This is a genomic window from Streptomyces sp. NPDC050703, from assembly GCF_040654435.1.
GTDB lineage: Bacteria > Actinomycetota > Actinomycetes > Streptomycetales > Streptomycetaceae > Streptomyces.
Window position 1 is genome coordinate 1 of the sequence record NZ_JBFAHX010000011.1, and the last position, 57671, is coordinate 57671.

General features: G+C 72.8%; 48 protein-coding genes, 1 tRNA gene and 1 pseudogene (1 of these 50 running past the window's edge). 31 read left to right on the top strand and 19 right to left on the bottom strand.

Features of this window, described 5'->3' with window-relative positions; all coding sequences use genetic code 11:
• Nucleotides 1-96 precede the first annotated feature (96 nt).
• Together AB0I16_RS13055 and AB0I16_RS13060 are read right to left on the bottom strand one after the other, a co-directional pair.
• A complete protein-coding gene (locus tag AB0I16_RS13055) occupies nt 97-714 on the bottom strand; it encodes a VTT domain-containing protein (RefSeq protein ID WP_363249417.1) in 618 nt (205 codons plus the stop codon).
• Nucleotides 711-1487 (bottom strand): MBL fold metallo-hydrolase, encoded by a 777-nt coding sequence (locus AB0I16_RS13060; RefSeq protein ID WP_363249418.1) that lies wholly within the window; start codon nt 1485-1487, stop codon nt 711-713. Before AB0I16_RS13060 ends, AB0I16_RS13055 begins: the two co-directional genes overlap by 4 nt.
• 82 nt (nt 1488-1569) lie before the next feature.
• Between AB0I16_RS13060 and AB0I16_RS13065 the strand changes: the two genes are divergently transcribed.
• From AB0I16_RS13065 to dnaK, 5 genes are all read left to right on the top strand, one after another.
• The gene (locus AB0I16_RS13065) at nt 1570-1998 is read left to right on the top strand and encodes a hypothetical protein (RefSeq protein ID WP_363249419.1); all 429 of its coding nucleotides are present in this window, start codon (nt 1570-1572) and stop codon (nt 1996-1998) included.
• Nucleotides 1999-2076: 78 nt separating this feature from the next.
• Nucleotides 2077-4239: a phage holin family protein gene (locus AB0I16_RS13070; RefSeq protein ID WP_363249420.1), complete on the top strand. Its 2163-nt coding sequence runs from the start codon at nt 2077-2079 to the stop codon at nt 4237-4239.
• A gap of 83 nt (nt 4240-4322) precedes the next feature.
• A complete protein-coding gene (locus tag AB0I16_RS13075; protein WP_363249421.1) occupies nt 4323-5720 on the top strand; it encodes an amino acid permease in 1398 nt (465 codons plus the stop codon).
• A gap of 141 nt (nt 5721-5861) precedes the next feature.
• Nucleotides 5862-6287, top strand: coding sequence for an OsmC family protein (locus AB0I16_RS13080; protein WP_363249422.1), 426 nt, complete (start codon nt 5862-5864; stop codon nt 6285-6287).
• Between the two features lie 200 nt (nt 6288-6487).
• Nucleotides 6488-8389, top strand: a complete 1902-nt coding sequence (gene dnaK / locus AB0I16_RS13085; protein ID WP_363249423.1) for a molecular chaperone DnaK — start codon at nt 6488-6490, stop codon at nt 8387-8389.
• On the opposite strand, the gene narI is transcribed toward dnaK, so the two are convergent.
• The 4 genes from narI to AB0I16_RS13105 are packed head-to-tail and all read right to left on the bottom strand — an operon-like array spanning nt 8386 to nt 15023.
• Complete coding sequence (gene narI, locus AB0I16_RS13090; RefSeq protein WP_363249424.1) at nt 8386-9108, bottom strand: respiratory nitrate reductase subunit gamma; 723 nt, start codon at nt 9106-9108, stop codon at nt 8386-8388. The genes dnaK and narI overlap by 4 nt on opposite strands.
• Nucleotides 9108-9683 carry a nitrate reductase molybdenum cofactor assembly chaperone gene (gene narJ, locus AB0I16_RS13095; RefSeq protein WP_363249425.1) on the bottom strand — a complete coding sequence of 192 codons (576 nt, stop codon included), beginning with the start codon at nt 9681-9683 and terminating at the stop codon, nt 9108-9110. The genes narI and narJ overlap by 1 nt, the downstream gene beginning before the upstream one ends.
• Entirely contained in the window at nt 9680-11338 is a 1659-nt protein-coding gene (narH, locus tag AB0I16_RS13100) for a nitrate reductase subunit beta (protein ID WP_363249426.1), read from the bottom strand. Before narH ends, narJ begins: the two co-directional genes overlap by 4 nt.
• Nucleotide 11339: 1 nt before the next feature.
• Nucleotides 11340-15023: a nitrate reductase subunit alpha gene (locus AB0I16_RS13105; RefSeq protein WP_363249427.1), complete on the bottom strand. Its 3684-nt coding sequence runs from the start codon at nt 15021-15023 to the stop codon at nt 11340-11342.
• Between the two features lie 255 nt (nt 15024-15278).
• On the opposite strand from AB0I16_RS13105, the gene AB0I16_RS13110 reads away from it, so the two are divergent.
• Nucleotides 15279-15710, top strand: coding sequence for a hypothetical protein (locus AB0I16_RS13110; protein WP_363249428.1), 432 nt, complete (start codon nt 15279-15281; stop codon nt 15708-15710).
• Nucleotides 15711-15782: 72 nt separating this feature from the next.
• Here AB0I16_RS13110 and AB0I16_RS13115 read toward each other — a convergent pair whose 3' ends face one another.
• Nucleotides 15783-16637 carry a helix-turn-helix transcriptional regulator gene (locus AB0I16_RS13115; RefSeq protein WP_363249429.1) on the bottom strand — a complete coding sequence of 285 codons (855 nt, stop codon included), beginning with the start codon at nt 16635-16637 and terminating at the stop codon, nt 15783-15785.
• 100 nt (nt 16638-16737) lie between these two features.
• On the opposite strand from AB0I16_RS13115, the gene AB0I16_RS13120 reads away from it, so the two are divergent.
• The 4 genes from AB0I16_RS13120 (at nt 16738) to AB0I16_RS13135 (ending at nt 19366) form a co-directional block, all read left to right on the top strand.
• Entirely contained in the window at nt 16738-17043 is a 306-nt protein-coding gene (locus tag AB0I16_RS13120) for a 4a-hydroxytetrahydrobiopterin dehydratase (protein WP_363249430.1), read from the top strand.
• Between the two features lie 9 nt (nt 17044-17052).
• Nucleotides 17053-17802 (top strand): class I SAM-dependent methyltransferase, encoded by a 750-nt coding sequence (locus tag AB0I16_RS13125; RefSeq protein WP_363249431.1) that lies wholly within the window; start codon nt 17053-17055, stop codon nt 17800-17802.
• Nucleotides 17803-17916: 114 nt separating this feature from the next.
• On the top strand, nt 17917-18864 hold the full coding sequence (locus AB0I16_RS13130) for a class I SAM-dependent methyltransferase (RefSeq protein ID WP_363249432.1): 948 nt from the start codon (nt 17917-17919) through the stop codon (nt 18862-18864).
• Nucleotides 18865-18967: 103 nt separating this feature from the next.
• Complete coding sequence (locus tag AB0I16_RS13135) at nt 18968-19366, top strand: CU044_2847 family protein (RefSeq protein ID WP_363249433.1); 399 nt, start codon at nt 18968-18970, stop codon at nt 19364-19366.
• A 43-nt stretch (nt 19367-19409) separates the two neighbouring features.
• Here the strand turns inward: AB0I16_RS13135 and AB0I16_RS13140 are convergent, their stop codons facing one another.
• Entirely contained in the window at nt 19410-20282 is an 873-nt protein-coding gene (locus tag AB0I16_RS13140; protein ID WP_363249434.1) for an aldo/keto reductase, read from the bottom strand.
• A gap of 129 nt (nt 20283-20411) precedes the next feature.
• On the opposite strand from AB0I16_RS13140, the gene AB0I16_RS13145 reads away from it, so the two are divergent.
• Nucleotides 20412-21065: a maleylpyruvate isomerase N-terminal domain-containing protein gene (locus tag AB0I16_RS13145; RefSeq protein ID WP_363249435.1), complete on the top strand. Its 654-nt coding sequence runs from the start codon at nt 20412-20414 to the stop codon at nt 21063-21065.
• Nucleotides 21066-21137: 72 nt separating this feature from the next.
• Here AB0I16_RS13145 and AB0I16_RS13150 read toward each other — a convergent pair whose 3' ends face one another.
• Both AB0I16_RS13150 and AB0I16_RS13155 read right to left on the bottom strand, forming a co-directional pair.
• Entirely contained in the window at nt 21138-22937 is a 1800-nt protein-coding gene (locus tag AB0I16_RS13150) for an AMP-binding protein (RefSeq protein WP_363249437.1), read from the bottom strand.
• Between the two features lie 314 nt (nt 22938-23251).
• Nucleotides 23252-24121 carry a LysR substrate-binding domain-containing protein gene (locus AB0I16_RS13155; RefSeq protein WP_363249439.1) on the bottom strand — a complete coding sequence of 290 codons (870 nt, stop codon included), beginning with the start codon at nt 24119-24121 and terminating at the stop codon, nt 23252-23254.
• A gap of 129 nt (nt 24122-24250) precedes the next feature.
• On the opposite strand from AB0I16_RS13155, the gene AB0I16_RS13160 reads away from it, so the two are divergent.
• On the top strand, nt 24251-25300 hold the full coding sequence (locus tag AB0I16_RS13160) for a bile acid:sodium symporter family protein (RefSeq protein WP_363249440.1): 1050 nt from the start codon (nt 24251-24253) through the stop codon (nt 25298-25300).
• On the opposite strand, the gene AB0I16_RS13165 is transcribed toward AB0I16_RS13160, so the two are convergent.
• From AB0I16_RS13165 to fdhD, 3 genes are all read right to left on the bottom strand, one after another.
• Nucleotides 25236-26489 (bottom strand): DUF4185 domain-containing protein, encoded by a 1254-nt coding sequence (locus tag AB0I16_RS13165; RefSeq protein WP_363249441.1) that lies wholly within the window; start codon nt 26487-26489, stop codon nt 25236-25238. The two genes, AB0I16_RS13160 and AB0I16_RS13165, sit on opposite strands and share 65 nt — an antisense overlap.
• A 10-nt stretch (nt 26490-26499) precedes the next feature.
• A complete protein-coding gene (locus tag AB0I16_RS13170) occupies nt 26500-28395 on the bottom strand; it encodes an exo-alpha-sialidase (protein WP_363249443.1) in 1896 nt (631 codons plus the stop codon).
• Nucleotides 28396-28710: 315 nt separating this feature from the next.
• On the bottom strand, nt 28711-29559 hold the full coding sequence (gene fdhD, locus AB0I16_RS13175; protein WP_363249444.1) for a formate dehydrogenase accessory sulfurtransferase FdhD: 849 nt from the start codon (nt 29557-29559) through the stop codon (nt 28711-28713).
• 280 nt (nt 29560-29839) lie between these two features.
• Between fdhD and AB0I16_RS13180 the strand changes: the two genes are divergently transcribed.
• The gene (locus tag AB0I16_RS13180) at nt 29840-30787 is read left to right on the top strand and encodes a beta-ketoacyl-ACP synthase III (RefSeq protein ID WP_363249445.1); all 948 of its coding nucleotides are present in this window, start codon (nt 29840-29842) and stop codon (nt 30785-30787) included.
• A gap of 25 nt (nt 30788-30812) precedes the next feature.
• Here AB0I16_RS13180 and AB0I16_RS13185 read toward each other — a convergent pair whose 3' ends face one another.
• Nucleotides 30813-31238 (bottom strand): PaaI family thioesterase, encoded by a 426-nt coding sequence (locus AB0I16_RS13185; RefSeq protein WP_363249446.1) that lies wholly within the window; start codon nt 31236-31238, stop codon nt 30813-30815.
• A 108-nt stretch (nt 31239-31346) separates the two neighbouring features.
• On the opposite strand from AB0I16_RS13185, the gene AB0I16_RS13190 reads away from it, so the two are divergent.
• The 18 genes and pseudogenes from AB0I16_RS13190 to AB0I16_RS13275 all read left to right on the top strand — a co-directional run bounded on the left by AB0I16_RS13190 (nt 31347) and on the right by AB0I16_RS13275 (nt 52707).
• The gene (locus tag AB0I16_RS13190) at nt 31347-31943 is read left to right on the top strand and encodes a GNAT family N-acetyltransferase (RefSeq protein WP_363249447.1); all 597 of its coding nucleotides are present in this window, start codon (nt 31347-31349) and stop codon (nt 31941-31943) included.
• A gap of 209 nt (nt 31944-32152) precedes the next feature.
• Nucleotides 32153-33334, top strand: a complete 1182-nt coding sequence (locus tag AB0I16_RS13195) for an ROK family transcriptional regulator (RefSeq protein ID WP_363249448.1) — start codon at nt 32153-32155, stop codon at nt 33332-33334.
• Nucleotides 33335-33544: 210 nt separating this feature from the next.
• The gene (locus AB0I16_RS13200) at nt 33545-35062 is read left to right on the top strand and encodes a sugar ABC transporter ATP-binding protein (RefSeq protein WP_363249449.1); all 1518 of its coding nucleotides are present in this window, start codon (nt 33545-33547) and stop codon (nt 35060-35062) included.
• Entirely contained in the window at nt 35059-36078 is a 1020-nt protein-coding gene (locus tag AB0I16_RS13205) for an ABC transporter permease (RefSeq protein WP_363249450.1), read from the top strand. Before AB0I16_RS13200 ends, AB0I16_RS13205 begins: the two co-directional genes overlap by 4 nt.
• Nucleotides 36079-36094: 16 nt before the next feature.
• On the top strand, nt 36095-37135 hold the full coding sequence (locus AB0I16_RS13210) for a substrate-binding domain-containing protein (RefSeq protein ID WP_363249451.1): 1041 nt from the start codon (nt 36095-36097) through the stop codon (nt 37133-37135).
• Nucleotides 37136-37261: 126 nt separating this feature from the next.
• The gene (locus tag AB0I16_RS13215; protein ID WP_363249563.1) at nt 37262-38410 is read left to right on the top strand and encodes a Gfo/Idh/MocA family oxidoreductase; all 1149 of its coding nucleotides are present in this window, start codon (nt 37262-37264) and stop codon (nt 38408-38410) included.
• Nucleotides 38411-38473: 63 nt separating this feature from the next.
• Nucleotides 38474-39478 (top strand): sugar phosphate isomerase/epimerase family protein, encoded by a 1005-nt coding sequence (locus AB0I16_RS13220; RefSeq protein WP_363249452.1) that lies wholly within the window; start codon nt 38474-38476, stop codon nt 39476-39478.
• A 237-nt stretch (nt 39479-39715) separates the two neighbouring features.
• Nucleotides 39716-42202 (top strand): PQQ-dependent sugar dehydrogenase, encoded by a 2487-nt coding sequence (locus AB0I16_RS13225; protein ID WP_363249453.1) that lies wholly within the window; start codon nt 39716-39718, stop codon nt 42200-42202.
• Nucleotides 42203-42217: 15 nt separating this feature from the next.
• On the top strand, nt 42218-43612 hold the full coding sequence (locus tag AB0I16_RS13230; RefSeq protein ID WP_363249454.1) for a ThuA domain-containing protein: 1395 nt from the start codon (nt 42218-42220) through the stop codon (nt 43610-43612).
• Between the two features lie 104 nt (nt 43613-43716).
• Nucleotides 43717-45015 carry an inositol-3-phosphate synthase gene (locus AB0I16_RS13235; RefSeq protein ID WP_363249455.1) on the top strand — a complete coding sequence of 433 codons (1299 nt, stop codon included), beginning with the start codon at nt 43717-43719 and terminating at the stop codon, nt 45013-45015.
• Nucleotides 45012-45890, top strand: a complete 879-nt coding sequence (locus AB0I16_RS13240) for an SCO3242 family prenyltransferase (RefSeq protein ID WP_363249456.1) — start codon at nt 45012-45014, stop codon at nt 45888-45890. Before AB0I16_RS13235 ends, AB0I16_RS13240 begins: the two co-directional genes overlap by 4 nt.
• A 347-nt stretch (nt 45891-46237) precedes the next feature.
• Nucleotides 46238-47125, top strand: a pseudogene (locus AB0I16_RS13245) (sugar phosphate isomerase/epimerase family protein); the annotation flags it as partial.
• Nucleotides 47122-47805 (top strand): EboA domain-containing protein, encoded by a 684-nt coding sequence (locus tag AB0I16_RS13250; protein ID WP_363249457.1) that lies wholly within the window; start codon nt 47122-47124, stop codon nt 47803-47805. The pseudogene AB0I16_RS13245 and the gene AB0I16_RS13250, both read left to right, overlap by 4 nt.
• Before the next feature lie 8 nt (nt 47806-47813).
• Nucleotides 47814-48662, top strand: a complete 849-nt coding sequence (locus AB0I16_RS13255; protein WP_363249458.1) for a TatD family hydrolase — start codon at nt 47814-47816, stop codon at nt 48660-48662.
• Between the two features lie 3 nt (nt 48663-48665).
• On the top strand, nt 48666-49835 hold the full coding sequence (gene eboE / locus AB0I16_RS13260) for a metabolite traffic protein EboE (RefSeq protein WP_363249459.1): 1170 nt from the start codon (nt 48666-48668) through the stop codon (nt 49833-49835).
• Nucleotides 49832-51235, top strand: a complete 1404-nt coding sequence (locus AB0I16_RS13265) for a nucleotide pyrophosphatase/phosphodiesterase family protein (RefSeq protein WP_363249460.1) — start codon at nt 49832-49834, stop codon at nt 51233-51235. The genes eboE and AB0I16_RS13265 overlap by 4 nt, the downstream gene beginning before the upstream one ends.
• A gap of 154 nt (nt 51236-51389) precedes the next feature.
• Nucleotides 51390-52439, top strand: a complete 1050-nt coding sequence (locus AB0I16_RS13270) for a sugar phosphate isomerase/epimerase (protein ID WP_363249461.1) — start codon at nt 51390-51392, stop codon at nt 52437-52439.
• 180 nt (nt 52440-52619) lie between these two features.
• A tRNA-Leu gene (locus AB0I16_RS13275) sits at nt 52620-52707 on the top strand.
• Nucleotides 52708-52822: 115 nt separating this feature from the next.
• On the opposite strand, the gene AB0I16_RS13280 is transcribed toward AB0I16_RS13275, so the two are convergent.
• From AB0I16_RS13280 to AB0I16_RS13300, 5 genes are all read right to left on the bottom strand, one after another.
• On the bottom strand, nt 52823-53563 hold the full coding sequence (locus tag AB0I16_RS13280) for a class I SAM-dependent methyltransferase (RefSeq protein ID WP_363249462.1): 741 nt from the start codon (nt 53561-53563) through the stop codon (nt 52823-52825).
• A gap of 32 nt (nt 53564-53595) precedes the next feature.
• Nucleotides 53596-54360 carry a GntR family transcriptional regulator gene (locus tag AB0I16_RS13285; protein WP_363249463.1) on the bottom strand — a complete coding sequence of 255 codons (765 nt, stop codon included), beginning with the start codon at nt 54358-54360 and terminating at the stop codon, nt 53596-53598.
• Between the two features lie 132 nt (nt 54361-54492).
• Entirely contained in the window at nt 54493-55497 is a 1005-nt protein-coding gene (locus tag AB0I16_RS13290; RefSeq protein ID WP_363249464.1) for a proline racemase family protein, read from the bottom strand.
• Between the two features lie 46 nt (nt 55498-55543).
• The gene (locus AB0I16_RS13295) at nt 55544-56476 is read right to left on the bottom strand and encodes a dihydrodipicolinate synthase family protein (protein WP_363249465.1); all 933 of its coding nucleotides are present in this window, start codon (nt 56474-56476) and stop codon (nt 55544-55546) included.
• Nucleotides 56473-57671 carry the 3' portion of an NAD(P)/FAD-dependent oxidoreductase gene (locus AB0I16_RS13300; RefSeq protein WP_363249466.1) on the bottom strand. Its footprint extends 319 nt past the window's final position, so 1199 of the gene's 1518 nt are visible here — the last part of the coding sequence; the start codon falls outside the window, past its right edge; its stop codon occupies nt 56473-56475. The genes AB0I16_RS13295 and AB0I16_RS13300 overlap by 4 nt, the downstream gene beginning before the upstream one ends.

Consider the following 57671-nt stretch of genomic DNA (forward strand, 5'->3'; position numbering starts at 1 on the left):
CCGTGTGTGGTGTGGAGCCTAGACACCTCCACCACACCGGAGGTCTTCGCCATGATCAAGACCCAGCCCTGTTAACAACGCTCGTGATCAATACACCTAGGCGTGCGCCCGCCGGACCCTGCGCCAGGCCGCGGGCGCCAGGCCGAGCAGCAGGGTCAGGACGACCGCCACCACGACGCCCTCCCACGGCTCCTCGAAGAGCGAGCCGCCGAGGATGCCGATCACCTGGTACGTCGCCGCCCAGGCGAGGCAGGCGGGCAGGTTGCCGCGGGCGAACCGCCGCAGCGGCATCTTCGCCAGCAGGCAGGCCAGCATCACCGGGATGCGGCCCGCGGGCACGAGCCGGGAGAGCACCAGGACCAGCACGCCGTGGTCCTTCAGCTTCGCCTGCGCCTGCGCGAGCCGTTCCTCGGGCGCCCGGTCCCTGAGCGCCTCCAGCCAGCGCGAACCGTTCTTCGACCGCATGCCGCGCCGCCCGAGCCAGTACAGGCCGATGTCGCCGAGGAACGCCGCGAACGCCGCGACGGCGAAGACGACGAGCAGCGAGAACGGCGCCGTCTGGTGCAGGGCCACCACCGCCGCCGAGCTGACGAGCGCGCCCGTCGGCACCACCGGCACCAGCGCGCCGATCACCACGAGCAGGAAAAGCGAGGGGTAGCCGAGCGCCTGCTGCGTGCTCTCCGGCGGTATCTGGGCCACCGCCGCGAGCGTCACCTGGCCACCTCCGGCAGCACGCTCTCGCCGTGGGCCAGCCGGTGCACCGTCACCTTCGGGGCGAGGCGCCGCGCGTGGCGCACGAACTCCGCGCCCGGCGCGTGGAACTCGTGCGGGCGCACCGCGTCCATCCCGATCGGCCAGTACGTGCCGTAGTGCACGGGGACCGCGCTGCGCGGCGCGAGCCTGACGAGCGCCTCGGCGGCGCGGCCCGCGTCCAGGTGGCCGTGGCCGAGGTAGGGGCCCCAGCCGCCGACCGGGAGCAGCGCCACGTCGACGTCGCCGACCTCCTCGGCCATCGTCTCGAAGAGCCCGGTGTCCCCGGCGAAGTACGTGCGGGCCTCGCCGCTCACCACATAGCCGAGGGCGGGGGAGCGCTGCGGCCCCACGGGCAGCCTGCGCCCGTCGTGCCGCGCGGGCACCACGCGGACCACGAGGCCGCCCACCGGCACCTCGTCGCCCGGCACGACCTCGGTGAGCCGCAGGTGCGGCAGCCTGCGCGCCAGGCCGGGCACCGCGCGGGACGCGCCGCGCGGGACCAGCGCCAGGGTGCCGGGCGCGAGCCGGGCCAGCGAAGGAACGTGCAGGTGGTCGGCGTGCAGATGCGAAAGGAGCACCACGTCGGCGACGGCCGCCGCCGGGGGCGGCAGGGCGCCTCTGCGGCGCCGCAGATGCGCGAGGCGGCGGGCGAAGAGCGGATCGGTGAGGACGCGGACACCCGAGTCCTCGACCGTACAAGTGGCGTGGCCCCACCATGTGACCTCGACGGGCACCCGGTTCCTCCTTATGGCGACTGTCTCCGAGCCTACGGCCAGGAGTAGGGTCAGCGGCCACGCCGAGGGTGAGGGGTACGCCATGGAGGAGCACGGGGGCGCCTCCGCCGCCGTGGTGCGGGCGGCGGCGATCGCCAGCCTCGTGCCGCTCGCCGAGCTGGAGGCCGACCCCTTCCTGGTCGACTCGCGCAGCCAGCACGCCATGTGCGCCCGCTGGGCCGCCGCCCACGGGTACGTGATCACCCGCGAACTCGTCGTACGCGCGCTGCGCACCGACCACCGCATCCTCTGGGGCGACGTCGACGCGGGCCTGGTGGACCTCTTCGTCGTACCGAGCCGCAGGGTCCTCGACCAGGCACTGCGCTGCCCCGAGGAGTTCGCCGCGGAGTGCGCGCGGCGGGGCGTGCGGATCGAGACGGCGGGCCTCGCCGAGCCGGCGTACGACGCGCGGATGAAGGCGCGGGTGCACCGGCGGCTCTCCATGCCCACCGCGGGGTACGACGGCCGCTGAGCGAGGGGACCGCCGGTTCGGAGCGCTCTGCCCGGGTATGGCAGGGTGGTGCCCTGTTCGGGCAAGAGGAGTGGCCGCATGGGGCGATGGCGGAAGACCGGCAGCGCCGCGTGGCGCGTGGTCGCCGTATGGGCCGTCAGCACGCTGACGATGCTCGTGCTCGCCGGCATCCTGCCCGACTTCAGGCTGCAGGCCGACGGCGGCGACAGCGCCACCCGCATCGCGACCACCGCGGCCCTCGGCGCCGGCGCGTTCGGGCTGCTCTCCGCGCTCGTGTGGCCGCTGCTGGTGCGCGCCCTGCTGCTGGTGCCCGCCCTCGTGCTCGGCCTGCTCGCCTTCTTCCTCAACGGCTCGCTGCTCCTGCTCGCCCTGCGCCTCATCCCCGAGGGCCGCGGCGAGTCGGGCCCCGAGACCGCCGTGGTCGTCGCCGCGGTGATGTCCGCCGTCGCCTCCGCCACCGGCGGCGCCCTCGCCGTCCGCGACGACGACGCCTACCGCCGCCGCCTCTACCGCCTCGCCGACCGGCGCCGCCGCCGCGGCGGGCAGGACGGGACGGGCGCCACCCACCCCGGCACGGTCTTCATCCAGCTCGACGGGGTCGGGCACGACGTGCTGCTCGCCGCCGTCGTCAGGGGCCTGACGCCCACCCTCGGGCGGTGGCTCGGGGAGGGCGGCACCGAGGCCACCCACCGCCTCACCCCGTGGCGCACCGACTGGTCGAGCCAGACCGGGGCGAGCCAGCTCGGCATCCTGCACGGCTCCAACCACGACGTCCCCGCGTTCCGGTGGTACGAGAAGGACACCGGCGAGGTCATGGTCAGCAACCGGCCCTCCTCGGCCGTGGAGCTCCAGCGCCGCGCCGTCGAGCGCACCGGCGACGGCGGTCTCCTCACCGTCGACGGCGCGAGCCGCGGCAACCTCTTCAGCGGCGGTGCCGAACAGCTCGCCCTCGTCCTCTCCGTGGCCGCGCGGCGGGGCAGGGAGAACCGGTCGCGGGCCGGGTACTTCGCCTACTTCTCCGACCCCGCCAACGCCGTCCGCACCGCCCTGTCCTTCGTCGCCGAGGTCTTCCGTGAGATCGGCGAGTCCCTGCGGGCCCGCGCCGAGCGGCGCCGCCCGCGCGTCGGCAGGGGCGGCCTCTACCCGTTCATCCGCGCCTTCGCGACCGTCGTCGAGCGCGACGTGGTGGTCGCCGCCGTCATCGGGGACATGCTCGCCGGGCGCAGCGCGGTCTACGCCGACCTCGTCGCGTACGACGAGGTGGCGCACCACTCGGGGCCGTGCGGCAAGGACGCCGACAAGGTCCTGCGGCGCCTCGACCGCTCCCTCGCGCTGCTTGAGCAGGTGGCCGAGCACGCGCCCCGCGCCTACCGGATCGTGGTCCTCTCCGACCACGGGCAGAGCCCGGGCGAGACCTTCCGGGCCCGCTACGGCCTCACCCTCGGCGACCTCGTCAGGGCCGGCTGCGGCCTTCCCGTGCCGCGCAGGGCGCAGCGCACGCACAGCGGCGCCGAGGCCCGCGCGGCGGTGCGGGCGGCCCTGCGCAGGCCGGTCGAGGAGGGCGCCGACGAGCGGCGGCCCGCCCGCCGGGCGGAGCCGGTCGTGCTGGCCTCGGGCAACCTGGGGCTGGTCTCGTTCCCCGACGTCTCCCACCGCATGACCCGCCAGGAGATCGACCGCCGCCATCCGGCGCTGCTCCCCACTCTCGCCAACCACCCGGGGATCGGCTTCCTCCTCGTACGCGACGCGGAGCGCGGCGGGCTCGTGCTCGGGGCGCGCGGGGCCGAGGTGTACCTGGACGAGGACCCGGCGGACCTCGGGCCGCTCGCCGACTTCGGGCCCGGCGCCCTGGAGGCGGTCCGGCGCACCGACGGCTTCCCGCACACCGCCGACATCATGGTCAACTCCTGGTACGACCCGGACGAGGGCGAGGTCCTCGCCTTCGAGGAGCAGATCGGTTCGCACGGCGGGCTCGGCGGGGCGCAGTCCCACCCGTTCCTGCTGTCCCCGCTCACGCTGCCCGACCCGGTGGCCGACGGGCGGCGGCTGGTCGGCGCCGAGCAGATCCACCGCGTCCTGCGGGACTGGCTCGGCGAGGACGCGGGTCCCGAGATACCGGTGGCGGCCCGCGCGGCCCAGGCGGCGGAACCTTTCATTCCGGTGGATGAATCGCCGTCCGGAGCCACCGAGAGCACAGCTTTTGCGGCCGTCGACCATGCCCGGCAGGACAAAACGCGCTGATTTTGAGCGGCGTCCGCCGTGCCCGACCATGTCTTGCGCCCGGCGATCCCGGGCACCCGGCACGACGAGAGGCGCACCACCCCATGCACGACACCGGAACCCCACCGCGGCAGTCGGGTCCGGCAGGCGGAGAGCAGGACGCGGCGCGGAGCAAGCACGCCCGCCGCTTCGGGCTCCCCATCGCCACCTGCCTCGTGATGGGCAACATCATCGGTGGTGGCATCTTCCTGCTGCCCGCGTCCGTCGCCCCCTTCGGCACCATCAGCCTCGTCGCCTTCGCCGTGCTCACCGCCGGCGCCATCGCCCTCGCCCTCGTCTTCGGACGGCTCGCCGAGCGCGACCCGCGCACCGGCGGTCCCTACGTGTACGCGCGCGAGGCCTTCGGCGACTTCGCCGGGTTCCTCGCCGCGTGGTCGTACTGGATCACCACCTGGGTCTCCAACGCCGCCCTCGCCGTGGCCGCGGTCGGCTACCTCGACGTGCTCGTCCCGGTCGACGACCACAAGTGGTCCGCCTGCCTCGCCGCGCTGGTGCTGCAACTGCTCCCCGCCGCGGCCAACTTCGCCGGCACCCGGTACGTCGGCGCGGTCCAGCTCGTCGCCACCGTCCTGAAGTTCCTGCCGCTGCTCCTCGTCGCCGTCGGCGGGCTCTTCTTCTTCGACAGCGGCAACCTCGGCCCCTTCAGGGCGAGCGACGACAGCCCGGTCGGTGCGGTCTCGGCGGCCGCCGCGATCCTGCTCTTCTCCTACCTCGGCGTGGAGTCGGCCGCCGTCAGCGCCGGCGAGGTCCGCGACCCGCGGCGCAACGTCGGGCGCGCCACCATCCTCGGCACCGTCGGCGCCGCCCTCGTCTACCTCCTCGGCACCCTCGCCGTCTTCGGCACCGTCGCCCACGAGAAGCTGGTGGGCTCGACGGCGCCCTTCTCCGACGCGGTCGACGTCATGTTCGGCGGCTCCTGGGGCGGCACCGCCGTGGCCTGTGCCGCTCTGGTCTCCATGGTCGGCGCGCTCAACGGCTGGACACTGCTGAGCGCCCAGACGCCGTACGCGGCCGCCAGGGACGGGCTGTTCCCCGGAGCCTTCGGGAAGAAGAAGCGGGGCGTGCCGACCGTCGGCGTCCTCGTGACCGTCGTCCTCGCCTCACTGCTGACCGTCTACAACTACACGGCGGGCTCCGGCGGCGTCTTCGAGTCCCTCGTCCTGATCACCACGTTCACGGCGACCGTGCCCTACCTCCTGGCCACCGCCGCGCAGATCTACTTCCTCGTGTCCGGGCGGCGCGAGCGGGTCGACCGCGGGCGCCTCGTGCGGGACGGGGTCCTCGTCGGCGTCGCGTTCGCCTTCTCGATGTGGCTGGTGGGCGGCTCCGGGTACGCGGCCGTCTACCAGGGTGTGCTGTTCCTCTTCGTGGGCGTGCTCGTCTACGCGGTGATGGCGGCCCGCAGGCAGCGGGCCGCCACCGTCACCGCCCCGGAGGACTGACCCCCGACGGGCAGGAACGCTCGGCTCGCATCATCCCTGAGGCACCGCTCCGCCCCCGCGCGGCCCGTTTCCGCCCCGAGTGTGATCGGATGGTGGCCACGCACCTTCCGATCACGGAACCGCACCGAAGGGAACTGCATCGTGGCAACCACGCGCTCCGCGCACACGGTCTGGGAAGGCTCTCTCACGGAGGGCTCGGGCACCGTCACTTTCGACTCCTCCGGCATCGGGGAGCAGCCGGTGTCCTGGCCGTCGCGCGCCGAGCAGGCGAACGGCAGGACCAGCCCCGAGGAGCTCATCGCGGCCGCTCACTCCAGCTGCTTCTCCATGGCGCTCTCGCACGGCCTGACGGGCGCGGGCACCCCGCCCACCCGCCTGACGACGTCCGCCGACGTCACCTTCCAGCCGGGCACCGGCATCACTGGCATCCACCTCACCGTCGAGGGCGAGGTGCCGGGCCTCGACGAGCAGGCCTTCACCGCCGCCGCCGAGGACGCGAAGGCCAACTGCCCGGTGAGCCAGGCCCTGTCGGGCACGACCATCACGCTCTCCGCCAAGCTCGCCTGAGGCGACACCGGCCGCTGACGGTGCCGCCGCCCCGCTGAGGGCGGCGGCACCGTCGTGTCCGGCCCGCACACCGCCCGGGCCTGTCCCGTCCGAGCTTGTCCCCTCTGGGCATTGACAAGATGCCGCTCAAGTTTTGTGATGGAGAGCGGAGTAGACCTGGACACGGGGGACATGCGCTCGCGGCGGAAGGGACTGGACCCATGGCACGTGCGGTCGGGATCGACCTCGGGACGACGAACTCAGTGGTGGCCGTGCTGGAGGGAGGTGAACCGACCGTCGTCGCCAACGCCGAGGGCGCGCGCACCACACCCTCGGTCGTCGCCTTCGCCAAGAACCGCGACGTACTGGTGGGCGAGGTCGCCAAACGGCAGGCGGTGACGAACGTGGAGCGCACCGCGCGCTCCGTCAAACGCCACATGGGCGACAGCGGCTGGCGCTTCCCGGAGAGCGGCTCCGTGGACGGCACCCGCTACACCGCCCAGGAACTCTCCGCGCGCGTTTTGCAGAAGCTCAAGCGCGACGCCGAGTCCTACCTCGGCGAGGACGTCACCGACGCGGTGGTCACCGTCCCCGCCTACTTCGACGACACCCAGCGCCAGGCCACCAAGGAGGCCGGGGAGATCGCGGGCCTGAACGTCCTGCGCATCATCAACGAACCCACGGCGGCGGCCCTCGCCTACGGCCTGGACAAGGGCGACGACCAGACCGTCCTCGTCTTCGACCTCGGCGGCGGCACCTTCGACGTCTCACTCCTGGAGATGGGCGAGGGCGTCATCGAGGTGAAGGCCACCAACGGCGACACCCGGCTCGGCGGCGACGACTGGGACCAGCGGATCGTCGAGCACCTGGTGCGGCAGTTCAAGAACGCGCACGGCGTGGACCTCGGCAAGGACAAGATGGCGCTCCAGCGGCTGCGCGAGGGCGCCGAGAAGGCCAAGATCGAGCTCTCCTCGTCCAGCGAGACGGACATCAACCTCCCCTACATCACCGCCTCGGCCGACGGCCCGCTGCACCTCGCGGAGAAGCTGACCCGCGCCCGCTTCCAGGAGCTGACGGCGGATCTCCTCGAACGCTGCAAGGTCCCCTTCCACCAGGCGGTCAAGGACGCGGGCGTCGCGCTCTCCACCGTCGACCACGTCATCCTGGTGGGCGGCTCCACGCGGATGCCCGCCGTCACGGAACTGGTCAGGGAACTCACCGGCAAGGACCCCCACAAGGGCGTCAACCCCGACGAGGTCGTGGCGCTCGGCGCGGCCCTCCAGGCCGGTGTGATCCGGGGCGACGTGAAGGACGTGCTGCTCCTCGACGTGACGCCGCTCTCCCTCGGCATCGAGACCAAGGGCGGCATCATGACCAAGCTCATCGAGCGCAACACCACCATCCCGACCCGGCGTTCGGAGACCTTCTCCACCGCCGAGGACAACCAGCCGTCGGTCGGCATCCAGGTCTTCCAGGGCGAGCGGGAGATCGCCGCGTACAACAAGAAGCTCGGCGTCTTCGACCTGACGGGGCTGCCGCCCGCGCCGCGCGGCGTCCCCAAGATCGAGGTCACCTTCGACATCGACGCCAACGGCATCATGCACGTCTCGGCCAAGGACGAGGCCACGGGGCGCGAGCAGCGCATGACGGTGACCGGCGGCTCCGCGCTGCCCGAGGACGACATCAACCGCATGGTCCGCGAGGCCGAGGAGCACGCGGAGGAGGACCGCAGGCGGCGCGAGGCCGCCGAGACCCGCAACCAGGCCGAGCAGCTCCTGCACCAGACGGAGCGGTTCCTCAAGGACAACGCCGCGCGGCTCGCTGACGTCCCCGCGGCGACGAGGACCGAGGTGGAGACCGCCGCGGCCGAGCTGAGGGACACCCTCAAGGACAAGGCGGACGACACGGCGGCCCTGCGCACGGGCGCCGAGAAGCTCGCGACGGTCAGCCAGAAGCTCGGCCAGGCGCTCTACGCCGACGCCGGGAGCACCGCCCAGGAGCCGCCGCCCACCGGCGCCACCCCCGGCCCGGCTTCAGGGCCGTCCACCGAGGAGGGCGTGGTGGACGCCGAGATCGTGGACGAGGAGGACCGGGGCAAGGGCGGGAAGGAAGGCACCCCCTAGGGTTCCGTCCGCTCCCAGCCGCGCCGCTCGGGCCGGGCGCCGACCCGGCCCGGGTCCTTGCTCCGGTACACCACGTACGGCCGGAACAGGTACTGCACGGGCGCGCTGAACATGTGCACGAGCCGGGTGAAGGGGATCAGCGCGAACAGCACCATGCCCACCACCGCGTGGATCTCGTACAGCACCGGCACGCCCGTCATCCGGTCGACGTCGGGACGCAGCGTGAACAGGCTGCGGGCCCAGGGGCCGATGGACTCCCGGTAGTTGTAGCCGTCGCCCGAGGTGTGGGTGAGCTTGGCGACCATGCCGAGCACGATCGCCGCGAACAGCACCAGGTACATCAGCTTGTCGTTGGCGGTCGTCGCGCGGAAGACGGGCGTGTTGGTCCGCCGCCGGTAGAGCAGCAGCAGGATGCCGAGGACGAGCAGGACGCCGGCCGCCGTGCCCCCGTACAGGGAGAACAGGTGGTAGGTGTGCTCGTCGACGCCGAATCCGTCCGTCCACGACATCGGCAGGAACAGGCCGACGAGATGGCCGACGAGGACGAACAGGATGCCGTAGTGGAACATCGGGGACGCGATGTTCAGGAGCTTGGACTCGTAGACCTGCGAGGAGCGGGTCGTCCAGCCGAACTTGTCGTAGCGGTAGCGCCAGACGGTGCCCGCGACGAGCAGCACGAAGGCGACGTACGGCAGGACACCCCACAGCAGGGTCTTCATCAGTGCTCCCCGATGAGTGCGAAGGGTTCGAGGCCGACGGTCTCGCGCGGCGGCCCCGACCTGGCGAGCGCGAGTGCCTCGGCGCGGTCCCTGGGCGAGGGCCCCGGCAGGCTCGCGCACACCGCCTCAAGGACCTCGGCGTACGGCGTCCCCGCGTCGTGCAGGGCCAGGCGCAGCAGTTCGAGGCCGCCGCGGTGCTCCAGGAGCAGTTCCGGCCCCGCGAGCGCCGAGAATTCGAGGACCACCGGGAGGAAGTCCGGCAGCTCCTCGCCGCTGAACTCCAGGCCGTGCGCCCGGTACGCCTCCTTGAAGCGGACCAGGGCCATGCCGCGCCTGCGGGTGTCGCCCTCCCGCCACCAGCTCAGATACAGACTGTGCCGGTTCTTGAAGTCGAAGACCCGCACGTAGTGCGCCGCCAGCTCGCGGGGCTCCGTCGAGGCGGCGTACGCGAGGAAGCCGGCCAGCTCCGGGGGAGCGGCGGCCTCGATCAGGGGCAGCCGCTCGTGGAACTCCGCGTCGGGATAGGCGAGGCAGAGCGCGGCGGCCTGGTGCAGCACGGCGTCGCGGCCGGTCACCGGTCCTCCTCCGGAGCCGCGTTCGCCTTCTCGGCGGCGCTCGGCTGCTCGTCGGCGGTCTGCCGCTTCCGCAGCACGTGGAAGTTCTCGACGGTGACCAGGGGCAGCCGCTTCCTGCCGCCGGAGTCCTGGCCGAACGGGCCGTCGCCGCCCATCCCCGGGCCGTCCTGGTGGTCGAGGCTGCACGTGTCGGGCACGGCCGTCTCCTCCAGGTGCCGGGCGTCCGCGACGGCCGCGGTCGGGATGACGTAGCGCTCGTCGTACTTGGCGACGGCGAGCAGGCGGTACATCTCCTCGATCTCCGGCCCCGTCATCCCCACCGCGTCCGCCACCGAGCCGTCGGGCGCGTCCCCGAGGTTGATGGCCCGCATGTGCGCCCGCATCGCCGCCAGCTTCTCCAGCGAGGCGCGCACCGGGCCGACGTCCCCGGCGGTGAAGATCTCCGCGAGGTATTCGAGGGGGATGCGCAGGGTGTCGATCGCCCCGAAGAGGTTGCCGGCGTCCTCGCCGTCGTGCCCGGTCTCGTTGAGGGCGTCCACCACCGGCGAGAGCGGCGGGACGTACCAGACCATCGGCAGGGTGCGGTACTCCGGATGCAGCGGGAGCGCCACCCTGTACCGGCTGATCAGCGCGTGCACGGGGGAGCGGCGGGCCGCCTCGATCCAGTCGTACGAGATGCCGGACCGCTCGGCGTCCTCGCGTACCCCGGGGTCGGCCGGGTCGAGGAAGACGCCGAGCTGCGCCTCGTACAGCTTCTCGTCGTCGGGCTCGGAGGCCGCCGCCGTCACCTTGTCGGGGTCGTACAGGATCACGCCGAGGTAGCGCAGGCGTCCCACGCAGGTCTCCGAGCAGACGGTGGGCAGGCCCACCTCGACGCGCGGGTAGCACATCGTGCACTTCTCGGCCTTGCCGCTGCGGTGGTTGAAGTAGACCTTCTTGTACGGGCAGCCCGTCACGCACTTGCGCCAGCCCCGGCAGTGGTCCTGGTCGACGAGGACGATGCCGTCCTCCTCGCGCTTGTACATCGCCCCTGACGGGCAGGACGCCACGCACGACGGGTTGAGGCAGTGCTCGCAGATGCGCGGCAGATAGAACATGAAGGTCTGCTCGAAGGCGAACCTCACCTTGTCGGCGGCCTGGCGGCGGACCTTGGCGACCATGGGGTCGAGGTGGCCGTGCTCGGTGGCGCCGCCGAGGTTGTCGTCCCAGTTCGACGACCACTCGATCTTCATCGGCTTGCCGGAGATCAGGGAGCGCGGCTCGGCCACCGGGTAGTCGTCGCCGAGCGGCGCGTCGGTGAGGTTCCTGTACTCGTACGTCCAGGGCTCGTAGTAGTCCTTGATCTCGGGCAGCTTGGGGTTCGAGAAGATCTCCAGGAGCGACTTGATCCGGCCGCCGCCCTTGAGCTTCAGGGCGCCGCGCTTGTTCAGCTCCCAGCCGCCGCGCCACTTCTCCTGGTCCTCGTAGCGGCGCGGATAGCCCTGGCCAGGGCGGGTCTCGACGTTGTTGAACCAGACGTACTCCATGCCGTCGCGGTTGGTCCACGCCTGCTTGCACGTGACCGAACAGGTGTGACAGCCGATGCACTTGTCGAGATTCATCACCATCGCGATCTGGGCCATGACGCGTCGTCGGCCGGTTGCGGCACGGGGCATCTCAGTACTCCACCTTCTGCGTCCTGCGGCGGACGACCGTCACCTCGTCGCGCTGGTTGCCCGTCGGGCCGAGGTAGTTGAACGCCCACGACAACTGCGCGTAGCCGCCGATGAGGTGCGACGGCTTGAGGATCAGCCGGGTCAGGGAGTTGTGGATGCCGCCGCGCCTGCCGGTCGTCTCCGCCTTCGGGACGTTCACCGTGCGCTCCTGGGCGTGGTGCATGTAGACCGTCCCCGCCGGCATGCGGTGCGAGACGATCGCCCGCGCCACCACGACGCCGTTGCGGTTGACCGCCTCGATCCAGTCGTTGTCCTTCACGCCGATCGCGTCCGCGTCCTGCGGCGCCATCCAGATGGACTGGCCGCCGCGCGAGAGCGACAGCATGAAGAGGTTGTCCTGGTACTCGGAGTGGATCGACCACTTGTTGTGCGGGGTGAGGTAGCGGACCGTCACCTCCCGCTCGCCGTCGGGGCCGAGCCGCGGCTCCCCGAAGAGGCGGTTCATGTCCAGGGGCGGCCGGTAGACCGGCAGCGCCTCGCCCAGCTCGTGCATCCAGTCGTGGTCGATGAAGAAGTGCTGGCGCCCGGTGAGGGTGTGCCACGGTTTCAGGTGCTCGGTGTTGAGCGTGAACGCCGTGTAGCGCCGCCCGCCCGACTCGCTGCCCGACCACTCCGGCGAGGTGATCACCGGCACGGGCGCCGCCTGCGTGTCCGCGTACGTGACGCGTTTGCCCTCGTGCTCGGCGGCGAGGTGCGCCATCTCCTGCCCGGTGCGCGTCTCAAGCGTGTGGAAGCCCTGTGTCGCCAGGCGCCCGTTGGTCGTGCCCGACAGGGCGAGGATGGTGTTGGCCGCCTTCACGGCGGTGTCCAGGGCGGGGCGGCCGTCGGCGGGCCCGCCGCGCACGACGCCGTTGCGCTCCTTCAGCTCCTCGACCTCCTGGTCGGGGTGGAGCGCGATGCCCTTGGCGGGCAGGCCCAGCTCCTCCACCAGCGGGCCGAGCGCGGCGAACTTCGCGCCGGTCGCGGTGTAGTCGCGCTCCACGACCGCCAGGTTCGGCAGGGTCCTTCCGGGCACCGGCTCGCACTCGCCCTTGCGCCAGTCGAGGACGACGCCCCCGGGCTGCGCGGTCTCGCCCGGGGTGTCGTGCTGGAGCGCGGTGGCCACGAGGTCCCTGCGCACGCCCAGGTGGTCCACGGACAGCTCGCTGAGGCGGTCCGCGAGGGCGCGGAAGGTGTCGAAGTCCGTGCGCGCCTGCCACGGCGGGTCGACGGCCGGGGTGAAGGAGTGCACGTAGGGGTGCATGTCGGTGGTGGAGAGGTCGTGCTTCTCGTACCAGGTCGCCGCGGGGAGCACCACGTCGGACAGGAGCGTGGAGGACGTCTGCCGGAAGTCCAGCGACACCAGCAGGTCCAGCTTCCCCTCGGGGGCCTCCTCGTGCCAGGTCACCGTGGAGGGCCGCTCGCCGGGCGCGGCCTCCTCCGCGCGCAGCGAGGAGTGCGTGCCCAGCAGGTGCCTGGTGAAGTACTCGGCGCCCTTGGCGGACGAGCCGAGCAGGTTGGCACGCCACAGGGTGAGGACGCGCGGCCAGTTCTCGGGGGCGTCCGGGTCCTCGCAGGCGAACCTGAGCGTGCCCGCCTTCAGCTCCTCGACGGCGTCCGCGACCGGGTCGTCGGAGGACGAGGCGAGGTCGAGGGGGTTGCGGTCGAACGTCGGGTACGAGGGCATCCACCCGGAGCGCGCCGACAGGGCCAGGCAGTCGGCGCCCGTCATCCCCGCGAAGCGGCCCTCGCCCAGCGGCGAGGCGAGCACGTCCGCGGCGAACCTGTCGTAACGCCACTGGTCGGTGTGGAGGAACCAGTAGGCCGTGCCGATCATCTGCCGGGGCGGTCTGCTCCAGTCGATGCCGCCGGCCAGTGTCGCCCAGCCGGTGACCGGGCGGCACTTCTCCTGGCCCACGTAGTGCGCCCAGCCGCCGCCGTTGCGGCCCTGGCAGCCGGTGAGCTGGAGCAGGGCGAGGAAGGCGCGGTAGATCGTCTCGGAGTGGAACCAGTGGTTGGTGCCGGCGCCCATCAGGATCATGCAGCGCCCGCGCGACTTCTCCGCCGTCGCCGCGAACTCGCGGGCGATCTTCACGCACTTCCCCGCGGGCACCGAGGTCAGAGCCTCCTGCCAGGCGGGCGTACCCGGCTGCGAGGCGTCCTCGTACGAGGCGGGCCACTCGCCGGGCAGCCCCTCGCGCGCCACCCCGTACTGCGCGAGCAGCAGGTCGAAGACCGTGGTGACCAGCGGCCCCTCCTGCCCGCCGAGCCGCGTCGCGGGCACACCCCTGCGCACCACCTCGCCCCGGCCCTGCCCGTGCGTGCCGCCCTCGGTGTCGAAGCGGGGCAGCGCGACCTCGACGCCCGAGGCCACGGCGGAGCCCTGGAGGGTCAGGAGCGGGTCGATGTCACCGAGGTCCAGGTTCCACCTGCCCTTGCCGGACTCGGTCCAGCGGAAGCCGAGCGAACCGTTGGGGACCGCGGGGAGCCCGGTCGTCCGGTCGAGCACCGCCGTCTTCCAGTCACCGCCCTCGCCCGCCTCGCCGAGGTCGGTGGCGCGCAGGAACTTCGCGGGGACGCAGACGCCGTCGCGCTCGGTCAGGGTGACCAGGAAGGGCAGGTCGGTGAACCTGCGCACGTAGTCCGTGAAGAACTCCGTGGCGCGGTCGACGAAGAACTCCTTCAGGACGACGTGCCCCATCGCGATGGCGAGGGCCCCGTCCGTGCCGGGGTGCGGGTGCAGCCACTCGTCGGCGAACTTGGCGTTGTCCGCGTAGTCGGGCGCCACGACCACGACCTTCTGCCCGCGGTAGCGCGCCTCCGCCATCCAGTGCGCGTCCGGCGTCCGCGTCACCGGCACGTTGGAGCCCCACATCATCAGATACGCGGCGTCCCACCAGTCACCCGACTCCGGTACGTCGGTCTGGTCGCCGAAGACCTGCGGCGAGGCGACGGGCAGATCCGCGTACCAGTCGTAGAAGGACAGCATCGGCGCGCCGATCAGCCCCATGAAGCGGGCCCCCGCGGCGTGCGACACCATCGACATCGCGGGGATGGGCGAGAACCCGGCGACGCGGTCGGGCCCGTACGTCTTGATGGTGTGCACGTGCGCGGCGGCGATGATCTCGACGGCCTCGTCCCAGGTCGCCCGCACCAGGCCGCCCTTGCCGCGCGCCCGCTGGTAGCGGCGGCGGCGCTCCGGGTCGCCCTGGATGTCCGCCCAGGCGAGGACCGGGTCCTTCAGACGCGCCTTCGCCTCGCGGTACATCTCCAGGAGCACGCCGCGCAGATACGGGTAGCGGACGCGGGTGGGGGAGTAGGTGTACCAGGAGAACGCGGCGCCCCGCGGGCAGCCCCGCGGCTCGTACTCGGGGCGGTCGGGGCCGACGCTCGGGTAGTCCGTCGCCTGCGTCTCCCACGTGATGATGCCGTCCTTGACGTACACCTTCCAGCGGCAGGAGCCGGTGCAGTTGACGCCGTGCGTGGAGTTGACGACCTTGTCGTGGCTCCACCGGTCGCGGTAGAAGGCGTCCGCGTCCCGGCCGCCGGTCAGCCGCACGCTGTGCAGGTCGGGGGCGGCGGTGCCGCGCCGGAAGTACCTGCCGGCCCGCAACAGGGCGGCGGCGGGCTCGGTCGTCTCTGTCACCGTGGGGCTCCCTAGGTATGCCTTGCCCCTGAACCTAGGGGCGACCGGGCGCGGGCACCTTTCCGCGGGGGCCGTACGGGTTGCGGGCGGGGCCCGGCGCCGCCGGTCATGCCGGGGGACCCGGCATTACCTCACACGTAATCGACCGGCGGGCGCCGGGCCGCCAGAGTGGTCTCACCGGGTCCGGTCCGGCGCACTCCGGACCGGCCCCGGGAACCACGGCATCCCCGCTCCCGCCGCTTGGAGGCACACCCCATGTCCGCAACGACGTACCCGCTCGCCGGCCTCGCCCGCACCACCGACCCGACCACCATGCTGCGCCGCTTCCTCGCCCTCGACGCGGTCGTGACCGCCGGCAACGGTGTCGCCTACGCCGCCGCCTCAGGACCCCTCGGGCGCTTCCTCGGCGTCGACTCCGGGCTGCTGCTCGGGATCGGCGTCTTCCTCGCCGTCTTCGGCGCGGGCGTCGGCTACCTCGCCGCCCGCAAGAGCCCGCCGACGTTCGGGGTGCGGGCGGTGATCGAGGCCAACGCCCTCTGGGCGGTGCTCAGCATCGTCGCCCTCGCCGTCTGGCTCTCGCCGACCACGGCGGGCACGGTGTGGGTCCCGCTCCAGGCCCTGACCGTCGGCGGCTTCGCGGCCCTGCAGTTCATGGCGCTGCGCGCGCTGCGGTCGCAGGGTTCCTGAGCCGCCCGTCCCCACCGGCCGCACCCCCGGTGAACCACCCGGCGGACCGGGCGCCCACGAGGCCCCGGTCCGCTAGGTCATGCGCGTCTGCAGGTACTTCGTCGTCGCCGGGTCGGCCGGGAGCAGGGTCTCGATGGCCAGCTCGGCGACCGTCACGTCCATCGGGGTGTTGAACGTCGAGATGGACGAGATGAAGGACAGCACGTGCCCGTCGTGCTCGATCCGCAGCGGCAGCGCGAAGTACGGCACGTCCGTCCCCGCGTCGAAGGCGTCCACCCCGGGATCGTGCACCGGATACGCGGCCACCTCCTCGTACACCGCGCGCAGGGCGTCGGAGCGCTGGAGCGCGATCTGCCGCTCCATCTGGTGCAGCAGATGGCCCCGCCACTCCCGCAGGTTGCGGATACGGGGGGCGAGGCCCCGCGGGTGCAGCGTGAGCCGCATCGCGTTCGCCGGACTGGCGAGGTCGTCGGGGATGCCCTCCATGAGCATCGCGACGCCGCGGTTGGCCGCGACGACGTCGTACGCCGCGTCGACGACCAGGGCGGGATACGGCTCGTACCCGGTCAGGAGCTGGTCGAGGCCCTCGCGCAGCGTCCCCATCGCGGGGTCCTCCAGCGGGGTCTCCCGGAAGCGGGGCGCGTAACCGGCGGCGAGCAGCAGGGAGTTGCGGTCGCGCACCGGCACGTCGAGGTGGTCGGCGAGGCGCAGGACCAGCTCCTCGCTCGGCCGTGCCCGGCCCGTCTCGATGAAGCTGATGTGCCGCGCGGAGGAGTCCGCGCGCAGAGCGAGCTCCAGCTGGCTGACGCGGCGCCGCTCGCGCCAGCCGCGCAGCAGCGGCCCCACTCCGGTGGCGTTCCCCTTGGCGGGCTGGTCGGGCTTGGCCTTGCCTTTGGTGTTCCCCTTGGCGGGCGCGGCGGTTGTCATGGTTAGACGGTAGTCGAAGCGGGGTGTGGCAAGGTGGGACGACCTCGCCGAACACCTCGCCGCAGACCTCGCGGCCGCGTCCGCGGAAGGAGCAGGGCCCATGACCCCCGCACCGCTCTCGCTCAAGGAGATCGAGGACCGCCTCGCCGAACTTCCCGGCTGGGCCCTCGCCGACGACAGGATCACCCGTTCGTACCGTCTGCCCTCGCACTTCGCGGCGGCCGCCCTGGTCGTGCACATCGCGCGGACGCAGGACGAACTGGACCACCACGCCGAGACGACGCTCGGATACGACACCGTGACCCTCGCCGTGCACACCCACGGCGCGGGCGGCGCGGTCACCGAGCGGGACTTCGAACTCGCCCGCAGGGTCCAGGAGCTGGCGCCGCTCCACGGCGCCGAGTAGGCGTCCGCCATGCTCGACTACAGCAAGGAGGCCGACCGCTACGACGCCTCCCGCGGCGGTGAGCCCCGCGCGGCGGCCGCCGCGAGCGCCGTCCTCGGCCTGGTGCCCGCCGGCGCCCGCACCCTCCTCGACGTGGCCTGCGGCACCGGCCTGGTCACCCGGCGGCTCGCGGAGCGCCCCGGGCTGCGGGTGACCGGCGTCGACCGGGCCCACCGCATGGCGCGGATGGCGGCGGCCAGGCTGCCGGGCGCCGTGGTCATCGGCGACAGCCGCCGCCTGCCCTTCCCCGACGCCTCGTTCGACGCGGTCTGCACGGTGTGGCTGCTGCACCTGCTGCCGGGCCCCGATGAGGCGGCCTCGATCGTCGCCGAGTGCGCGCGGGTGCTGCGGCCCGGCGGGGTCTACGTCACCACGGTCGACAAGTCGGCGTCGCACGACGTCGGCAGCGACATCGACGCCGTGCTCGCGCCGCGCCCCGTGCGGCCCGCGGTCGACCGCGCCGAGGCCGTCGAGGCGTACGCGGCGGAGCACGGCATGGCCCCGGCGGGCCGCGCCGGCTTCACCGGTCACGGCCAGGGGCGCTCGCCGCGCTCCACGGTGGACGATCTGCGCAGGGGGTGGTTCACCCAGGTGCCGCCTGACGGGCCGCTGGCGGAGCGGTTCGCGGCGGCGCTCGCGAAGCTGCCGGACCAGGACGTGCCGCGCCCCGACCCGCGGTTCGCGCTGCGGGCGTTCGCCAAGAGGGCCCGCGGAAGGTGACCCTCCGGGGCCGCCATCTTTTGCTGAACCGGCAAGCTTGCTGGTCGAAAACCGGGAACGGGGCGCAGGCTGGAGCCGTCCACGAACACGGCGGAACCGAGAGGCGGCAGGCGCATGGGACACCCCCACGGGCACGGGCAGGGGCACGGAACCGGTCAGGGCGGCGGCGAGGGACACACGCACGGCCACGGCCCCGGCCACGGGCATGGCCACGGTCACGGCGGTGACATGGACTGGGCGGCCATGGGCGAGATGCTGGAGCGCTACGCCGAGGTCGCCGCACCGATGTACGCCGAGGCCGCGGGCTGGCTGCGCCGCTGGGCGCCGGAGCCCGGCGTGGTCGTGGACGTCGGCAGCGGTCCCGGCGCCATCTCCTTCCTGCTGGCCGAGGCGTTCCCGAAGGCGCGCATCGTCGCGGCCGACCCGGAGGAGCCCCTGCTGGAGCGGGCCCGTGAACGCGCCGCACGCGAGGGCCTCGCCGACCGCTTCGGCGCCGTGCGCGCGGCCCTCCCCGACGCCATCGACGACGTGCCGACCGCCGACCTCCTGTGGCTGTGCAAGTCCCTGCACCACGTCGGCGACCAGGGCGCGGCGCTCAAGGCCCTCGCCGGACGCCTGGCGCCCGGTGGTGTGGTCGCGCTCCTCGAAGGCGGCCTGAGCGCCCGCTGCCTCCCCCGCGACATCGGCTTCGGGCGCCCGGGGCTGCAGTCCCGTCTTGAGGCCTCCGACGAGGAGTGGTTCACCGGGATGCGCTCGGGGCTGCCGGGCTCCCAGGACGCCGCGGAGGACTGGCCCGCACTCCTGACCGCCGCGGGCCTGCGCCACGTGGCCACGCGCAGCTTCCTCCTCGACCTGCCCGCCCCGCTCTCCGAGAAGGCCCGCGCCCACGTGGTCCAGGAGTTCGCGCGCCGCCGCGAGATGCACGAGGACCGTCTCGACGCCGACGACCTCGCCACCGTCGACCGCCTCCTCGACGAGGGCGACCCGGGCAGCCTGCACCACCGCCCCGATCTCTTCCTGCTGACGGCGCAGACCGTCCACGTGGCGGTCAAGAACGGCTGACCTCGCCAACCGCCGGTCAGCAGGGCGTGGTTGACGTAACGTCGAGGTGAGCGCCGGTGGCCGCGAGGGCCCCGGCTGCCCCCCCCGAGGGAGGAACCGCCAGGTGACCGAGCTGGTGCGCTGGGAGTCCGACGAGGGGCCCGTCGTGGTCGAGGTGGACTCCGGGGACCCCGGCTTCAGACAGGTGTCGCGGCGCGGCGAACCCGGCGGCATCCACGAGGTCGAGGGCCGCTTCGAATCGGCCCTGCGCAACGTGCGCGGCGCCGCGATGTCCGCCCTGCGCACCTTCCGCGAACGGTCCCTCGACCCCGACGCCATCGAACTCGAATTCGGCGTCAAGCTGAGCGCGGCGGCGGGCGCGGTCATCGCCAGGACGGCGACGGAGGGCCACCTCACGGTCAGACTCAGCTGGACCCGGCGGACGCCGCCGCCCGGCGACGACGCGGCCGGGAGCGCCGCCGACCGCACGGAACCGGCCCGGCGGCAGGGGCAGAACCCCTGACCCACCGGGCCGGGCCCCCACGGAAGGGGTATGACACAGGCTCTTACGCCACGTCGAACGTGGCCGGGTCCGGACCCAGCCTGCGGTCCTCGTTCAGGGCGGAGATCGCCGCCATGTCCTCGGGGTCGAGCTCGAAGCCGAAGACGTCGATGTTCTCCTTGATCCGCGACGGCGTCACGGACTTGGGGATCACCACGTTGCCGAGCTGGATGTGCCAGCGCAGCACGACCTGCGCGGGCGTGCGCCCGTGCTTCTGGGCGATCGCGACGATCGCCGGGACCTCCAGGAGGCCCTTGCCCTGGCCGAGCGGCGACCACGCCTCGGTGGCGATGCCCTGCTCGGCGTGGAACTCGCGGGAGGCGCGCTGCTGGAGATGCGGGTGGAGCTCGATCTGGTTGACGGCGGGGACGACCGACGTCTCGGAGATCAGCTTCTCCAGGTGTCCGGGCAGGAAGTTCGACACGCCGATGGACCTGGCGCGGCCGTCGGCCTGGATCTTCTCGAAGGCCTTGTACGTGTCGATCGCGAGGCCCTTGGACGGCAGGGGCCAGTGGATCAGGTACAGGTCCACGTACTCCAGGCCCAGCTTCTCCAGCGAGCTGTCGAAGGCGCGGAGCGTCGAGTCGTAGCCCTGGTCGCTGTTCCAGAGCTTCGTGGTGACGAACAGTTCCTCACGGGCCACGCCGGAGGCGGCGATGGCCTTGCCCGTGCCCGTCTCGTTCTCATAGATGGCCGCGGTGTCGATGCTGCGGTACCCGGCCTCCAGGGCCGTCGTGACCGCCGTCTCGGCCTCGTCGTCCGGCACCTGCCAGACGCCGAAACCGAGCTGGGGCATCTCGACGCCGTTGTTCAGGATGATCGGGGGGACCTTGCTCACGAGCTCTCGATCCTTAGGTTCGTCGGGTGGTACTTCCATGGTCAACGATCAGTGGCGATGACGCATTCCTGAGCGGGGGCACGCCTTCCACTTTCTTGTACCGAGTTCCGCCCGGATGATGCGCTCCGCTCGGTTGTCCCCCGGTCCCGTGCGGCATACCGTGCCCGGGTGGATCTCTTCTCGCGTTCCTGGACCGCGCTGCGCACCGCGGTCGCCGAGCTGCCCGACGAGGACTTCGCGCGGCCTTCCGGATGTACCGGATGGCTCGTCCGCGACCTGGCCTGCCACCTGGTCATCGACGCGCAGGACGTCCTGATCACCCTGGTCACGCCCGCCGACACCGAGCCGACCGTGGACGCGGCCACCTACTGGGAGCTGGTCGGGCCGCCGACCGGCGAGGACCCGCTCGACGCGCTGACGCCGCGCCTCGCCGCCGCCTACGGCGAGCCCTGGCTGCTGAAGTTCCACCTCGACGACGTCGGCTCCGCCGCGGGGCGGGCCGCCCGGCTCGCGGACCCGGCGGCCCGTGTCGGCACCAAGGACCAGGTGCTGACCGTCGGCGACTACCTCTCCGCGTACGTCCTGGAGTGGACCCTGCACCACCTGGACCTGATCGCGCACCTGCCCGCGGTCGCGGGACCGTCCGCCGAGAGCCTGGCCGCGGCGCGCGCCCTGCTGGAGCGGATCGCGGGAGTCCGTTTCCCCGGCGCGCTCTCGGACACGGACGCGCTGCTCGTGGGCACCGGGCGCCGCCCGCCGACCGGGGCGGAGACGGCCGCCCTCGGAGGGCTCGCGGGGCGGCTGCCGTTCGTCGTCGGCTGAACCGCCGGGGCGGGAGACGCCCTGGCGGCGAGGGCGCCCCCCTCGGCTGTTGTCCAGCGCCTCGACCTCCGCTCAGCTGTTGTACAGCGCCTCGACCTCCGCCTCGTACGCCTTCTCGATCGCCTTGCGCTTCAGCTTCAGGGACGGTGTGAGCAGGCCGTGCTCCTCGCTGAACTGGTGCGCCAGTATCCGGAACGTCCTGATCGACTCGGCCTGGGAGACGAGGGTGTTGGCGGCGACCACGGCCCGGCGCACCTCCGTCTCCAGGTCCGGGTCGCGCACCAGCTCGCCGGGCGGCAGCATCGGCTTGCGGCGCATGGCCATCCAGTGCTCCACGGCCTCCGCGTCCAGCGTGACGAGCGCGGCGACGTAGGGCCGGTCGTTGCCGACGAGCAGGCACTGGGCGACCAGCGGGTGGTCGCGCACCCGCTCCTCCAGCTGGGCCGGCGAGACGCTCTTGCCGCCGGACGTCACCAGGATCTCCTTCTTGCGCCCGGTGATCGTGAGGTAGCCGTCCTCGTCGAGCGCGCCCAGGTCACCGGTGGCGAGCCAGCCGTCGCGCAGGCTCGCCCCGGTGGACCTGGGGTCGTTGTGGTAGCCCTGGAAGACGTTGCCGCCGCGCAGCCAGACCTCGCCGTCCTCCGCGATGCGCACGGTGGTGCCGGGAATGGGCCGGCCCACCGTGCCGTACCGGGTGCGCTCGGGCGGGTTGGCGGTCGCCGCCGCCGACGACTCGGTGAGCCCGTAGCCCTCGTAGATCGTCACGCCCGCGCCCGCGAAGAACAGGCCGAGCCTGCGGTCCATGCCCGAACCGCCCGACATCGCGTGCCGCACCCGGCCGCCCATCGCCTCGCGCACCTTGGAGTAGACGAGCTTGTCGAAGAGCTGGTGCTGCACGCGGAGCGCCGCCGACGGCCCGGGGCCCGTGCCGAAGGCCCTGGCCTCCAGCGCGTCGGCGTACCGCACGGCGCACTCCACGGCCTTGTCGAACGCGCCCGCCCTGCCGTCCTTCTCCGCCTTGCGCCGCGCCGCGTTGAAGACCTTCTCGAAGATGTACGGCACCGCCAGGATGAACGAGGGCCGGAACGCCGCGAGGTCGGGCAGGAGCGCCGCCGCGTTGAGGTTCGGCTGGTGGCCCATCCTGACCCGGCCCCGCACCGCCGCGATCTGCACCATGCGGCCGAAGACGTGCGCCAGGGGCAGGAAGAGCAGCGTCGTCGCCTCGTCGCCCCGCTTGGAGTGGAAGACCGGCTCCCAGCGGCCGACCATCGTGTCCGCCTCGAACATGAAGTTCGCGTGGGAGATCAGACAGCCCTTGGGGCGGCCCGTGGTGCCCGAGGTGTAGATGATCGTGGCGATGGAGTCCGGTGTGACCGCGCGGCGGTGGCGGTGCACCACCTCGTCGTCGATGTCACGGCCCGCCGCGTCCAGCTCGCCCACGGCGTCGGCGTCGAGCTGCCAGAGCCTGCGCAGCCGCGGCAGCCGGTCGACGACCGAGCCGATCGTCATCGCGTGGTCCTCGTGCTCCACCATCGCGGCCGTCACCTGCGCGTCGTGCAGCATCCAGAGGACCTGGTCGGCGGACGACGTCGGATAGACCGGCACGACCTGGGCGCCGATGGTCCAGAGCGCGAAGTCGAAGAGCGTCCACTCGTAGCGGGTGCGGGACATGATGGCCACGCGGTCGCCGAACCGGACGCCCTGCGCGATCAGCCCCTTGGCGAGGGCGAGCACCTCGTCGCGGAACGCGCCCGAGGTGACGTCCGTCCACCGCCCGCCGATCTTGCGGCCGAACGCGATGCGCGGCGGGTCCTCGGCGGCGTGGTCGAACACGGCGTCGGCGAGGCCGCCCACCAGCGGCGCCGATGCCATCGGAGGATTCGAGAACTCGCGCAATGATGCTCCTTGTGGCGCTCCGCACAGCGCCGTGACCGTACCCCACGGCGGGCGCCTCCGGGAGGGGGCCGCCGAGCGGCCGGTACGGACCATCGGCACAGGTCAGCCCCGGAAAATGGGGCCACAAGGGGAAGGGCGGGACAGAACTACTTACGCTGGAGTAAGTTTCGGAAACGTAATCTCCACCGAATCTGTACGCGGGGGCCACGGCCCCGGCGGATCTGTACGTGCCGGTCATGGGCCCGCTCGAAGGCGTGCGGCACGTCGAGACCGCGCGCCGGGCCGCCGTGTCAGCGCCGCGCCCTGTGCAGCCGGTCGCCGCCCGCCAGGATCGCCGCCGCCAGCGCGTCGGCGGCGTCCTGCGTGTCCGCTCGGCGCTCCCCGTGCAGCAGCACGAAGTCGACACGCCCCAGCTCCGGCAGGCCCGCCCGGTCGGGGACGGCGGCCAGGCCCGGCGGGATCAGGCCCCGTGAGTGCGCCATGACGCCGAGGCCCGCGCGGGCCGCCGCGACCAGGCCGTTGAGGCTGCCGCTCGTGCAGGCCACGCGCCACGCCCGGCCGCGCCGCTCCAGCGCCTCGAAGGCGAGGGCGCGGGTGATGCCGGGCGGCGGGTAGACGATCAGCGGGAGCGGGCGCTCGGGGTCGAGGCGCAGCCGCTCGGAGCCGATCCAGACCAGGTCGTCCTGCCAGACCAGCTCACCGCGCGGGTCCTCGGGGCGCCGCTTGGCGAGCACGAGGTCGAGCTTGCCCGCGTCGAGCCGCTCGTGGAGCGTGCCGGACAGCTCGACGGTCAGCTCCAGGTCGACCTCGGGATGGTCGTGCCGGAAGGTCTCCAGGATGTCGGTGAGCCGCGTCAGGACGAAGTCCTCCGAGGCCCCGAACCGCAGCCGCCCGCCGAGCCGCGTCCCGGTGAAGAACGCCGCCGCCTGCTCGTGCGCCGCCAGGATGCGGCGTGCGAAGCCGAGCATCGCCTCGCCGTCCTCGGTCAGCTCCACGGAGTGCGTGTCGCGGGTGAACAGCTGCCGGCCGGTGGCGTCCTCAAGGCGGCGCACGTGCTGGCTCACGGTGGACTGGCGCAGACCGAGGCGCCGGGCGGCCTGCGTGAAGCTCAGCGTCTGGGCGACCGCGAGGAACGTGCGGAGCTGCGAGGGGTCGTACACACCGGCCACCCTAGCGCCGCCCATCACGAACCGCGATGGCAGTCAGAGCGGTATGCGGGATTCCCGATGTGCCTGGTCAGGAGGATCATGGAGGGTGAACGCAACCGCCCCCGGACGCAGTGGAGCACCGTGAAACGCCCGACGTGGCCGTCCCGGATGCCGGTCGACCCCTACATCGCGGCGCTGCTCGCGACCGTCGGGATCGCCGCGCTCCTGCCCGCGCGCGGCACCGGAGCCGACGTCGCGTCGGGGGCGTCCACCGCGGCCGTCTCCTTCCTGTTCTTCCTCTACGGCGCGCGGCTCTCCACCCGCGAGGCGCTCGACGGGCTCAAGCACTGGCGGCTGCACGTCACCGTCCTCGCCAGTACGTTCGTGGTCTTCCCGCTGCTCGGCCTCGCGGGCAAGGGGCTCGTACCGTGGGTCCTCACCCCCGCCCTCTACAGCGGCTTCCTCTTCCTCACCCTCGTGCCGTCGACGATCCAGTCGTCCATCGCCTTCACCTCCATGGCCCGCGGCAACGTCCCCGCGGCGATCTGCGCGGGCTCCTTCTCCTCGCTGGCCGGCATCGTGCTCACCCCGCTGCTCGCCGCCGCGCTGCTCGGGGACAGCGGCGGCGGCTTCTCGGCGGACTCCGTCGTGCGGATCGTGCTGCGACTGCTCGTGCCGTTCGTCGCCGGGCAGGTGCTGCGCCGCTGGGTCGGCGGCTTCCTCACCCGGCACAAGAAGCTCCTCGGACGCGTCGACCGTGGGTCGATCCTGCTCGTCGTCTACACCGCGTTCAGCGAGGGCATGGAGGAGGGCGTCTGGCACCAGGTGTCCCCGTGGCGGCTGCTCGCGCTGCTCGGGGCCGAGGCGGTGCTGCTCGCCGTGATGCTCGCGCTGACCTGGTACGGCGCCAAGCGGCTCGGCTTCGGCCGCGCGGACCGCGTCGCGATCCAGTTCGCCGGTTCCAAGAAGTCCCTCGCGGCGGGACTGCCCATGGCGACCGTGCTGTTCGGCGCCGACGCCTCCCTGGCCGTGCTGCCGCTGATGCTCTTCCACCAGATGCAGCTCATGGTCTGCGCGGTCATCGCCAAACGCCGCTCGCGCGACACCGGCCCGGGGCCCGGGCCCGTCAGCGGCGTTCGGACAGCCGCAGGGTCACGAACCGGGGCCGGTACAACGACACGTTCCGGTTGACGTTCGCCTGCGCGCTCGCGGGCACCGGGTCGAGCCAGTTGACGTCGTAGCTCAGCACGACCCGGCCGTCCCGGCCGAGCGCCGGATGGGCCTGCGGGTTGTAGGCGGCCGTGGCCTGCTCGGCCGCGCCGTCCTTCGGCAGGGGCGCCTCGAAGCCCTTCGCGGGGCCGTGCCAGGGCCCGGTCGGGGAGCAGGCCCAGTACGACGTGACGTCGGTCAGGCCCTTCGCCCCGGCGGCCATCGTGAACAGCACGTACGTGCCCTTCTCGCGCACCACCGTGAAGGCGCTGCCCACCCCCTTCCGCCCGCCGTCGCCGAGAACGGGCCGCGAGGTGCCCGCGCGCCCCCACTCCCCGCCGTCCCAGTACTCCCACGCGGAGGCGTCGGCGAGCCTGCCGTGCGGGACGCGCGCCAGGTGGGCGTGGGAGGTGGGGCGCGAGGCCGCCTGCGCGTCCGTGCCGCCGAAGACATACGTCCAGCCGTCGGCGTCGACGGTGCTCGTGCCGTACAGGACCCGCTTCTCCGGGTCCGCCACGCCCTGCTGGTCGGAGACCTTCACGATGGACTCCACCCGCAGGCCGGGCAGGGAGAGCGTGGCGACCTCGGTGGCCATCGGGACGCCGTAGATCCACGGCCCCTGGCTCGCCATCCGGCTCCACAGCAGGACGCGCACGACCTTCTCCTCCGCGTCCGGCGAACGCGGCTCGACGCGCGCCGCCACCGGCCAGCGCCACTGCTGGGGCGCCGGATCGGGGAAGAGCGGGGTGGCGAGGGTGCGCCGCAGGGTGCCGGAGCGGGACATCACCACGGCGGAGTTGCGGACCATCGGCGCGCTGGTGTCGCGCCAGGCGTGGGGCTGGCCCGCCGTATTGGGCGGGGCGTGCACCTGGCCGAGGAAGGTGTCGGAGAACAGCCACAGGACCCGCCCGTCGGGGAGCCGCACCGAGTGGGTGCCGTCACCGCCGGTCCAGTCGTCGGTGCGCGTCGCGTCGTCGCCGTAGCGGGCGAACTCCCCGGTGACCTCGTCGGCCGCCGACCAGGCGCCGACCGTGCGGGGCCGGCACGCCGCGGCGCCCTGCCGGTCGTCGTCCGGCAGGGCGATGAGCAGGACGGCGGCGCAGGCCAGGACGAGCAGCAGGACCAGCCATGTCCTGCGGCCCGCCCGGCCGGGGCGTTCTTGGACGGACATTCCCGGGACGTTAGTTGCTGCCGTGCACGTGGTCCATGGGGAGTCTGACCACGGTGTCCCGTTTCACAGCCGAACCGCCGGTGCCCAGGTCGGCCACTTCGGCGTCGCTCAACGCCCGCCCGTAGAGCCGGACTTCGTCGACGGCCCCGGTGAAGTGGGCGCGGCTGTCGAGCCGCTGGCCGACGTGGATGCCGAAGGGGGAGGTGCGGCTGACGGAGCCGGGGACGTCGGCGACGGTGGTGGGGACCCCGTCCAGGAAGAGCGTCAGGCGCCCTTCGCCGGCCCCCCTCTCCCGGCGCAGCACGACGTGATGCCACTGGCCGTCGTTGTACGCGCCCGTCGTGCGCACCGAGGCGGACCTCGGCGGGGCGGAACCCTGCCGCGTCGTCATCAGACCCGTGATCCGGTCGCTCGCGGGTTCGCCGCGCAGCCACACCTGCGGCTGGTTGTTCCCTATGCCGCCCATCCACAGCAGCGGCTGCTCACCGCCGGCCGCGGAGTAGCGGAACCACAGGGAGGCGGTGAAGTCGCCCGCCCCGCGCGGCAGCCGGGCCCGGAAGGGCAGCCGTACCGCGTCGTCCGTGCCGTCCAGGGCGAGCGCGCCGCCGAACCGGCCCGCGGTCTCCCGGGCCCCGCCGAGCACGGCGGCGGCGCGGGCGCCCGGCGCGCGGTCGGGCGTGGTGGGGTCGGGGCCGCGGCGCGGCTTCAGCCAGTCCTCGGTGAAGCGCGCGAAGCGGATCTCGTCGCGCGCGTCGACGGCGCCGCCCTCGTACAGCAGCCCGACGTGCCGGCTGTCGGCGTGCACCATGTCGGAGTAGCCCGACCAGTCGGTGGTCACCGTCGTGCCGCGGTCGACGCTGTCCCAGGTGCGGCCACCGTCGTAGGAGGAGCGGATCTGCAGGGTGCGGCGGCGGTCCGGGTCGGCGGGGCAGGCGAGCAGCATCCGCCCGCCGAACCGCAGCACGGACCCCTGCACCTGCGGCGTGTACAGGTCGGGGATGGCCCGGAAGGGCGCGGTGAAGGAGTCCCCGCCGTCCCGGCTCACCGCGTGGCTGCGGTGCCCGAGGTCGGTGCCGTCCTGTTCACGCGCGCTGACGTAGACCGCCCCGTCGGGCCGCTCGGTGAGCGTCATCTCCGAGGGCTTCTGACGGAACGTGCCGTCCTCGGCGACCGGATACGAGTCCTTGGCACCGATCTTCCAGTGGTCGCCGCCGTCATCGCTGACGATGAGCGCGGCGTGGTTGGCGGAGATGCGGCCGTTCTCGTACGACTCCGCGTTGACGGCGAAGGCCAGCCGCCCCGCGTGCCGGCCGCGGGTGAGCTGGATGCCGTGGACGGGACCCGTCGCGTACCAGGAGTTCCACTCCTTCGGCAGGATCTCGTCGCTCAGGTCGCGCGGCCGGGACCAGGTGCGGCCGTCGTCGTCGCTGTACTGGAGGTGAGGTGTCCGGTCGCACGGTATGTCGCAGTTCCCGGCGTCCGTGCGGCCGGTGTTGTACGTCTCGGCGAGCAGCACCCGGCCGCTCTCGCGGTCGACGACCGGCGCGGGGTTGCCGTGCGTGTCGCCCGCGCCCTCGTTGACGACCTGGAGCGGGCCCCAGGTGCGGCCGCCGTCGTGCGACCGCTTGAGGACGAGGTCTATGTCGCCCGCGTCCCCGCAGTTGTCCACCCGCCCCTCGGCGAAGGCGAGGAGGGTGCCCTCGACCGTCCGTACGACGGCGGGGATGCGGAAGCAGGCGTAGCCGGGGTCCTGGGAGGCCTTGAACAGCACCTGCTGCTCGAAGGCGGGCGCCCGCTCGGCTCCCCGCGCCGCGGGCGCCGGGAGCAGGGCGCCGACGGCGACGGCGGTCAGGGCGGCGGTGGCGGCGCGGAAGGGTCTGAGACGTAAGCGGAGGCTCGATGACATGGTGCGGCCCGCCTTTCGTGGCGACGGCGACGGCGACTCATGGCGATGGGCGGTGACGGTGCGGGGGTGATCCGGGTGGTTCCCCGGGCGCGGGGCGCTCCGGCGTGCTCGGCGGTGGGCATCCGGGCAGGACCGCGCAGGACCGTACGTCCCGACGTCCCGGTCGCACGGCTGCCCGACGACAGGACATCCTGACATCCCACGTCCGATGTTCGCGGCACCGACGCTACTGGGGTTGCCGCGCGCCCCACAAGAAGCGCGCGTCGGCGGAATCGGCCGAACCCGTTCGGGGGACCGGCACGGCCTCGCCGCGGGTCAGCCCTGGGCGGCCGCGGCCCGCAGGGCGACGCGGTGCTCGCCCGCGTACACGTTCATGGAGGAGCCCCGGAGGAAGCCGACCAGGGTGAGGCCGGTCTCGGCGGCCAGGTCGACGGCGAGCGACGACGGTGCGGAGACCGCGGCGAGGACCGGGATGCCCGCCATCACCGCCTTCTGGGCGAGCTCGAAGGAGGCGCGCCCGGAGACGAGGAGGACGGAGCGGGACAGCGGGAGCCGCCCGTCCCGGAGGGCCCGCCCGACCAGCTTGTCGACGGCGTTGTGCCGCCCCACGTCCTCCCGTATGTCGAGCAGTTCGCCCTCCTCGGAGAAGAGCGCCGCCGCGTGCAGGCCCCCCGTCCGGTCGAAGACCCGCTGGGACTCGCGCAGCCGGTCGGGCAGGCTCGCCAGCACGTCGACACCGAGCCGGACCGGGGGAGCGTCGGCGATCGGGAAGCGGGCCGTGGTGCGGACCGCGTCCAGGCTCGCCTTGCCGCACAGTCCGCAGGAGGAGGTCGTGTACACGTTCCGTTCGAGCGTGATGTCGGGGAGCACGACACCCGGGGCGGTCCGCACGTCCACGACGTTGTACGTGTTGACGCCCTCGGCGGTCGCGCCCGCGCAGTAGACGATCGACCGGAGGTCGTCCGCGGAGCCGAGCACGCCCTCGCTGACCAGGAACCCGGCGGCCAGCGCGAAGTCGTCGCCCGGCGTACGCATGGTGATGGCGAGCGGCTTGCCGTTCAGCCGGATCTCCAGGGGCTCCTCGGCGACGAGCGTGTCGGGCCGCTCGGACACGTGCCCGTCGCGGACCCGGATGACCTTGCGTCGCTCGGTGACTCGTCCCATGGTGTGCTCAGTCCCGGTTCTGTACGTGTGCGTGAGGTGATCCCACGGTCTCATTGTCCGGCACGCGGCGGAGCAAACCGCGGCCGGTCCAGAGCGCACGGGCCGTCACTTTCCGTACGGAGTCGCACACGCGGTCACCCGCCTCATCGGAGGGTGAACGGGTCATGAGAAGCATCCAAAGCGCACGCGGCTTTCCTGTCGCTTTACCTGCACCGTTACTCGTCAGTCGCTGACCAGACTGGAGGGTCCCGCATCTCCGGCAACAAGGGGGACCCCGCACATGCACGGCTCACGCATCGTCGCCGTCGGCCACTATCAGCCCGCCAGAACCCTCACCAACGAGGATCTGGCGGAGCTGGTCGACACGAGCGACGAGTGGATCCGCTCCCGGGTGGGCATCCGCACCCGTCACGTCGCGGGGCCCGAGGAGCCGGTCGACGAGCTGGCCGCGCACGCGGGCGGCAAGGCCCTGGCCGCCGCGGGGCTGACCGCCGACGCGATCGACCTGGTCCTCGTCGCCACCTCCACGGCGATCGACCGCTCGCCCAACATGGCCGCCCGGGTCGCCGCCCGCCTCGGCATCCCCTCGCCGTGCGCCATGGACGTCAACGTGGTGTGCGCCGGCTTCACGCACGCCCTCGCCACCGCCGACCACACCGTCCGCGCGGGGGCCGCGACCCGCGCCCTGGTCATCGGCGCGGACAAGATGTCCGAGGTCACCGACTGGACGGACCGCACGACCTGCGTCCTGACCGGGGACGGTGCGGGCGCCGCCGTCATCGAGGCGTGCCCGCCGGGCGAGGAGCCCGGCATCGGCCCCGTCCTGTGGGGCTCGGTGCCCGAGATGGGCAACGCCGTACGCATCGAAGGCACCCCGCCCCGCTTCGCCCAGGAGGGCCAGAGCGTGTACCGCTGGGCGACCACCCGGCTGCCGCCGCTCGCCCGCGAGGCGTGCGCGCGCGCCGGGCTCACCCCCGCCGACCTCGCCGGAGTCGTCCTGCACCAGGCCAACCTGCGGATCATCGAGCCGCTCGCGGAGCGCATCGGCGCCACGCACGCCGTCGTCGCGCGCGATGTCATCGAGTCCGGCAACACCTCGGCGGCGAGCATCCCGATGGCCCTGTCCAAGCTGGTCGAACGGGGAGAACTCCGCTCCGGCGACCCCGTCCTGCTCTTCGGCTTCGGCGGGAACCTCTCGTACGCCGGCCAGGTCGTGCGCTGCCCGTGACCGACGGCCGCCGAGCCGCCCGCGCCTACTTGTTCCTGGCGCCGAGGACCGCCTGCGTCTGCGTGGTCTGCGCGGCGAGGCGCCCCTGATCGTCGTACACCTCGGTCTGTACGACGATGAAGGAGCCGCCGACGTGCAGCGGCCGGGCCACGGCACGGGCCGCCCCGGAGCGCACGGGGCGCAGGAAGTTCGTCTTGGACTCGATCGTCGAGGTGATGGCGCCGTCGGGCAGGTTGAGGAACGCGCAGACGGCGCCGACCGTGTCCGCCAGCGACACCACCGCGCCGCCGTGCAGCACGCCGCCCACCGTGCACAGCTCGGCTGCCCACGGCAGGGTGCCCTCCACCCGCTCCGGGCCCGCCTCGTCGAAGGTGATCCCGAGGTGCCCGGCGAAGGGGACGGCGGAAAGCAGTTGGGCACGGGGGTCGTCCTGCGGCAGGGTGTCCGGCATGGGGAGACCTTCCACTTGGGGGCGTGGCGGAGCACCATCGTGCGGCACCGCCCCCGCGGAGGTCGATTACCTCAGAGGTAAGCCGACGCGAGACCGGGAGACAGACACATGACCGACGACCACCTCGTACGTCCCGCACGCAGGGAGGACCTGCCGGTGGCCGTGGACACCCTGGCCGAGGCCTTCGCCGACTACCCCTTCACGCGGCACGTCGTCGCGGCCGACGGCCACCGGGAGCGGATACGGGGCCTGCAGGAGCTGTTCCTGACGCGGATCGGCATGGGATACGGGCGGGTCTGGGTGGCGGACGAGGGGCGGGCCGTCGCCGCGTGGACCACCCCGGAGCGCGACCCGGGCCCCGGCTTCGCCGAGGTCGGCCCGCTGATCAGTGAACTCGCCGGGGACCGCGCCCCGTTCTTCGAGTCGGCCGACCAGGCGCTCGCGCCCTTCCGTCCCCAGCACCCCGTGTGGTTCCTCGCCACGGTCGGCGTCGACCCGCGGAGGCAGGGGCGGGGGCTCGGCGCCGCCGTACTCGCGCCGGGGCTCGAAGCCGCCGACCGTGCGGGCCGCCCGGCCTTCCTGGAGACCTCGACCGAGCGCAACGTGCGGTTCTACGAGCGGCTCGGCTTCGCCGTCACCGCCGACGTGACGCTGCCGGGCGGTGGCCCGCGGACCTGGTGCATGCTGCGGGAGCCGGCCGTCTGACACCCCGCCGCGGAGACCCGCGGCTCCCTTTGTCCTGTGACTGGAGAAAGTCATGGGTAATTCGCGCTCAAGTTCTTCCCACTCCCGGCGGGCACTGCTACGTTCCCCTCGAAAGCTTGAAGGAAGCCCGTCGACGGCGGATCGCGTACCGACCGCCGGAGGGCAACGGCATGGGAAGCCCGAAGAGGCGGGAGGGGCGCGTGAGACGCATGACGGCTCGACCCGCCAACGGTCACCAGGCGCGACTGCTCAGGCTGTTGCGCGACGGGGGTCCCAACTCCCGCGCGCAACTGGGCGACCAGGTCGATCTCTCACGGTCCAAGCTGGCCGTCGAGGTCGACCGGCTCCTGGAGACCGGCCTCGTGGTGGCCGACGGACTCGCCGCCTCGCGCGGCGGCCGCCGCTCCCACAACATCCGCCTGGCCCCGGCCCTCCGCTTCCTCGGCGTGGACATCGGCGCGACCTCGGTCGACGTCGCGGTCACCAACGCCGAGCTCGAAGTGCTCGGCCACATCAACCAGCCCATGGACGTGCGCGAGGGCCCGGTCGCGGTCTTCGAGCAGGTCCTCGCCATGGCGGCCAAGCTGAAGGCCTCCGGGCTCGCGGAAGGGTTCGACGGCGCCGGGATCGGCGTCCCCGGACCCGTCCGCTTCCCCGAAGGCGTGCCGGTCGCGCCGCCGATCATGCCGGGCTGGGACGGCTTCCCCGTACGGGAGGCCCTCAGCCAGGAGCTCGGCTGCCCCGTCATGGTCGACAACGACGTGAACCTCATGGCGATGGGGGAGCAGCACGCGGGCGTGGCCCGCTCCGTGGGCGACTTCCTCTGCGTCAAGATCGGTACCGGCATCGGCTGCGGCATCGTCGTCGGCGGTGAGGTGTACCGCGGTACGACGGGCAGCGCCGGCGACATCGGCCACATCCAGGCCGAGCCGGACGGACGCCCCTGCGCCTGCGGCAACCGCGGTTGCCTGGAGGCCTACTTCAGCGGCGCGGCGCTCGCCCGCGACGCCGAGGAGGCCGCCAGGGAGGGGCGTTCGGCGGAGCTCGCCACGCGGCTCGACGAGGCGGGGCGGCTCAGCGCCGTCGACGTCGCGGCGGCCGCCGCGGCGGGCGATCCCGCCGCCCTCGACCTCATCCGCGAGGGCGGCAACCGCACCGGCCAGGTCATCGCCGGCCTGGTCAGCTTCTTCAACCCCGGCCTCGTGGTGATCGGCGGCGGTGTGACCGGGCTCGGCCACACACTGCTCGCCGCGATCCGCACCCAGGTCTACCGCCAGTCGCTGCCCCTGGCGACCGGCAACCTCCCGATCGTCCTCGGAGAGCTCGGACCCACCGCCGGAGTCATCGGCGGCGCCCGGCTCATCAGCGACCACCTGTTCTCACCGGCCTGACCCGCACCGCCACCTACGGCACGCAAGACACCTCCACGTACGGCACGTCAGAACCCCTCCACGTACGGCACGCAAGAACACCTCACCCGGCACAGCGCCCTGCCCTGCCCTGCTCCGCCCTGCCCGCACGCACCCGGCTCCGCCCCGCCTCGCTCCGCCCTGCCCTGAATCCGCCCTGCCCTGCTGCGGCCGCCGCCGATGGGAACCGTCATGGCACCAGAACCACCGCTGCTCACCATGTCCGGCATCACCAAGTCGTTCCCCGGCGTCCGCGCGCTCGACGGCGTCGACCTCCAGGTGCGGGCCGGGGAAGTGCACTGCCTCCTCGGCCAGAACGGCGCCGGGAAGTCCACGCTCATCAAGGTCCTCGCCGGCGCCCACCAGCCCGACGGCGGCGAGATCACCTGGCGCGGCGAACGCGCCACGCTCAAGTCGCCGATCGCCGCCATGCGCCTGGGCGTCGCCACCATCTACCAGGAACTCGACCTGGTGGAACACCTCTCCGTGGCCGAGAACGTCCACCTCGGACACGAGCCGACCACCGCCGGCTTCGTCGTCCGCGCCCGCGACGCCAGAGCCTCGACCGCCGCCCTGCTCAAGCGGCTCGGGCACGGCGAGATCGACCCCGGGCGGCTCGTCGGGGAGCTCTCCGCCGCCCAGCAGCAGATCGTCTCGATGGCCCGCGCGCTCTCCCACGAGGTGCGGCTCATCGTCATGGACGAGCCGTCCGCCGCCCTCGACCCGGACGAGGTCGACAACCTCTTCCGGATCGTCGGCGACCTCACCGCCGACGGTGTCGCCGTCGTCTACATCTCCCACCGGCTGGAGGAGATCCGCCGCATCGGCGACCGCGTCACCGTCCTGAAGGACGGGCGCGCCGTCGCGGGCGGCCTGCCCGCGAAGGACACGCCCACCAAGGACCTCGTGGCCCTGATGACGGGCCGCAACCTGGAGTACGTCTTCCCGGACCGGCCGGCCGAACCACCCGCCGCCGCACCGGTGCTGACCGTACGGGGACTCACCCGCCACGGCGAGTTCGAACCCCTCGACCTCGATCTGCGCCCCGGTGAGATCGTCGGCCTCGCGGGACTCGTCGGCTCGGGACGCTCCGAGATCCTGGAGACCATCTACGGGGCCCGCAGGGCGAGCGCCGGGCAGGTGAGCGTGGGCGGGGAGACGCTGCGCCCCGGCAGCGTCCGCGCCGCCGTCCGCGCGGGCCTCGGCCTCGCCCCCGAGGAGCGCAAGGCCCAGGCCCTGCTGATGCTGGAGTCCGTCACCCGCAACGTGTCGGTCTCCACCATGTCCCGCTTCTCGCGCGGCGGCTGGATCGACCGGGGCGCCGAACTGCGGGCCGCGCGCGCCGCGACCCGCGAGCTGTCGCTCCGCCCCGACCAGCCGCACGTCCCCGTGCGCACCCTCTCCGGCGGCAACCAGCAGAAGGCGGTCCTCGCCCGCTGGCTGCTGCGCGGCTGCCGCGTCCTGCTGCTCGACGAACCCACCCGCGGCGTCGACGTCGGCGCCAGGGCCGAGCTGTACGCGGTGATCCGCAGGCTCGCCGACGACGGCCTCGCCGTCCTCCTCGTCTCCAGCGAGGTGCCCGAGGTGCTCGGCCTCGCCGACCGCGTCCTGGTCCTCCGCGAAGGCCGTGTCGTGCACCGCGCACCCGCCCGTGACCTCGATGAACACCGTGTACTCGACCTCGTCCTCGAAGGGAGCCCGGCGTCATGACCCAGCCCGCCCCGGCGGCCGGGGCCGCCGCCCGCAAGACCGCCCCCGCCGACGGCGGCAGCCCCTGGCGCGCCACGCTGGCCCGTGCCGACGTGCGCACGCTCTCGCTGCTCGGCGTGCTCGCCGCGCTGATCCTGATCGGCGGCATCACCCAGCCCGACTCGTTCCTCGACACCGACAACCTCCAGCTGATCCTCACCCAGGCGTCCGTCATCGGTGTCGTCACGGTCGGCATGACGTTCGTGATCATCTCCGGCGGCATCGACCTGTCCGTCGGCGCGATCGTCGCCCTCGCCTCGGTCTGGGCCACCACCGTCGCCACCCAGGAGTACGGCTTCGCGGGCATCCTGTTCACCGCCGTGCTCGTCGGCATGGGGTGCGGCCTGGTGAACGGCCTGCTCATCGCGTACGGCGGGATGGTGCCGTTCATCGCCACCCTCGCCATGCTGGCGTCGGGCCGCGGCCTGGCCCTCCAGATCACCGACGGCAAGACGCAGATGGTCACCGTCGACGGTGTGCTCAAGCTCGGTGAGCGCGACTCCTACGTCCTCGGCATTCCGCCGCTCGTCCTCGTCTTCGCCGCCGTCACCGTCGTCGGCTGGCTGCTGCTCAACCGCACCACCTTCGGGCGGCGCTCCGTCGCGGTCGGCGGCAACGCCGAGGCGGCGCGCCTGGCCGGCATCGACGTCCGCAGGCAGCGGCTCTACCTGTACCTGCTCTCCGGGCTCTGCTGCGGCATCGCGGCGTTCCTGCTGATCGTCCTCGCCGGTTCGGGCCAGAACACCAACGGCAACCTCTACGAACTCGACGCCATCGCCGCCGCGATCATCGGCGGGACCCTGCTCAGCGGCGGCCGGGGCACCATCGTCGGCTCCGTGCTCGGCGTACTGATCTTCACCATGATCCAGAACATCTTCGCCCTCAACAACCTGGAGACCGCGACCCAGCAGATCGCCAAGGGCGCGATCATCGTCGCCGCGGTGCTCGTCCAACGACGTACGGCCAACCACCACTGAGCTGAGGGGTTCACCCATGCCATCCCACACGAGCCGCAGAGGCCTCCTGTTCGGAGCCGCCGCGCTGTCCTCCGGAGCCCTGCTCGCCGGATGCACCAGCAACGAGCCGAAGGACGAGGGGTCGGACGACAAGGAACAGCAGGTCGCCGACGACAAGCCCGGCAAGAAGGTCACCATCGGCTTCGCGGGCCCCCAGGCCGACCACGGCTGGCTCAACGCGATCAACGACCAGGCCAAGAAGCGGGCGGAGAAGTACGCGGACGTCACCCTGGAGGCCACCGAGGGCTCCAACGACACCGCGGCCCAGATCGGCCAGGTCGAGACGCTCATCAACAAGAAGGTCGACGTCCTGGTCGTCCTGCCGGCCGACGGCAAGGCGCTCACCCAGGTCGGCCTGAAGGCGATGAAGGCGGGCATCCCCGTCGTCAACCTGGACCGCGTCTTCGCCACCCCGCAGGCCTACCGCTGCTGGATCGGCGGCGACAACTACGGCATGGGCCTCAGCGCGGGCCACTACATCGGCGAGAAGCTGAAGGACAAGAAGAACGCGCGCGTGGTGGAGCTCGCCGGGCTCGACAACCTCGAACTCACCAAGCAGCGCACCAAGGGCTTCGACGACGCCCTGAAGAACTACTCCAACATCGAGAAGGTCGCCCGGCAGGCCGCCGACTTCACCGTCGAGTCCGGCCAGTCGAAGATGTCGCAGCTCCTCCAGGCGCAGAAGGACTTCGACGCCCTGTGGAACCACGACGACGACCAGGGCGTGGGCGCCCTGCGCGCCATCAAGCAGGCCGGGCGCGACGACTTCCTCATGGTCGGCGGGGCCGGCGCGCTCTCCGCCTTCCAGGCCATCGAGGCCGACAACAGCGTCCTGAAGGCCACCGTCCTCTACCCGCCCACCATGGCCGCGTCCGCGATCGACCTCGCGCGCGCCCTCGGGCAGAGCAAGGGCATCAGCGGCATGGCGGAGTTCGAGATCCCGTCCTTCGTCACCTGCTACTCGGCCGTCGTCGACAAGGACAACGTCGACCAGTACATGTCGACCGGCTTCAAGTGATACGCGCGTCCGCACCCCCCACCGAGCGTCGATCAGGAGGATTACCGCATGCGTGAGCGCGATTCGCGTGGTTCCGAGCAGGGCGAGCCCGGCCCCGGGACGGGGAAGAGGCCGCTGGGGGTGGGCATGGTCGGCTACGCCTTCATGGGCGCCGCCCACTCCCAGGGCTGGCGCACCGTGGGGCGCGTCTTCGACCTGCCGGTCGAGCCGGCGCTCGCTGCCGTCTGCGGCCGCGACGCCGACGCCGTCCGGGCCGCCGCCGACCGGCTCGGCTGGGCCGCCGCCGAGACCGACTGGCGGGCCCTGATAGCCAGGGACGACGTCGACCTCGTCGACATCTGCACCCCGGGCGACAGCCACGCGGAGATCGCCGTCGCCGCGCTCGACGCGGGCAAGCACGTGCTGTGCGAGAAACCCCTCGCCAACACCGTCGAGGAGGCCGAGGCCATGGTCGCCGCCGCCGAGCGGGCCCGCGCCCGCGGCCAGGTGGCGATGGTCGGCTTCAACTACCGCCGGGTGCCCGCCCTCGCGCTCGCCCGGCGGATGGTCGCCGAAGGGCGGCTCGGCGCGCTGCGCCACGTACGCCTGGCGTATCTGCAGGACTGGCTGGTGGACCCGGAGTTCCCGCTCACCTGGCGGCTGCGGAAGGACCGCGCCGGGTCCGGGGCGCTCGGTGACCTGGGGGCGCACATCGTCGACCTCGCGCAGTTCCTGGTGGGGGAGCAGGTGGCGGGGGTCTCCGCGCTCACCGAGACCTTCGTACGGGAGCGGCCGCTCCTCGACGGGGCGTCCAGCGGGCTCACCGCGGCCGGCGGCGCCCGGCGCGGCACGGTCACGGTGGACGACGCGGCGGTCTTCACCGCGCGGTTCCCCTCGGGGGCCCTGGCCGGCTTCGAGGCGACGCGGTTCGCCGCGGGCCGCAAGAACGCGCTGCGCCTCGAACTGAACGGCTCCGAGGGATCGCTCGCCTTCGACCTGGAGCGCCTGAACGAGCTGTCCTTCCACGACCACACCGAGCCCGCCGCCTCGTCCGGCTTCCGCCGCATCCTGGTGACCGAGCCCGACCACCCCTACCTGGAGGCATGGTGGCCGCCGGGGCACGGCCTCGGCTACGAGCACACCTTCGTGCACCAGGCCCGTGACCTGCTGCTCGCCGTTGCCACGGGGGCGGCCCCCGAACCCTCCTTCGCCGACGGGCTCTCCGTGCAGCGGGTCCTCGCGGCGGTCGAGGAGAGCGCGGCGAAGAACTCCGTGTACACGAAGGTGCCGGTCTGAGGGCCACCCCCGCCCCGCCCGTCCGTTCCCTGCCCCTTACCCCCGCCCGAGGAGGCTCCGGTCATGCCCCGTAGGTTCACGCTCTTCACCGGTCAGTGGGCCGATCTGCCGCTCGAAGAGGTGTGTGGGCTCGCCCGCGACTTCGGCTACGACGGTCTCGAACTCGCCTGCTGGGGCGACCACTTCGAGGTCGACAAGGCGCTCGCCGACCCCGCCTACCTGGACGGCAGGCACGCCCTGCTCGACAAGTACGGCCTCAAGTGCTGGGCCGTCTCCAACCACCTCGTCGGCCAGGCCGTCTGCGACGCGATCATCGACGAGCGGCACCGGGCGATCCTGCCCGCCCGCGTCTGGGGCGACGGGGAGGCGGAGGGCGTGCGGCAGCGGGCCGCGGCCGAGATGGAGGACACGGCACGGGCCGCCGCCGCCTTCGGCGTCGACACCGTCGTCGGCTTCACGGGTTCCTCGATCTGGCATCTGGTCGCGATGTTCCCGCCGGCCCCCGAGTCCATGATCGAACGCGGCTACGAGGACTTCGCCGAGCGCTGGAACCCCATCCTGGACGTCTTCGACCAGCACGGCGTGCGCTTCGCCCACGAGGTGCACCCCTCCGAGATCGCCTACGACTACTGGACCACCAAGAAGGCCCTGGAGGCGGTGGACCACCGCGCCGCCTTCGGCCTCAACTTCGACCCCTCGCACTTCGTGTGGCAGGACCTCGACCCGGTCGGGTTCCTCTACGACTTCCGCGACCGCATCTACCACGTCGACTGCAAGGAGGCCCGGCGCCGCCTGGACGGCCGCAACGGCCGCCTCGGCTCCCACCTGCCGTGGGGCGACCCGCGGCGCGGCTGGGACTTCGTGTCGGCCGGACACGGGGACGTGCCGTGGGAGGACGTCTTCCGCATGCTGCGCTCCATCGCGTACGAGGGCCCGGTCTCGGTGGAGTGGGAGGACGCGGGCATGGACCGCCTCCAGGGCGCCCCCGAGGCCCTCAAGCGCCTCAAGGCGTACGACTTCGAGGCCCCGGCGGCGTCGTTCGACGCGGCGTTCGGCGGCTCGGACTGACCGGAACCTGTCTGACCAGTGCTGTCCGACCAGTGCCTGTGCTGTTTGTCCAGTGACGGGAAAAAGTTCAACTTCGATGCTGCGCAGAGGCTTTCCGCCCGGGACAAACGTGGCTACCGTCCCTGAGGTGTACAGGACATGAACTGGTACCGGACATGAACGGACCGGGGTGACGGCGCACCCCGGCGCACGGCGCAAGCACCCGCGTACGACCGTCCCCCTTCCGGAGGAACTTCCGTGCACAGGAAACGCCTGAGACTCCACAAGACGCTCGCCCTGGTCACCGGGACCCTGCTCACCGGTGCCTCACTGGCCGTCGCCGTACCGCAGGCCGGTGCCGCCCCCGCGGACCGGCCCGCGGCGGCCGCACCCGCCGCCGAAGACTTCCAGCAGGTCACCCTCGCCAAGGGCGAGGCGGAGACGGGCGAGCCGATGACGCTCGCCGTCCTCCCCGACCGCTCGGTCCTGCACACCTCCCGCGACGGGACGCTGCGCCTGACCGACGCCGCGGGCAACACCAGGATCGCGGGCAAGATCCCGGTCTACTCGCACGACGAGGAGGGCCTCCAGGGCGTCGGCATCGACCCGGACTTCAAGAACAACCGGGCGATCTTCCTCTACTACGCGCCCCCGCTCGACACCCCGGCCGGCGACGCCCCGGAGAACGGCACGGCCGAGGACTTCAAGAAGTTCGACGGCGTCAACCGGCTCTCCCGCTTCGTCCTCAAGGCCGACGGCACCCTGGACAACGCCAGCGAGAAGAAGGTCCTCGACGTCCCCGCGAGCCGCGGCACCTGCTGCCACGTCGGCGGCGACATCGACTTCGACAAGGACGGCAACCTCTACCTGTCGACCGGCGACGACTCCAACCCCTTCGCCTCCGACGGCTTCACGCCCATCGACGAGCGCCCCAACCGCAACCCGGCCTTCGACGCCCGGCGCAGCGCGGGCAACACCAACGACCTGCGCGGCAAGATCCTGCGCGTGAAGGTCGCCGACGACGGCAGCTACACCGTCCCCGACGGCAACCTCTTCGCCGAGGGCACCGAGAAGACCCGCCCCGAGATCTACGCGATGGGCTTCCGCAACCCGTTCCGGATGAGCGTCGACAAGCCCACCGGCATCGTCTACGTCGGTGACTACGGCCCGGACGCGGGAGCCGCCGACCCCGAGCGCGGCCCCGCGGGACAGGTCGAGTTCGCCCGCGTCACCAAGGCGGGCAACTTCGGCTGGCCCTTCTGCACCGGCAAGAACGAACCGTACGTCGACTACGACTTCGCCACCGGCACCTCCGGCGAGACCTTCGACTGCGCGGCCCCCAGGAACGACTCGCCGCACAACACCGGCCTCACCGAGCTGCCGCCCGCCCAGGAGGCGTGGATACCGTACGACGGCGGCTCCGTCCCCGAGTTCGGCTCGGGCTCCGAGTCCCCCATGGGCGGACCCGTCTACCGCTACGACGCGGACAACACCTCACCCGTGAAGTTCCCCGAGGCCTACGACGGCGACTACTTCGCCGGAGAGTTCGGCCGCCGCTGGATCAAGCGCATCGAGCACGGCTCGGACGGCACCGTCCAGTCCATCAACCCCTTCCCGTGGACGGGCACCCAGGTGATGGACATGGAGTTCGGCCCCGACGGGGCGCTCTACGTCCTCGACTACGGCACCGCCTGGTTCGGCGGCGACGAGAACTCCGGGCTCTACCGCATCGAGAACGCCACCGACGGCCACTCACCGGTCGCCGAGGCGAGCGCGTCGAGGACCAGCGGCCAGGCCCCGCTGCGCACCAGGTTCACCGCGAAGGCCACGGACGCCGACGGCGGCACCCTGACCTACGCCTGGGACTTCGGCGACGGCGGCAAGTCGACCCAGCAGAACCCCACGTACACGTACAAGAAGAACGGTGTGTACACCGCGACGGTGACCGTCAAGGACTCCACCGGACGCACCGGCTCCGCCAGCGCGCACATCACCGTCGGCAACACCGCGCCCAAGGTCACCCTGGAACTCCCCGGTGACGGCCAGCTGTTCACCTTCGGCGACAAGGTGCCCTTCAAGGTGAAGGTCACCGACCCGGAGGACGGCCCCGTCGACTGCGCCAAGGTCAAGGTCACCCACATCCTCGGCCACGACAGCCACGGCCACCCGGTCACCTCGGCCAACGGCTGCTCCGGCACCATCCAGACCTCCGCGGACGGCGAACACGACCCCAACGCCAACATCTTCGGGGTCTTCGACGCCGAGTACACCGACAAGGGCGCCAACGGCCAGCCCGCGCTGACCACCCACGACCAGAACGTCGTCCAGCCCAAGCACCGCCAGGGCGAGCACTACAACGACTCCAAGGGCGTCACCGTCACCAACCACGCCCCCGCCCACGGCGGCAAGACGGTCGGCGACATCCACAACGGCGACTGGATCTCCTTCGAGCCGTACATCCTCGGCAACGCCACCAAGCTGACCGCCCGGGTCGCGTCCGCCGGCGCCGGCGGCACCCTGGAGGTCCGCAGCGGCTCCGCCACCGGCAGGCTGCTCGGCACGGCGAAGGTCGCGCCGACCGGTTCGTGGGAGACGTACACCGACGTCCAGACCACCATCTCCAAGCCGCCCGCCAGGACCACCACGCTCTACCTGGTCTTCAAGGGCAGCGGCTCGGGCGCCCTCTACGACCTGGACGACTTCACCTTCACCACCAAGGCCGCGGCCACGAACCGCAGCCACTAGAGGGGAGTGACCACCATGCGCGGACGAGTTCGGCTCCTCACCGCGACCGCGGCGGCCGCTCTGCTCATCGGCTGCGTGTCGGGCCCGGCGGCCTCCAGGCCGGATCACGGCGGCAAGGCGGGTGAACGGGTCCTCGTCTTCTCCAAGACGGCGGGCTTCCGGCACGACTCGATCCCGGCCGGCGTCCAGGCCGTCAGGGAACTCGGCGCGGAGAACGGCATCACCGTCGACGCGACCGAGGACGCCGGAGCCTTCACCGCCAAGAACCTCAGCCGCTACGACGCCGTCGTCTGGCTCTCCACCACCGGCGACGTCCTCGACGCCACCCAGCAGCGCGCCTTCGAGCGCTACGTCCGGGGCGGCGGTGCCTACGTCGGCGTCCACGCCGCCGCCGACACCGAGTACGACTGGCCCTTCTACGGCGGGCTCGCGGGCGCGTACTTCCAGTCGCACCCCGCGATCCAGCGGGCCGAGGTCCACGTCGAGGACCACGCCCACCCGGCCACCGCCCATCTGGGCAGCGGCGCCTGGGAGCGCACCGACGAGTGGTACAACTACCGCTCCAACCCGCGCGACCGGGCCCGCGTCCTCGCCACCCTCGACGAGTCGTCGTACTCCGGCGGCACCATGTCGGGCGACCATCCGATCGCCTGGTGCCAGGAGTACGAGGGCGGCCGCTCCTTCTACACCGGCGGCGGCCACACCAAGGAGTCCTACGCCGAACCGGCCTTCCGCCGGCATCTCCTCGGCGGCATCCGCTGGGCGGTCGGCGCCGCCCGGGCGGACTGCCGGCCCGAGAAGGGCTACACGCCGGTCTTCGACGGGACCGCGGCCTCACTGGAGGGCTGGAAACAGGCGGGCCCCGGCTCCTTCGCCCTGAAGGAGGACGACGGCACGCTGTCGACAGTCGGCGGCATGGGCATGCTCTGGTACGACCGGCGCGAGCTCGGTTCGTACTCGCTCAAGCTCGACTGGCGGATGACTGGGGACGACAACTCCGGCATCTTCGTGGGCTTCCCGCCCTCCGACGATCCCTGGTCGGCCGTCGACAAGGACTACGAGATCCAGATCGACGCCACGGACGTCCCCGAGAAGACGACGGGCTCCGTCTACGGCTTCCGCTCCGCCGACCTGAAGAAGCGCGACAAGGCGCTCAACCCGCCGGGGGAGTGGAACACCTACGAGATCCGCGTCGAGGGCGAACGCCTTCGCGTCCACCTCAACGGTGTCAAGATCAACGATTTCACCAACACCGACCCGGCACGCAGCCTGCGCCAGGGCCACATCGGCATCCAGAACCACGGTGACTCCGATGAGGTCTCCTTCCGCGACATCCGCCTGAAGGAGCTGTCCCCGGCCCCGGCCCCCGCTCCCTCCTCGCCGAAGCCCGGCACGGCAGGGGGCCGCTAGACGACGGCGGGCGGAGGACGCCGGACCTCCGCCCGCCGTCTTGACCCCACGGTTCCGTCTGTACCTCACGTCGCGTGTTCCTCGCGTCATGGCAGGAGGCATCCATGTCCACTTCCGCGCTCTCCCCCTCTCCCGTCGGCGTCTGGCTGATCGGCGCCCGCGGCTCGGTCGCGACCACCGCCGTCACGGGATGCGCGGCCGTGACCGCCGGCCTGCAACCACCCGTCGGCATGGTCACGGAGACCCCACCCTTCGCCGACTGCGGTCTGCCAACGTTGTCGTCCCTGGTCTTCGGCGGCCACGACACCGCGCACTGCCCCCTGCCCAAGCGGGCCGAGGAACTCGCCGCGGGCGGGGTCCTGCCGCACGGCCTCCCCGCGGCCGTCCGCGCCGAACTCACCGCCGCCGACACCGAGATACGCCCCGGCGGCCCCCTCCCGGGCGACACCCGCTCCGACGAGGAACTGATCACCGCCTTCGCGGAAGACCTGCGCGACTTCACCCGCCGCCGGGGCCTGGCACGCACGGTCGTGGTGAACGTGGCCTCCACGGAACCGCTCCTCCCCGGCGAAGCCGCCGGGGGCGGCGGTGACCGGGGTGGAGCCCGGACCGGGCACGGGGCCTTCACCGAGGGGGGAGCCCCGGCCACGGGTACGGCTTCGCCCGGCGGGGGAGCGGGCCCTGCCGGCGCCGGTGCGGGCCCGGTGGGAAGCTCCGGCACCGGTGGCACGGGCGGGGCGGGGCGGCGGCTGCCCGCGAGCTCCCTCTACGCGGCAGCGGCACTGAGGGCCGGCTGCCCCTACGTGAACTTCACCCCCTCCACGGGCCTGCACCATCCCGGCCTGGCCGAGGCGGCACGCGCCGCCGGGCTGCCCCACGCCGGACGCGACGGCAAGACGGGCCAGACCCTTCTGCGGTCGGTGCTCGGCCCGATGTTCGCCCAACGCGCGCTCGCCGTACGGGCCTGGTCCGGCACCAACCTCCTCGGCGGCGGTGACGGCGCCGCCCTCGCCGACCCCGCCGCAGCGGCGGCCAAGAACGCCGGCAAGGAGCGCGTACTCGCCGACACCCTCGGCACCACCCCGGAGGGCCAGGTCCACATCGACGACGTCCCCTCCCTCGGCGACTGGAAGACCGCCTGGGACCACATCGCCTTCGACGGCTTCCTCGGCACCCGCATGGTGCTCCAGACCACCTGGCAGGGGTGCGACTCCGCCCTCGCGGCACCCCTGATACTCGACCTGGCCCGCCTGACCGCCCGCGCCCACGAGAGCGGCGTCACCGGGCCCCTGCCGGAGCTCGGCTTCTACTTCAAGGACCCGGACGCCGGTGCCCCGGCGGCCCTGGCCGAGCAGTACACGGCCCTGCTCGGCCTCGCCGACCGCCTCAGGGACGCCCGGTGACCGCCGCCCGCGCCTGGGCCGAACTGCTCCGCCTCCCGGCCCTGTTCACCGTCCCCGGCGACGCACTCGCCGGGGCGGCCACGACCGGCCTGGCGCCCAACCGCCGCACCCTCCTCGCCCTCACCTCCTCCCTCTGCCTGTACGAAGCCGGCATGGCCCTCAACGACTGGGCCGACCGGGCGGAGGACGCCGTCGAACGCCCCGGACGCCCGCTGCCCTCCGGCCGCATCACCCCTCCCGCGGCCCTCGCCGCCGCCACCGCGCTCACCGCCGCGGGCCTCACTGCCGCCGCCCGCGCCGGCCGCCCCGCCCTCGCGGTGGCGGGCGCCCTCGCAGGCACCGTCTGGGCCTATGACCTGGGCCTGAAACACACCCCCGCCGGCCCGGCGGCCATGGCCGCCGCCCGCGGACTCGACCTCCTCCTCGGCGCGACCGCCACGGCCGGCCCGGACGACCGCCGGCGAACCAGGGCGGCCCTGCCCTCCGCCACGGCCCTCGCGACGCACACCCTCGCGGTGACGGTGGTCTCCCGCCGCGAGACCCAGGGCGGCTCGTCGACTGCACCCCTGGCCGCACTGGCCGCCGCCGGGGTGGTGGGGCGCCTCCTCGTGGGCGGGGGCGGCCTCAGCACCGACAGAGCCCTGCGCACCTCCCTCGCCCTGGCCTACGTCGGCACCGCCGCCAAGCCCCTCTTCCACGCGGCGCTCAACCCCTCACCTCCGCTCACCCAACGGGCCGTCGGCGGTGGTATCCGCGCCATGATCCCACTCCAGGCCGCGCTCGCCGCCAGAGCCGGAGCCGTGGGCACCGCCCTGTTCACCGCGGCACTCGCCCCTGCCGCCCGCAGGTTCGCACGGAAGGTGAGCGTCACATGAGCGACATCCGCCGCGGCGGGAGCGGTGGCCACCCGGGCGGTGGCCGTCCCGCCGGTAGCCCCGCCGGTGGTCGGGCTGCCGACAGCCGTACTGCCGATGGCCGCCCGAGCGATGGCCGTCCCACCGACGGTTGCCCGGCCGGGAGTAGCCCCGCCGGTGGCCGCCCCGTCGACACCCGTCCCGCCGGTGGCCGCCCCGTCGACGCCCGTCCCGGAGATGACCTCGGCGACGGCCGGTCCACCTATGCCCCCGGCGACGGCCGGTCCACCTATGGCCCCGCCGGTGGTCGGCCCGCCGATGACGCCGGGGACAGCCGTCCCGTCGGCGGCAGCCGCGGTACCGGCGAGCTCCGCTTCGGGTACGGCACCAACGGGCTCACCGACCTCCGGCTCGACGACGCGCTCGGGCTCCTCGCCGACCTCGGCTACGAGGGGGCCGGACTCACCCTCGACCACATGCACCTCGACCCCCTCGCCCCCGACCTCGCCGAACGCACCCGCCACGTGGCCCGCAGACTCGACCGCCTCGGTCTGACCGCCACCATCGAGACCGGCGCCCGCTACGTCCTCGACCCGCGCCGCAAACACGGCCCCTCCCTCCTCGACCCCGACTCCGACCGCCGAGCCGAACGCGTCCGGCTGCTGACCCGCGCCGTCCAGGTCGCCGCCGACCTGAACGCCCACGCCGTGCACTGCTTCAGCGGCATCACCCCGGCCGGCACCTCCGACGACACCGCCTGGAAGCGGCTGGCCGACGCGCTCGGCCCCGTCCTGGACGCCGCCGCCACCGCCGGCGTCCCGCTCGCCGTCGAACCCGAGCCCGGCCACCTCCTGTCCTCCCTCGCCGACTTCCACCGCCTCCGCACCGAAGTCGGCGCCCCCGACCCCGGCCTCCTCGGCCTCACCCTCGACATCGGCCACTGCCAGTGCCTCGAACCGCTCCCTCCCGCCGACTGCGTGCGCTCCGCCGCCCCGTGGCTGCACCACGTCCAGATCGAGGACATGTGCCGCGGCGTCCACGAGCACCTGCCCTTCGGTGACGGGGAGATCGACTTCCCTCCCGTCCTCGAAGCCCTGGCCGCCACCGGCTACCAGGGACTGACCGTCGTCGAACTGCCCCGCCACTCCCACGCCGGGCCACAGCTCGCCGCGGAGTCCCTCGCGTTCCTCCGCGAGGCCGTGGCCCCGGGGCGACGAACCGCGGTTCTCGCCTCGGCCGAAGGAGGAACACCGTGACCGACACCCCCGGGATCGCCGCCCTCCGCACGCGGCTCGAAGCCGACCTCGGCGGAGCCGCCCGGGCCTGGCTCGACCAGGCCGTCGCCGAAGCCGCGGCCCACGCCCGGCGCCCCGAGCAGCCGACGCGGGGGCCGGTCCCCACCTGGGAGCTGCGGCTCGCCGAAGCCGGGCGGCGCTGCGGGGCCGACCACGCCGACGCCGCCCGCGTCCTGCTCCTGCACGCGGCGTCCGCGGACCCGGCCACCCTCACCCGCGTCTACGGTCAGGGCACCGCCCCCGAGCGGCGTGCCGTACTGCGCGCCCTGCCGCACCTGGTGCCGGGACCGGAAGCCCTGCCCCTGGTCGAGGACGCCCTGCGGACCAATGACACGCGGCTCGTCGCGGCGGCCGTAGGCCCGTACGCCGCGAAGCACCTCGCTCCGCACGACTGGCGCCACGCCGTCCTGAAGTGCCTGTTCACCGGTGTCCCCGTGGACGCCGTCGCCGATCTGCCCCGGCGGGCCGCGGGCGACAGGGTGCTCGCCCGCATGCTCACCGACTTCGCGGGCGAACGCACCGGGGCCGGGCGTGCCGTACCGGACGATCTGCACCGCGTGCTGTCCCTCATCGACCCGGTGGGCGCCGCGGCCCCGGCCGCGCCCTCCGGCCCTGTGGCCCCTTCGACCGGCGAGGAGTAGGAGTCCCGATGCGCATCTTCGACCCCCACATCCACATGACGTCCCGCACCACCGACGACTACCAGGCGATGTACGCGGCGGGTGTCCGCGCGGTGGTGGAGCCGGCCTTCTGGCTCGGCCAGCCCCGCACCTCGCCCGCCTCCTTCTTCGACTACTTCGACTCCCTCCTCGGCTGGGAACCCTTCCGCGCCGCCCAGTACGGCATCGCCCACCACTGCACGATCGCCCTCAACCCCAAAGAGGCGAACGACCCCCGCTGCACCCCGGTCCTCGACGAACTGCCGCGCTATCTCGTCAAGGACAGCGTCGTCGCCGTGGGCGAGATCGGCTACGACTCCATGACCCCGGCCGAGGACACCGCGCTCGCCGCGCAACTCCAGCTCGCGGCCGACCACGAGCTGCCCGCTCTCGTGCACACGCCGCACCGGGACAAGCTCACGGGGCTGCGCCGCACCCTCGACGTCGTGCGGGAGTCCGCCCTGCCGCTGGACCGCGTCCTGATCGATCACCTCAACGAGACCACCGTGAAGGAGGCCAAGGACAGCGGCTGCTGGCTCGGCTTCTCCGTCTACCCCGACACCAAGATGGACGAGGAGAGGATGGTCGCCGTCCTCCGGGAGTTCGGACCCGAGAGGGTCCTGGTCAACTCGGCCGCCGACTGGGGCAAGAGCGACCCCCTCAAGACCCGCGCGGTCGCCGACGCCATGCTCACGGCGGGCTACGACGAGGACGACGTCGACCTGGTGCTGTGGCGCAACCCCGTCGCCTTCTACGGGCTCAGCGGCCGGCTCGCCCTCGACGTCACCGGCACCGACGCCACCCACGAGGGCAACTCCATCCTGCGCGGCGGTGCGTGACCCATGCGCTTCCGGCACCCCGACGGCTCCACCGTCCACCTCGCGTACTGCACCAACGTCCATCCGGCCGAGACCCTCGACGGAGTCGTCGCCCAGCTCCGCGACCACTGCGAACCCGTGCGCAAGAGGCTCGGCAGGGACCGCATCGGCATCGGACTGTGGCTCGCCAAGGACGCCGCCCGCGCCCTCGTCACCGATCCATCGGCCCTGCGCGGCCTGCGCACCGAACTCGACCGCCGCGGCCTCGAAGTCGTCACCCTCAACGGCTTCCCGTATGAGGGCTTCGGCGACGCCGAGGTCAAATACCGCGTCTACAAGCCGGACTGGACCGACCCGGAACGCCTCACCCACACCACGGACCTGGCCAGGCTGCTCGCCTCGCTGCTCCCCGACGACGTCACCGAAGGCACCATCTCCACCCTGCCGCTCGCCTGGCGGACGCCCTTCGACGCCGGCCGTGCCGAGTCCGCCCGCACCGCCCTCACCGCGCTCGCACAGCGTCTCGACGCCCTCGCGGAGCTGACCGGCCGCTCCGTCCGCGTCGGGCTCGAACCGGAGCCGGGCTGCACCGTCGAGACGACCGCCGACGCCATCGCCCCCCTCACCGCCGTCGGACACGACCGCATCGGTGTGTGCGTCGACACCTGCCACCTCGCCACCTCCTTCGAAGATCCCGACACCGCCCTCGACGCCCTCACCGCGGCGGGCGTCCCCGTCGTCAAATCCCAGCTCTCCGCCGCCCTGCACGCCGAACACCCCCACCTCCCCGAGGTGCGCGAGGCGCTCGCCGCCTTCGACGAGCCCCGCTTCCTCCACCAGACCCGCACCCTGACCGGGACCGGACTGCGCGGCACGGACGACCTCGGTGAAGCCCTCGCCACCCGCGCTCTGCCCGACACGGCCCCGTGGCGCGCCCACTTCCACGTCCCGCTCCACGCGGCCCCCGCCGCGCCGCTCACCTCCACGCTTCCCGTCCTGCGGGACGCCCTCGCCCGGCTCGTCGGCGGCCCCTCACCCCTCACCCGCCACCTGGAGGTCGAGACCTACACCTGGCAGGCCCTGCCGCCCGCGCTCCGCCCGCGCGGCCGCTCCCAGCTTGCCGAGGGCATCGCCGCCGAACTCGCTCTCGCCCGCGACCTCCTGACGGGCCTCGGCCTGAAGGAACTCCCATGAGCCACCTCTCCGACAGCCGGCACGACCGGCCCACCCCCCTTCTCGTCCTGGACGTCGTCGGCCTCACCCCGCGCCTCCTCGACCACATGCCGCACCTGAAGGCGCTCGGCCAGTCCGGCTCCCGGGCGCCGCTCGGCACCGTCCTGCCCGCCGTCACCTGCGCCGCCCAGTCCACCTTCCTCACCGGTACCACCCCCGCCGAGCACGGCATCGTCGGCAACGGCTGGTACTTCCGCGAACTCGGCGACGTACTGCTGTGGCGCCAGCACAACGGCCTGGTCGCCGGCGACAAGCTGTGGGACGCCGCACGCCGCGCACATCCCGGCTACACCGTCGCCAACATCTGCTGGTGGTACGCGATGGGGGCGGACACCGACTACACCGTCACCCCCCGCCCCGTCTACTACGCCGACGGCCGCAAGGAGCCCGACTGCTACACCCGGCCCCCCGAGCTCCACGACGAGCTGACGGAGAAGCTCGGCACCTTCCCGCTCTTCCACTTCTGGGGGCCCGGCGCCGACCTCGTGTCCAGCCAGTGGATCGTGGACGCGACCCGGCACGTCATCGACACCCGCGACCCCGACCTCGCCCTGTGCTACCTCCCTCACCTCGACTACGACCTGCAGCGATTCGGCCCCGACGACCCGCGCTCCCTCAAGGCAGCCGCCGACCTGGACGCGACCCTCGCTCCGCTCCTCGACGACGCCAGGGCCGAGGGCCGCACGGTGGTCGCCCTCTCCGAGTACGGCATCACGCGGGTGAACCGCTCCGTCGACATCAACCGCGTCCTGCGCCGCGCCGGACTGCTCGACGTGCACACCCAGGACGGCATGGAATACCTCGACCCGATGGCCTCCCGTGCCTTCGCCGTCGCCGACCACCAGATCGCCCACGTCTACGTCCGCCGCCCCGAAGACCTCGAAGCCACCCGGGCCGCGCTCACCGGCGTACCCGGCATCGAGCGCCTCCTGGACGACGAGGGGAAGAAGGCGCACCAGCTCGACCACCCCCGCGCCGGCGAGCTCGTCGCCCTCGCGGAGCCCGACGCCTGGTTCACGTACTACTACTGGCTCGACGACGACCGCGCGCCCGACTTCGCGCAGCTCGTCGAGATCCACCGCAAACCCGGCTACGACCCCGTCGAGCTCTTCATGGACCCCGAGGACCCCTACGTCCGTGTGAAGGCCGCGAGCGCGCTGGCCCGCAAGAAGCTCGGCATGCGCTACCGCATGGCGGTCGTGCCCCTGGACCCCTCACCTATTCGCGGCAGCCACGGCCGCCTCCCCACGAACGAGGACGAAAGTCCGCTCATCCTGTGCTCCACCCCCCGCGCCGTCACGGGCCGCGTCGCGGCCACCGATGTGAAATCACTCCTGCTCCGCCTCGCGGGCCTGCAGTGAGAGGCCTCGCGCCGCTGAAGTCGCCTGGTTCCCACTGAACCAGAGGGACCGGGCCCCGCCATCAGGGCCCGGCCCCGACTGATCCCTGATCCGTTCCTCGAACCCATCCCCGAGACGACCCCGACGTGACCCCGACCTGGCCGAGGAGAACCGCATGAACCGCAAGACGACATCCGCCGACCCCGAGCTCGCACACAGACTCAGCCGACGCGGCATGCTCGGCGTCGCGGCAGGCGCCACCGCAGCCGCCCTCGTCGGCGGCGCGGCCACCCCGGCGGCCGCGGCCGCCGCGGGGGAGAAGGGCCGAGGCCGCCCCGTCCTCCCGCCGGGACGGCTCGGCATCCAGCTCTACAGCCTGCGCGACAAGATCACGACCCTCGGCTTCGCCCCCGTCTTCGCCGAGCTGGAGAGGTACGGCTACGACGAGATCGAGTTCGCCGGCTACACCCAGGGCTCCGCGGGCGCCCTCACCCTCGCCCAGCTCAAGGCGCTCGCCCGCGACCACGGCCTGAACCCGATCGGGTCCCACGTGGGCTACTACGACGACAACAACCCCGGCGCGTACACCTTCGCGCAGAACCTCACCAAGGTCCTCGACGACGCGGAGGCACTCGGCCTCAAGCACATCGGTACCGCCTCGGGGCCCTTCCGCCACGGGGCGACGGTGGACGGCTGGAAGCGCGCCGCCGAGGACTTCAACACGTACGGCGAGGCGGCCCGCAAGCGTGGCATGAAGTTCTACCAGCACAACCACGCCGAGGAGTTCTCCTTCGCCACGGACAAGCCCCAGGTCCGCCTCTACGACGTGCTGCTCGCCGAGACCGACCCCGATCTCGTGTACCTGGAGATGGACATCTACTGGGCCTTCTGCGCCCAGTTCCGCTTCAGCAAGCGTCCCGACGGCAGGCCCGCGCGTCTCGACCCCCTCGACTACGTGCTCAAGCAGCCGCACCGCTACCCGCTGTTCCACGTCAAGGACGGCATCCGCGACGAGACGACCCGTGACGGATACCGCATGAGCGACGTCGGGGACGGTGACATCGACTACAAGAGGTTCCTGTCGAAGGTGACGGCACGCACCCCCCAGGGGCGGCGCTACCACCACTGGCAGACCGAGCACGACAACCCGGTCGACTCCCTCGCCTTCGCCCGGAAGTCCAGCGAGCACCTGCACTCGCTGCGCTCCGGACGCTGCGGGGACTGACCCTGGGCGTCCCATTCCGGTAGTCATTCGGTCACCGGCCGTGAGATGTCCGAAAGTGACGCCGAGGGCACTCCGCGTCCCCCGCCCGGCGGGCGGATACGCAGGTGAAAGGCACTCCGAAACCTTGGTATTGTTGTCCATGTCGCCGCGGGGAACACCCCGCAGGGCGGCAGACACCTGGTCCGGGTGGCGGAATGGCAGACGCGCTAGCTTGAGGTGCTAGTGCCCTTTATCGGGCGTGGGGGTTCAAGTCCCCCCTCGGACACCAGTAACAGCCGGTAATCAGCAAAGACCCCAGTTCACCTGGGGTCTTTCTGTTTCCCGAGCCTGATCGGGCCGTCGTGGCCGATGTGGCCGATATGGCCGATGCGGCAGAGCGCGTACTACGGCTTGTGGGTCACCCAGAGCAGTTCCGCCGGCCAGTGGTGTGCCCAGTCGGGCGGGTCCGTCTTGTTGTAGCCGTTCAGTGTTCCGGGTTCGGGGCGCGGCTCGATGAGGTCGTCGATGACGAGGCCCGCGCCGCGCAGGACCCTGACCCACTCGCCGTAGGTGAGCTGGTAGCTGATCGCGCCGTTGTCCTCGGCGATGGTGTGCAGCCCGAAGTAGTCCTGCCGCAGCGTCGTGGTCACGCGGCCGGCGGCTTCGTCGTAGCACGCTTCGAACCATGGGCTGGCGACGTTGAACACCAGGCGCCCGCCTTGGCGCAGGACCCGTGCGGCCTGCGGGACGGCCAGGTGCGGGGGCGCCCAACTGAGCCCACCGAAATCGCAGAACACCAGGTCGAAGCTGTCGGCGGCGAAGGGGAGCTGTTCGGCGGCGCCCTGCACCAGCGGGTAGCGGGCCTGGCCCATCGCGCGGGCCGCCGCCGCGAGCTGGGCCTCGGACAGGTCGACCCCGACCACGGCGGCGCCCTCGGCGGCGAGCGCCCTGGACCACTGGCCGGCGCCGCAGCCGAGTTCCAGGACGCGCTTGCCGGTGACGTCGCCCAGGGCCCTCAGGTGCGCGTCGGGGATGGAGTACATGCCCCAGAGCCGGGGTGTGGCGCCGATGCGTGGGTCGTGCCTGTCCTGGTAGGCGCCGCTGATCTGGTTCCAGAGTCGCCGGTTGGCGGGGATGCTGTCCACGTGCCGACTCCAGCACTGTCCGGCGGTGGCGGTCAACACGATTTAGCACGTCGGGGCACGGGCCAGCCCTTGCCGCGGTTCGGCGCGTCCTCACCCGCCGTGTCCTCACCCGCCGCGCCCTCACCCTCCGCGTCCGCGCCCTGCGCCCACAGTGACCGGACGTGGCCCAGATGTCGCGCCATGCACTTCTCCGCCGCCTCCGCGTCGCCCGTCAGCATCAGGTCGAGGAGTTCCCCGTGCTCCTCCGCGGACGGGGTGAGCTGGTCGCGGGCGTCGAGGGCCGTCAGGCCGTAGAGGCGCGAGCGCTTGCGGAGGTCGCCGACCGTTTCGACCAGGCGGTCGTTGCCCGAGAGGGCGAGGAGCGAGAGGTGGAAGCGGCGGTCGGCCTCCAGGTAGCCGATGAGGTCGTGGTCGCGGGCGGCCCGCACGATCTCGTCGGCGATCGGGCGCAGCACCTCCAGGTCCTCGCGGGCGGCGGTGCGGGTGATCCTGCCGATCATGGGAACCTCGATCAGGAGGCGGATCTCCGTGTACTGGTCGAGGTCGCGTTCATTGACCTCGGTCACGCGGAAGCCCTTGTTGCGGACCGGTTCGACCAGGCCCTCGCGCGCCAGGTCGAGCATCGCCTCGCGCACGGGCGTCGCCGAGATGCCGAAGTCCTCCGCGAGGCCGGGCGCGGAGTAGATCTCACCGGGGCGCAGTTCGCCGGAGATCAGGGCGGCGCGCAGCGCGTGGGCGACCTGGTCGCGCAGCCGCTCTCTGGCGGTGATCAGGTTCTTCTGCTTCAGATGGCCCATGGTGTCCCCTCCGGTGATGCCCGCGCCCGTGGTGCCTGTGGGGCCTGTGGCGCCCGTGTCCGAGCCCGTGCCCGCGCGGAGAACCAACGTACAATGTCACGTTGCCAGTTGGGGCGGGGCCCGGAACGCGGCTCAGAGGGTGAAGCCCGCGGGGAAGGGGTCGTCGGGGTCCAGGAAGTACTGGGCCGTGCCGGTGAGCCAGGCCCGTCCGGTGATCCGTGGCACGACCGCGGGCAGGCCCGCCACCTCGGTCCGGCCGATGAGCCGCCCCGTGAACTCCGTACCGATGAAGGACTCGTTGACGAAGTCGCGCTCCAGCGGGAGTTCGCCGCGCGCGTGGAGCTGCGCCATGCGGGCCGAGGTGCCCGTGCCGCAGGGGGAGCGGTCGAACCAGCCGGGGTGGATCGCCATCGCGTGCCGGGAGCGGTGCGCGTCCGAACCGGGTGCGATCAGGTAGACGTGCTTGAGCCCGGCGATGTCGGGCTGCTCGGGGTGGACCGGGCGGTCGGGCGAGGCGTTGACCGCCTCCATGACGGCGAGGCCCGCCGCGAGCAGGTCGTCCCCGCGGTCGCGGGTGAACGGCAGCCCCAGGGCGTCGAGGTGGACGAAGGCGTAGAAGTTGCCGCCGAAGGCCAGGTCGTAGGTGACCGTGCCGTGGCCCGGCACGACGGTCTTGCGGTCGAGCGCGACGCAGAACGCCGGGACGTTGGTCAGCGTGGCCGAGGTCGCCGCGCCGTCCGTCACGCTCACGTCGACCCGGATCAGTCCCGCGGGGGTGTCCAGGCGGACCGTCGTGACCGGCTCGGTGACCGGGACCATGCCGGTCTCGACCAGGACCGTCGCCACGCCGATGGTGCCGTGCCCGCACATGGGCAGTACGCCGGACACCTCGATGTAGAGGACGCCGTAGTCGGCGTCGGGGCGGGTCGGCGGCTGGAGTATCGCGCCGCTCATCGCGGAGTGGCCGCGCGGCTCGTGCACGAGGAGGGTGCGCAGGTGGTCCAGGTGCTCGATGAAGTGCAGCCTGCGTTCGGCCATCGTGGCGCCGGGGAGCACTCCGACCCCGCCGGTGATCACCCGCGTGGGCATGCCCTCGGTGTGCGAGTCGACTGCGTGGAAGACGTGACGTGTGCGCATACGGCTCCTTCGTCGGTCGGTGGTGGTGCCGGGGCCTCGGGCGGGATCAGTGGTGGCCCGCCGCCAGGGCCTTCTCGGTGGCCGCGCGTACCAGCGCCTCCGTCGGGCCGCTGAGCGGGAGGCGCGGGGGTCGGGTGGGGCCGCCGCGGCGGCCCGCCAGGTCCATCGACAGCTTGATCGCCTGCACGAACTCGGTCCGGGAGTCCTGGCGCAGCAACGGGTGCAGGGCCCGGTAGAGAGGCAGTGCCGTCTCCAGGTCATGGGCGCAGGCCGCGCGGTAGAGCCGGGCGCAGGCGGCGGGGAAGGCGTTCGGGTAGCCGGCGATCCAGCCGACCGCGCCCGCGAGGGCCAGTTCGAGGAGCACGTCGTCGGCGCCGGCCAGGAGGTCGAGCTCGGGCACGAGCTCGGCGGTCTCGTACGCCCGGCGCACGTCGCCGCTGAAGTCCTTCACCGCCACGACGGTTCCGTCGCCGTGGAGCCCGGCCAGCAGCTCCGGCGTGAGGTCGACCCGGGTGTCCAGGGGGTTGTTGTACGCGACCACGGGCACACCGGCCGCGGCGACCTCGGTGTAGTGGGCGCGTACGGCCCGCTCGTCGGCGCGGTAGGCGTTCGGCGGCAGCAGGAGCACGGAGCCGCAGCCCGCCTCGGCCGCCTGCTCGGCCCAGCGGCGGGACTCGGCGCTGCCGTAGGCGGAGACGCCCGGCATCACCCGGGCCCCGTCGCCCGCCGCCTCGACGGCGGTCCGCACGACGCGGGCGCGTTCGTCGTCGGTGAGGGTCTGGTACTCGCCGAGGGAACCGTTGGGGACCACGCCGTCGCAGCCGTTCGCGAGGAGGTGCGCGACGTGCTCGGCGTACGCGTCGTGGTCGACGGAGAGGTCGTCCCGCAGGGGGAGCGCGGTGGCCACCATGATGCCGCGCCAGGGGCGGGACGGGGACCATGCCGTGGTCGGGGTGGGCGTTGCGGGTGCGGTGGTCATCGGGGCCGCCCTTCCGGGGGGTCGTCGGGAGCCACGGGCCGGGGGTCCGCGGGGGTGAGTGAGGCGAGGGTGCCCAGGGGCACGGGGGTGGCGAGGAGGCGGCGGTCCGGGGGCGCGGGGGTGGCGTCGGGCGCGGCGGCGGCCAGGCAGGCCACGGCCGTGCCGCACATGCGGCCCTGGCACCAGCCCATGCCCGCGCGGGTGAGGAGTTTGACGCTGCGGGAGTCGCGGGCGCCGTGGTCCGCCACCGCCTCGCGGACACGGGCCGCCGTCACCTCCTCGCAGCGGCACACCTCCGTGTCGTCGCTGAGCCACCGCGTCCAGCCGGGGCCCGGCCGGTGCGCGGTGGCCATGGCGTCGGCGAAGGCGCGCAGCCGGTCGCGGCGGCGGCGCAGGGCGCGCAGGCGCCGGGCGGGGGCCGGCCGCCTCCCCGTGAGCCCGGCGGTGATCGCCAGGGCCGCCAACTCGCCCTCCACGAGCGCCGCTTGCGCCCCGCCGATGCCGGACGTCTCGCCCGCCGCCCAGAGGCCGCGCAGCGAGGTCTCCTGCAGCGGGCCGAGGTCCAGGGCGTACGTGCCGTCGGCGGAGCGGCGGGTGGCGCAGCCGAGGGCGGTCGCCAGTTCCGTCCGCGGGACCAGGCCGTGCCCGGTGGCGAGGGCGTCACAGGCGATGCGGCGTTCCGTGCCGGGGACGGGGCGCCAGTCCTGGTCCAGGCGGGAGACCGTCACCGCCTCGACGCGGTCGGTGCCGTGCGCCTCGGTGACGGCGCCGCGGGTGCGCAGACGCACGCCGTGGCGGAGCAGGGCCCTGCCGTGGCGGGCGGCTTCGGTGAGCTTGCGGGGGTTGGCGGCGAGGGCGGCCGCATGGCGGACGTAGCCGAGGTAGCCGGAGGCTTCGACCACCTCGGGGACGTCCGCCCCGGCAGCGGTGAGCGAGGTGGCCGCGGCGAGCAGGAGCGGGCCGCTGCCCGCCACGACGACGCGCCTGCCGGGCAGGGCGAGGCCGGACTTGAGCATGGCCTGGGCGCCGCCCGCGCTGACGACGCCGGGGAGGGTCCAGCCGGGGAAGGGGAGATGGCGTTCGTGGGAGCCGGTGGCCAGGAGCACCGTGTGCGCCCGGACCGTCGTACTCGTCCCCGGGGTGCTCGCGCCGCCGTCGGTGCCGTCGGTGCCCTCGCGTTCGTCGTCGTCGCAGA

Bases quoted from the DNA above. Each gene is read 5' to 3' on its own strand.
- AB0I16_RS13255 (WP_363249458.1), top strand. From the start codon at position 47,814: ATGCGCATCTTCGACCCCCACATCCACATGACGTCCCGCACCACCGAC.
- AB0I16_RS13200 (WP_363249449.1), top strand. From the start codon at position 33,545: ATGGCACCAGAACCACCGCTGCTCACCATGTCCGGCATCACCAAGTCG.
- AB0I16_RS13120 (WP_363249430.1), top strand. From the start codon at position 16,738: ATGACCCCCGCACCGCTCTCGCTCAAGGAGATCGAGGACCGCCTCGCC.
- AB0I16_RS13075 (WP_363249421.1), top strand. From the start codon at position 4,323: ATGCACGACACCGGAACCCCACCGCGGCAGTCGGGTCCGGCAGGCGGA.
- AB0I16_RS13125 (WP_363249431.1), top strand. From the start codon at position 17,053: ATGCTCGACTACAGCAAGGAGGCCGACCGCTACGACGCCTCCCGCGGC.
- AB0I16_RS13165 (WP_363249441.1), bottom strand. From the start codon at position 26,489: ATGTCCGTCCAAGAACGCCCCGGCCGGGCGGGCCGCAGGACATGGCTG.
- AB0I16_RS13140 (WP_363249434.1), bottom strand. From the start codon at position 20,282: ATGGAAGTACCACCCGACGAACCTAAGGATCGAGAGCTCGTGAGCAAG.
- AB0I16_RS13235 (WP_363249455.1), top strand. From the start codon at position 43,717: ATGTCCACTTCCGCGCTCTCCCCCTCTCCCGTCGGCGTCTGGCTGATC.
- AB0I16_RS13295 (WP_363249465.1), bottom strand. From the start codon at position 56,476: ATGACCACCGCACCCGCAACGCCCACCCCGACCACGGCATGGTCCCCG.
- eboE (WP_363249459.1), top strand. From the start codon at position 48,666: ATGCGCTTCCGGCACCCCGACGGCTCCACCGTCCACCTCGCGTACTGC.
- AB0I16_RS13110 (WP_363249428.1), top strand. From the start codon at position 15,279: ATGTCCGCAACGACGTACCCGCTCGCCGGCCTCGCCCGCACCACCGAC.
- AB0I16_RS13285 (WP_363249463.1), bottom strand. From the start codon at position 54,360: ATGGGCCATCTGAAGCAGAAGAACCTGATCACCGCCAGAGAGCGGCTG.
- AB0I16_RS13170 (WP_363249443.1), bottom strand. From the start codon at position 28,395: ATGTCATCGAGCCTCCGCTTACGTCTCAGACCCTTCCGCGCCGCCACC.
- AB0I16_RS13220 (WP_363249452.1), top strand. From the start codon at position 38,474: ATGCCCCGTAGGTTCACGCTCTTCACCGGTCAGTGGGCCGATCTGCCG.
- AB0I16_RS13150 (WP_363249437.1), bottom strand. From the start codon at position 22,937: ATGGCATCGGCGCCGCTGGTGGGCGGCCTCGCCGACGCCGTGTTCGAC.
- AB0I16_RS13130 (WP_363249432.1), top strand. From the start codon at position 17,917: ATGGGACACCCCCACGGGCACGGGCAGGGGCACGGAACCGGTCAGGGC.
- AB0I16_RS13195 (WP_363249448.1), top strand. From the start codon at position 32,153: ATGACGGCTCGACCCGCCAACGGTCACCAGGCGCGACTGCTCAGGCTG.
- narI (WP_363249424.1), bottom strand. From the start codon at position 9,108: ATGAAGACCCTGCTGTGGGGTGTCCTGCCGTACGTCGCCTTCGTGCTG.
- AB0I16_RS13205 (WP_363249450.1), top strand. From the start codon at position 35,059: ATGACCCAGCCCGCCCCGGCGGCCGGGGCCGCCGCCCGCAAGACCGCC.
- narH (WP_363249426.1), bottom strand. From the start codon at position 11,338: ATGCCCCGTGCCGCAACCGGCCGACGACGCGTCATGGCCCAGATCGCG.
- AB0I16_RS13215 (WP_363249563.1), top strand. From the start codon at position 37,262: ATGGTCGGCTACGCCTTCATGGGCGCCGCCCACTCCCAGGGCTGGCGC.
- AB0I16_RS13230 (WP_363249454.1), top strand. From the start codon at position 42,218: ATGCGCGGACGAGTTCGGCTCCTCACCGCGACCGCGGCGGCCGCTCTG.
- AB0I16_RS13290 (WP_363249464.1), bottom strand. From the start codon at position 55,497: ATGCGCACACGTCACGTCTTCCACGCAGTCGACTCGCACACCGAGGGC.
- AB0I16_RS13190 (WP_363249447.1), top strand. From the start codon at position 31,347: ATGACCGACGACCACCTCGTACGTCCCGCACGCAGGGAGGACCTGCCG.
- AB0I16_RS13185 (WP_363249446.1), bottom strand. From the start codon at position 31,238: ATGCCGGACACCCTGCCGCAGGACGACCCCCGTGCCCAACTGCTTTCC.
- fdhD (WP_363249444.1), bottom strand. From the start codon at position 29,559: ATGGGACGAGTCACCGAGCGACGCAAGGTCATCCGGGTCCGCGACGGG.
- AB0I16_RS13115 (WP_363249429.1), bottom strand. From the start codon at position 16,637: ATGACAACCGCCGCGCCCGCCAAGGGGAACACCAAAGGCAAGGCCAAG.
- AB0I16_RS13210 (WP_363249451.1), top strand. From the start codon at position 36,095: ATGCCATCCCACACGAGCCGCAGAGGCCTCCTGTTCGGAGCCGCCGCG.
- AB0I16_RS13180 (WP_363249445.1), top strand. From the start codon at position 29,840: ATGCACGGCTCACGCATCGTCGCCGTCGGCCACTATCAGCCCGCCAGA.
- AB0I16_RS13265 (WP_363249460.1), top strand. From the start codon at position 49,832: ATGAGCCACCTCTCCGACAGCCGGCACGACCGGCCCACCCCCCTTCTC.
- dnaK (WP_363249423.1), top strand. From the start codon at position 6,488: ATGGCACGTGCGGTCGGGATCGACCTCGGGACGACGAACTCAGTGGTG.
- AB0I16_RS13070 (WP_363249420.1), top strand. From the start codon at position 2,077: ATGGGGCGATGGCGGAAGACCGGCAGCGCCGCGTGGCGCGTGGTCGCC.
- AB0I16_RS13270 (WP_363249461.1), top strand. From the start codon at position 51,390: ATGAACCGCAAGACGACATCCGCCGACCCCGAGCTCGCACACAGACTC.
- AB0I16_RS13065 (WP_363249419.1), top strand. From the start codon at position 1,570: ATGGAGGAGCACGGGGGCGCCTCCGCCGCCGTGGTGCGGGCGGCGGCG.